The organism is Mixta mediterraneensis (assembly GCF_014946725.1).
Taxonomy (GTDB): Bacteria; Pseudomonadota; Gammaproteobacteria; order Enterobacterales; family Enterobacteriaceae; genus Pantoea; species Pantoea mediterraneensis.
Map to the genome: position 1 here is coordinate 170,460 of NZ_JACFXY010000005.1, position 57,671 is coordinate 228,130.

The following is a 57,671-nucleotide window of genomic DNA, read 5'->3' on the forward strand; positions in this document are numbered from 1 at the left end:
GCAGGTCGAAGCGATTAAACGCGGCACGGTAATCGACCATATCCCGGCTCAGGTCGGCTTTAAGCTGCTGTCACTGTTCCGCCTGACCGAAACCGATCAGCGCATTACTATCGGCCTGAATCTGCCTTCGGGTGAAATGGGACGCAAGGATCTGATCAAAATCGAGAACACCTTTCTTACTGATGATCAGATCAATCAGCTGGCGGTTTACGCGCCGCATGCCACGGTTAACCGCATTGATGAATATGAAGTGGTGGCAAAAATTGCGCCAGCCTTACCAGATCGTATCGAACGCGTGCTGACCTGCCCCAACAGCAACTGCATCAGCCGCAGCGAGCCGGTGTTCTCCAGTTTCGCCGTAAAAAATCGCGCTAATGATGTCTATCTGAAGTGCAAATACTGCGAGAAAGAGTTCGCTCGCCATGTGGTGCTGGGTCACTGGTAATCAGTTTCCTCGTCTCTATAATGAAACCGTCGCGGCGCTAAGCCGCTTTGCACAAAAACCAGGAGCAATAATGTCTCGCGAAATCAGTACGGAAAAAGCCCCCGCCGCAATCGGTCCTTATGTTCAGGGCGTTGATCTTGGCAGCATGATCATCACCTCGGGTCAGATTCCCGTCGATCCGGCGACCGGTGCCGTCGCAGACGACGTGTCAGCACAGGCGCGTCAGTCGCTGGAAAACGTAAAAGCGATTGTAGAAGCGGCAGGCTTAAATGTTGGCGACATTGTGAAAACCACGGTATTTGTAAAAGATCTGAACGATTTTGCAACCGTGAACGCCACCTATGAAGCGTTTTTCACCGAGCATAACGCCAGTTTCCCGGCCCGTTCCTGCGTTGAAGTGGCGCGCCTGCCAAAAGATGTGAAGATTGAAATCGAGGCGATTGCAGTACGTCGCTGATGAGACTTGCCCTCCTGTTATCGGTGAGGGCAAAGCATTAGCGTTGAGCCGGACGCCAGATCCACAGCACGGCAATAGCCAGAGCGAATAGCGTGCCGAAACCAATCCCGGTTGCCACTGTCGGCACACCCGCTTTAATCGCCAGCGTATACAGCCCTAGCATCAGCAGCATTGCTGTGTTCTCGCCAAGATTTTGTACCGCAATCGCACTGCCCGATCCCACGCTATGCTTGCCGCGTTCCTGCAACAAGGCATTCAGCGGCACCACAAAAAAGCCGCCCAAGGCGCCAATGACTGTCAGTAACAAATAGGCATTCATCAGCGAATGCTGCATTGAGAAGATCACCACCATCACGCCGATCAGCACACCCGCGGGCATACAACGACGCACCTTTTCCAGCGTCACCAGCCTGGCCGCCGCCGCTGCACCCAGTACGATGCCAATCGCCACCATCGCGTTCAGCGTGGTCGGCGTTTTGTTATCGCTGATACCGAGCGCTACCGGCACCCACAGCACCAGCAGAAAACGCAGCGTCACACCTGCGCCCCAAAACAAACTGGTGGCCAGCAGTGAAAAGCGGGTTTCAGCATTATTCCATAACACACGACAGGCGGTAATAAAGCTGTGCAGCATCGCCGTGAAGTGCCAGCTTTGGCCCGGACGAGCCACCGGCAATCGGGGAATAAATACATTTGCCAGCACCGCAATGCCGTAGGTCAGCGCACATACCCCCAGTGCCGCCAGCAGATTCCAGTCAGCCAGGATGCCGCCTGCTACCGAACCAAATAGGATTGCGGCGATGGTTGAACCTTCCATCAAGCCGTTTGCTTTTACCAGCTTCTCGCCCTGGGTGATCTCCCCCAGGATGCCATACTTCGCGGGGGAATACGCCGCCGCACCAATGCCCACCAGCGTGTAGCCAGCAAAGGGATTGAAGCCGAAGCAGATCACCAGCGCACCCAGCAGTTTCAGACTGTTGGCAAACATCATCGCCCGGCCTTTAGCGACACTGTCTGCTATCTGGCCGACAAACGGCGCGAGCAGAATATAGGTGGCGACAAATAACATCTGTAGCACCGGCTGGCTCCAGTCGGGATAGGACTGATTTTTTAACACCGCCAGCGTGACAAACAGCAGCGCGTTATCGCCAAACGCCGAGAAAAACTGCGCAATAATGACGGCCAGCATGCTACGCGACATGAGCGGTGCATCACGTTCTGCCCCAGCGATCATGCCTGTGCCTCTTCCGCCATTTTCTTCAGCGTAACGTAATCTGGCTTGCCGCTACCCAGCATTGGTAGCTGCTTCACTGCGCGAATATCGCGTGGTAACGCCAGCTCCGGCGCGCCCGTTTCGCGGGCGGCTTTTTGCAGTTGATCGCGCGTCAGCGCGTTATCGGTAGTAAACAGCACCAGCGCTTCGCCACGATTACCATCCGGGCGCAACGAGGCCGCATGCTGCTTATCAGGCGAGGCTTTTAGCGCAATCTGTTCAACAGTCTCCAGCGATACCATTTCTCCCGCGATTTTAGCGAAGCGTTTGGCTCGTCCCTGAATCTGGCAAAAACCGCCGTCATCGAAGCTGACAATATCGCCGGTATCGTACCATCCGGCTTCCATCTGTCCTTCGCCGTTATCCGCCATGGGCGCTTCCAGCATGCCGGGGTTCTCAACCCGTAAATAGCCTTTCATGACGTTTGGCCCACGTAATTGCAGGCGTCCGCCCTTTTCAATGCCCGGCACCGACATCAAACGTGAATCCATGCCCGGCAGAATGCGGCCCACGGTGTGCGTTTTCGCCGCCATCGGCACGTTAATCGCGACCACAGGCGCACATTCGGTCACGCCGTAGCCTTCAAGAATGCGGATGCCGTATTTATCCAGGTAAAGCTGGCGCGTATTTTCCTGCAATTTTTCTGCGCCAGCGACGACGTAGCGCAGACGAGCGAAGTCGTAAGGTGCCGCAAAACGCGCATAGTTGCCCAGAAAGGTAGAAGTGCCAAACAGTACCGTGCAGTTGCGATCATAAACCAGCTCCGGCACGATGCGATAATGCAGCGGGCTGGGGTAGAGGAACACCTGTGCGCCAGTCATCAGCGGCGTAAACAGGCCAACGGTTAAGCCGAAAGCGTGGAACAGCGGCAGTGCCGCCATAAAACGGTCGCGTGGGGTAAAATCAGCAACGGTACGAATTTGCTCAACGTTCGCCAGCAGGCTTTTATGCGAATGCACCACCCCTTTCGGGTTGCCTTCCGAGCCGGAAGTAAACAGCACCATCGCGGTATCTTCTGGCTGCTGTCTGACCTGTGCGCGGCGCGGCATAAGCAGATGCCCCAGGATCCACAGCTTGTCTTTTAAGGTTACCGTATCCTTCAGATCCTCCAGATAGATCCATTGCACCTCGTTCAGTCCTTGTGGCAGATGCCACAGGCCCCCTTTGTCGAGAAACTGGCGTGAGGTAAAGACGGTTTTTACCTGCGAAGCAGTAAGCGCGGCACGCATACCATTAACGCCTGCGGTGTAGTTAAGCATGGCAGGAATACGACCCCGCATTGACGCGCCCAGAATCGCCACCGCCGTCACGGTGGCATTGGGCAGCAGCAGGCCGACATACTCTTTAGGCTGGCTGTAACGTTCAAGAATGCGCCCCACCCCGAGTGATTTTTTCAGCAAACCGGTGTAGCTGTCTGGTGAGAAATTAATATCCTCCATGCAGCGTTTGAAGGCGCCGTAGCGGGTACGCGCATTAAGAAAGGCTTCAAACAGTGTTTCACGCGAACGCACCGCCATGCGCGCTTCCATCATCACATGATGCAGATGCTCACCGGCTAAAAGACGACGTTCGCGCGCCCGTTTCGCATCGGGCATTGGAATGCGCGTTGCGGGTAAGATGCTTAGCGTGATACGCGGAAATAAGCGGCGTTTGAACACCCCCGCCAGCCGACCAAACGGTGTAAATTCCGCGCCTTCAATGCGCATCGGTACAACATTCGCCCCTGACTTCGCCGCCACAAATCCGGCACCGCTGTAGATCTTCATCAGCGATCCGGTGACGGTAATGCGGCCTTCCGGGAAGATCACCACCGGACGACCGCTGTTGATCATCTGAACCAAATGCTTGATCGACATCGGCCTGGCTGGATCCAGCGGCACATAGTCGATAAACGGCCTGAGCACGCGCATGAACCACTTTTCGCTGATCGTCGAATAGACTGCGAACACCGGCTTTACTGGCAGAAACAACGCCAGCAGCATACCGTCAAGAAACGACACGTGATTAGGCGCGATCAACACCTTCTCTTTATACAGTTCGGCGGTAGCACCACGCAGCTCGACGCGCCATAAAAGACGGAAAATCAGACGGAAAAATTTAAATAACATGCCCGCTCCATAGCATCGTTAAAAACAGGCCTTCACGATGCAGGATCTGGCACGGTTCGACAACTATTTATTGGCTGCCTGCCAGCCACCGCCCAGCGCCGCAATCAGCGCCACGCTGCTGACCCATTGGGTGCTTTGCAGCGACAGCAGGCTTTGCTGCTCGCTCAGGCTGCTGTTTTCGGTGGTTGCCACGTCGAGGTAGTCGATCATGCCTGCTTCATACTGATTACGCGTTACGCGCGCCGATTCCTGCGCGGCGGCGGTGGCGCGCTGCTGCGAGGCAATTTCGCCCTGTAACATATTCAGTTCCACCAGCTCATCCTCTACTTCCTGCAACGCTTCCAGCACCGTTTGACGATAGCTGGCCACGCTGGCGTCATATGACGCACGCGCCTGCTCAACCTGTGAAGCAGTCGCGCCAAAGTCCAGCAGCGTGCCGCTGAGTTCCGGTCCCAGCGACCAGACGCGATTGGGCAGCGAGAACAGATTATGCAGCGTGGACGAGCTCACACCGCCGCTGGCGCTCAGCGTCAGATCAGGAAAATAACCGGCAATCGCCACGCCAACCGCTGCGTTCGCCGCCGCGACGTTACGCTCAGCGTAAGCAATATCAGGACGGCGCTGTAAAAGCTGTGTTGGCAAGGCTGAAGGCACATCCGGCAATGTCGCGTCCAGCTTCGCCACCGGCAAGTTGAAGTCGGCAGGCGCTTTGCCAACCAGCAGCGCAATGGCATGCTCCACCTGCGCACGCTGCCATTGATAATCCTGCGCCGAGGCGCGGGCGCTTTCCAGCTGCATCTGCGCCTGCGCTAAGGTGGCGCGTGATTCACTGCCCGCCTGATATTTGTTTTCAATGACTACCAGATAGCGCTGATAGGCATCATTGCTCTGTTGATACAGCGCAATTTTCTGGTCCATGATGCGTAGCTGAAAGTAGTCCTGCGCCAGTTCTGACTGCGCGCTCAGGGTAATATTTGCCAGTTCGGCCGCGCTTGCCTGAGCACTGGCTCTATTCTCTTCCAGCGTGCGCCGCAGTTTGCCCCACAAATCCAGTTCCCAGCTGGCGCTTAGCTCAGCCTGGTGACTGGTTGAGGTGGTGCGCTGGTTGGTTGTGGTGGCGTGGCTGCCGCTGCGGGTGACGCTACTGTCATACCCCACCGAAGGAAACAGTTCGGCGCGTGACTGCGATACCAGCGCCTGTGCCTGGCGATATTGCGCTGCGTAGTTAGCGACGTTCTGATTGTTAATGCTCACCTGACTCAGCAGGCTGCTCAGCGTGGCGTCGTGATAGACCGACCACCATTCACCTTTGTGCTGGTCATCCTGCGGCGTTGCCGGCTGCCAGCCTTTCGCCTCTTTATAATGTTTCGGCACGGGCATAGCAGGGCGTTGATAATCCGGGCCAACGGTACAGCCGCACAGCAGCAGCGCCAGCATAACAGGCGTAATTTTCATGGATTAGGTTTCCACATGGCGCAAGCGGCGCCACGAACGTTTACAAGCGCGGCTCAGACGATCGAGCCAGAGATAAATAACCGGCGTGGTAAACAGCGTCAGCAGTTGGCTAAGCGCCAGACCACCGGCGATAGCTATGCCGAGCGGGCTACGCAGATCGGCATCACCGCCGCTGCCGAGCGCCAGCGGTAGGGCGCCAAAAAAGGCCGCCAGCGTGGTCATCATGATCGGACGGAAGCGCATCAGGCAGGCTTGAGTGATGGCCTGCTGGGGCGTCATGCCTAATCGACGCTCGGCATCGATAGCAAAGTCGATCATCATGATCGCATTCTTCTTCACGATACCGATCAGTAAGATGATGCCGATCAGCGCGATCACCGTGAGCTGCGTACCGGTAAGCAATAACAGTAACAATGCTCCCACGCCCGCCGACGGTAGGGTCGACAGAATGGTCAGCGGATGGATGTAGCTTTCGTACAGCACGCCGAGCACGATATACACCGCCGCCAGCGCCGCGATAATCAGCCACGGCATGGTCGCGGTTAGCTGTGCAAATGCCGCTGCCGTCCCGGCAAACCCGGCCTGAATGGTTGATGGCAAACCCAGTTTGGCCATTGCCTGTTTGATCAGCACCTGCGCCTGTTCCAGCGACACGCCATCGTTAAGGTTAAACGCTACGGTACTGGTCGCCGACTGGCCTTGGTGCGCCACCGACAGCGGCGCGTTGCCACCCACAAAACGGGCAAAGGCGGAAACCGGAATGCGATCGCCATCGTCGTTAATCACATATAACTGCTTAAGAATATTTGGATCGCGGGTATAGCTGCTCTGTAACGACATCACGACGTGATACTGATTCAGGGTGTGATATAGCGTGGCAATTTGTCGCTGGCTAAAAGCGTTATTCAGCATGGTGTCGAGCATTTGCACATCAACACCAAGCCGGGTAGCGCGATCGCGGTCGATATTGATGACCACTTCCTGCCCGCCGGTTTGCGAATCGGAATCTACGCTGTTGAGCTGCGGTATCGCTGCCAGCGCCGCCTGCACTTTCGGCGTCCATTCGCGCAACAGATCGAGATCGTCGGCCTGCAAGCTGTACTGGTAAGTCGCGTTGGCGCTGCGTCCGCCAATGTGCAGATCCTGCGCCGCCATCAGAAACATCTGGGCACCCGCAATATGGCTGGTTTTCATGCTCAGACGATTGGCGACTTCAGTGGCAGTGGCATTGCGCTGATCAAAATCCTTCAGACGCACAAAGAAGTTGGCGCTGTTGCGTGAACCAAACATACCGCTGCCCATTGACGACATCACACTTTCTACCGCCGGATCGGACTGAATTATTTTGGTGAACATCAACATTTTCGGCTTCATTGCCTGGAAGGAGATATTCTGATCGGCACGCAATGCTCCCATCAGCAGACCGGTATCCTGGTTAGGGAAGAAGCCTTTCTGCACTACCGAATAGAGAAACAGATTGAGCAGTACGGTCAGCACCAGGCTGAACATGGTGAGTTTCTGGTGGCACATTACCCAGCTCAGGCCACGCGAATAGGCCGCCAGCAGGCGATTGAGTTGATTCTCAATCGCCTGATACATAGGATGTGGGCGCTTGCTGACTTGAGGTTTTGGCTTGAGCAAACGCGAACAGAGCATCGGCGTCAGGCTTAATGAGACAAACATCGAGATCAGCAGTGACACGGTGAGCGTTACGGCAAATTCGCGGAACAGACGTCCCACGATACTGCCCATCAGCAAAATCGGAATGAACACCGCAATCAACGACATAGTCATCGACAGCACGGTGAAACTCACCTCCTGCGCGCCACGCAGGGAAGCCCGCAGCGGACTCAGCCCGGCTTCGATATGGCGCGTAATGTTTTCCAGCACCACAATCGCGTCATCAACCACAAAGCCGGTGGCGATAATCAGCGCCATCAACGACAGATTATCGAGGCTATAGCCGAGCAGATACATCACCGCACAGGTGCCAATCAGCGAACCCGGCAACGCCAGCGCTGGAATAATAACCGCCTGCAGATTGCGCAGAAAGACAAACACCACGGCAATGACCAGCAATACCGCTACCAGCAAGGTTTCTTCGGTGTCATACAGCGAGGCACGCACCCCTGGCGAGCGGTCCACCACTACTTTCAGCTGCGTGTCAGCTGGCAACTCTTTTTCCAGCTCCGGCAACTGCGCTTTAACCGCGTCGATGGTAACCAGCATGTTGGCTCCCGCCTGGCGCTTGATGCTCACCATTACCGATGGCGACGCGTTGAGGAACCCGGCCTGATACTGATCTTCTACCGAGTCGTAAACCGTGGCGACATCATGCAGCCGCACCGCTTTACCGTCTTTATAACTCACAATCAGATCGCGATAGCTTTTGGCTTTATCCAGCTGCCCGTTGCTGTCCACCACCCACGACTGGCTGCTGCCCTGCAACATGCCTTTCGGCAGATTAGTGGTGCTGTTAGCGACCGCGCTGCGTACCGTGTCGAGCGAGATACCGTATTGCGTCAGCTTCAGCGGTTGCAGATCAATGCGCACCGCCGGTAAGGCGCTGCCCATAAGCGATACTTCGCCCACGCCTTTCACCTGCCCCATCGCCTGCTCGATTTTACTTTCGGCCAGATCATAGAGCTCACCCGGCGTGCGGGTTGCCGACGTTAGCGCCAGCATCACTATTGGCGCATCGGACGGATTAGCTTTGCGATAAGTGGGCAATGACTCCATCGCGCTCGGCAGCAGGCTGCGGGAGGCGTTAATCGCCGCCTGCACGTCACGCGCCGCGCCATTAATGTCGCGACTGAGTTCAAACTGCAAAATAATGTTGCTGGAACCTTGCGAGCTGCTTGATGTCATTTCGGTAACGCCCGCGATCTGACCCAGCGATCGCTCCAGCGGCGTCGCCACCGTGGCCGCCATGGTTTCTGGGCTGGCCCCGGCCAGGCTGGCGCTGACCATGATGGTGGGAAAATCCACCTGCGGCAGCGGCGCAACCGGCAATAAGCGATAACCCAGCGCGCCAAGCAGCAAGATCGCCATGGTCAGCAGCAAAGTGGCGATCGGGCGAAAGATAAACAAGCGTGTCAGACTCATTGCCCGCCCCGCGTCTGCTGCTGGCGACGTTTCACCCATGCGTTGCCGCGCTGTGCGATACCATCAAACCACAGATAAATCACGGGCGTGGAGAACAGCGTCAGCATCTGGCTGACAATCAAACCGCCGACAATCACCAGGCCCAGCGGCTGACGCAGTTCCGCGCCTGAGCCGGAGGCCAGCATCAGCGGCAGCGCGCCAAGCAGGGCCGCCATCGTGGTCATCAGGATTGGACGGAAGCGCAATAAACAGGCCTGATGGATCGCATCACGCGGGCTGAGGCGCTGTTTATTCTCCGCTTCCAGCGCAAAGTCGATCATCATAATGGCGTTTTTCTTCACGATGCCGATCAGCAGAATGACACCAATCAACGCAATCAAACTGAATTCAGTGCCCGCCAGCATCAATGTCAATAACGCGCCGACCGCCGCCGACGGCAACGTGGAGAGAATCGTTACCGGATGAATAAAACTTTCATACAGAATACCCAGCACGACGTACATGGTGATCAGCGCCGCCAGTATCAACCACAGCGTGTTGCCAGTGGCGCTCTGGAATGCCGAAGTTTCGCCCTGATAACGCAACGTTATGCTCGACGGTAATTGCAGCTGCTCACGCACCTCAGCAATCGCTTTCTGGCCATCTTCCAGCGAATAGCCAGCGTTCAGATTGAATGAAATCATCACCGCCGGGAACTGGTTCAAACGCATATGCATGAGCGAACCGGTACGCTGATGAATAGTGGCGATAGACGTAAGTTTCACCATGCCGCTGGTACTGGCAGTCTCACTGCTGCTGGTTGCGTTGGTGCTGCCTGACGACGATGTGCTGTCCGTGGAAGAACCGCTTTCGTCATCCTGGCTGCTGGAGGGTTGCAGGTAGACGTCATCAAACGACGCCGGGCCTTGTTGATACGTCGGTGCGACTTCCAGCACCACGCGATACTGATTCGACTGCGTAAAAATAGTGGAAACCAGACGCTGACCAAAGGCGTTGTACAGCGCGGTATCCACGTCCGACGCGGTGATACCATAGCGCGCCGCTTTATCACGGTTCAGTTCGACATAAGCCACGCGGCCCTGGTCCTGCAAATTACTGACCACACCGTTAAATTCGGGGCGCTGTTGCAGGGCCGCCGTCAGTTTCGGTAACCATTGCACCAGGTTTTCGCTGTCGGCATCGTCCAGTGTGAACTGATACTGACTTGGCGTAACCTGGTCGTTGACGGTTAGATCCTGCGCCGGTTGCAGAAAAAGCTGAATGCCCGCTACCTGCGCTGCGGCCTGTTGTAGCTGTTTGATGACAACATCGGCTTTGTCATCACGCTCATCAAATGCCTTGAGGTTGATCTGAATACGTCCGCTGTTCAGGCTGATGTTGTTGCCATCAATCCCGATAGTGGAGGACAAACTTTCCACCGCCGGGCTCTGCAAAATCACCTTTGCCAGCGCCTGCTGCCGTTTCGCCATCTCGTTAAATGACACATCCTGAGAGGCCACGGTCACGCCCTGAATCAGGCCGGTATCCTGGGTTGGGAAGAAACCTTTCGGCACCATCACATACAGCAGCGCGGTAAGCGCGAAGGTGGCAAGCGCCACCAGCAGCGTGAGCTTTTGATGATTCAATACTATTATCAGCAGGCGATCGTAACCACGCACCAGCTTGTCAAACACCTCACCGCCTTTGCGTGAAAAGCGCGATTGCTTCTCCGGCGGAATATGGCGCAACAGGTAAGCACACAGCATCGGCGTTAACGTCAACGAGACCAGCATCGATACCAGAATCGATACCGCCAGCGTGATAGCAAATTCGCGGAACAAACGTCCGACGACATCGCCCATAAACAGCAGCGGGATCAGTACCGCAATCAGCGAAAAGGTTAGCGAGATAATCGTGAAGCCAATCTGCTGCGAACCTTTTAGCGCGGCTTCCATCGGCGACTCGCCCTCTTCCAGCCGCCGCGAAATGTTCTCAACCACCACAATCGCATCATCGATCACAAAACCGGTGGCAATGGTAAGCGCCATCAATGACAGATTGTTCAGGCTGAAATCGGCGAGATACATCACGCCAAAGGTGCCAATCAGCGACAAGGGCACCGCGACGCTTGGGATCAGCGTCGCCGCCACGTTGCGCAGAAACAGGAACGTCACCATCACCACCAGCGCAATAGAAAGCATTAGCTCAAACTGCACGTCGCTGATCGAGGTGCGGATGGTTTGCGTGCGATCAGATAAAATCATCATTTTCACCCCATCCGGCAGAGCGGCTTGCAGCGTGGGGAGCTGCGCCTTGATCCCATCGACGACCTGAATGACGTTAGCCCCCGGTTGACGCTGCACGCTGATGACAATCGCGGGACTGTTATTGGCCCACGCCGACTGAAAGCTGTTTTCCGGGCCTTGCTCAATGTGTGCAATATCTTTCAGACGCAACGCCGCGCCGTTTTGCCAGGTAAGAATCAGATTGCCGTATTCATCGGCGGTACGCAGCTGGTCATTGGCATCAATCGTGACCGAATGATACTGACCATCAAAGCCCCCTTTCGAACCGTTCACGTTGCTGTTACTGATGAGCGTATTGACGTCTTCCAGCGTCAGGCCGTGCGCCGCCAGCGCTTTCGGGTCCATCTGCACGCGAATGGCGGGTTGATGCCCCCCCGCCAGCGTCACCATGCCGACGCCAGAGATTTGCGCCAGCTTGAGTGCTACGCGGGTATTCACCAGATCCTGCACCTGCGTCAGCGGCAGGTTGTCTGAGCTGGCGGCTAAGGTGATCACCGCGCTGTCCGCCGGATTGACCTTTTTGTAGGTCGGCGGATTGGGCAGATCATTCGGCAACAGATTATTGGCAGCATTAATCGCCGCCTGCACTTCCTGCTCTGCCACATCCAGTGACAGATCCAGGCTGAACTTCAGGGTGATGATCGACGATCCACCGGAGCTGGTGGATGTCATCTGGCTCAGACCCGCCATTTGTCCGAGCTGACGTTCCAGCGGCGATGTCACCGACGACGCCATCACATCCGGGCTGGCGCCAGGATAGAGTGTGGTGACCTGAATAGTCGGATAGTCCACCTGCGGCAGCGCTGAGGTGGAGAGAAATTTATAAGCAAATATCCCGGCGATCAGCACGCCCACCATCAACAGGATGGTAGCGACCGGACGCTGAATAAACAGGCGTGACGGGTTCATTTGGCCTCGGCGGGGGTGGTTTGCGTTTCATTCGCCACCGACACTTTACTGCCGTTGGTCAGGCGATCGATGCCTTCCGTTACCAGGCGATCGCCCGGCTCCACGCCTTTCAGTATCGCTTGCCGATCGTCACCAAATGCCGGCCCGGCAGTCACCGCTTTACGCGTCACCGTGCTGTCTTTGTTGATAACAAACACAAAGCTACCGTCGCTGCTCAGCTGTAGGGCCTGCACCGGGATCACCGTTGCGCCTTTTAGCGTGTTGGTTTGCAAACGAAGATTGACGAACTGATTTGCGAACAGCGCTTCATCTTCATTTGGGAAGATCGCCTTTAGCTCAACCGTGCCGGTGGCAGTATCAATCTGATTACTGATGAATTTTACCTGGCCGCTGGCGATAGCGGTGGTATTGTCCTGATCAAAGGCGGTCGCAGGCAGGCTTTGCGCGTTATGCAGCGCGCTGACCAGCGTCGGGATGTTGCTCTGCGGCACGCTAAACGTTACCGCCGCAGGCTGCATCTGGGTGATGGTGACCAGGCCGGTACTGCTGGAGGTTTGTACCATATTGCCCGGATCGACCTGACGCAAACCAACGCGACCGCTGACCGGCGCGGTGATACGGGCATATTCGATGCTGAGTTTCGCACTGGCGATCTGCGCCTGATCGGCGGCGACCGCGCCACGGTATTGCCCGACAGTGGCAATCTGCGTATCCAGATCCTGACGCGACAGAGAGTCCTGCGCCGCCAGCTTGCGATAGCGCGCCAGCGTCAGCTCAGCGCTTTTCAGCAGCGCCTGGTTCTCATTCAGTTCACCCTGATACTGGTTTAGCGTTGCCTGATAACTGCGCGGATCGATTTGCGCCAGTAACTGACCCGCCTCGACTTTTTGCCCTTCAGTGAAGTAAACCTTCTCCAGTTGCCCATCGACACGGCTGGTAACGGTAACGCTGGCATTGGGAATGACCGTGCCAAGCGCATTCAGATAAACCGGCACATCGGCGGTGCTGGCGACCCCGCTGTGCACCAGGGTCGCGCCGCCCCCCATCATCATGCCGGGACCGCCACGTCCGCCCGGTGGCATCCTGCTTCCCGATCCTTTACCAAATGGCAATACTCGCCAGGCCACAGCGGCAATAATCAATACCACAATTAAAATAAGTAGCCATTTCAGCCAGCGGGAACGAGAGGAACGGGGCACGTTAGTAATCATCGAACTCTTCAGGTAAACAAGGAATAAGGAAACCCCCTGCAAACCAAGGGATTATTTCAAGGCGCAACCCTAAATAATTTGAGCTGCTTCAAGGCCGCAAGCGAACAAATCCCGGATCAGGTCGCTAACAATATGATCCGGGTGAGTAAACGCAGCCAACAAAGCGGCAAGGTGAAGTATGACGGGCGCACCCCTTACGGCGCGTATTATCGGCTAAACCTTACGCGATTTTCCATCGACAAACCGTAAAGGTTTCGTTAAGAAAATCAGGACTTCCAGCCGCCTCCCAGCGCCTCATACAACGTAATTTTTTGATTGAGCTGGCCCAGATGTGCAGCGATCAAAGCCTGCCGGGCAGCATAAAGCGAACGTTGTGCCACCAGTACATTGAGATAGTTATCAACACCCTGCTTATAGCGTAATTCAGAATAGTCGTAATCGCGCTGGTTTGCCGCTACCTCTTTTTGTCGTGCCGTTAACTGGTTTTGCCAGGTGTCCTGTCCCGCTAATGCATCGTTGACATCTTTAAACGCGGTCTGAATTGCCTTTTCATAGTTGGCGATCTCAATGCGTTTTTCGAGTTTGGCGATGTCGAGATTAGCCCGATTCACGCCGCCATCAAAAATCGGCAGATTAATTGACGGCACAAACGACCAGGCCGCCGTACCGCCTTCCAGCAAATGGCCGAGCGAGCTACTGGTTGAACCGCCTGACGCCGTTAACGTGATGCTCGGGAAGAAGGCCGCCCGTGCCGCACCAATATTGGCATTCGCTGCTTTTAGCGTGTGCTCCGCCGCGATAATGTCCGGGCGACGCGTCAGCAGGTCCGATGGCAATCCGGCAGGTGTTTGCGGAAATTGCCAGTGGCTGTTAAGTGTGGCGTTTTTTAGCAGCGTAGCAGGCAAGTCGGTGCCAGCCAGCAGCCGCAACGCATCAACATCCTGCCGTACCTGGCGGGTGTAACTCGCCACATCGGCTTCGGCGCTACGTACTGTGCTCTCCGCTTCAGCCAGATCCTGATCGCTGCTGACGCCGCCGTTGTAGCTGATTTTGGTGAGATCGTATGACTTCTGCTGACTCTGCGCGGTTTGCCCGGCGAGGTGGAGCAAATCATTATCGGAGCAGAGCGTCAGCCACGCCGACGCCACCTGCGAAATCAGCGAGATACGCGTGGCGCGTTCGGTAGCAGCGGTTGACAGGTAAGTTTCCTGCGCCTGATCGCGCAAGCTACGCAAACGTCCCCAAAAATCCAGCTCCCAGGATGTCACGCCTAATCCGGCATTCAGTTCGTGATACGTCACCGCGCCTGTCGATTGCGTGTTATACAAGTTAGCTGGCTCATGGGCCGAGGTCTGGCTGGCTGTGGCATTAATTGATGGCAACAACGCAGCGCGATCGATTTGCACCGAAGCGCGCGCCTGCTCAACGTTCAACGCTGCCACGCGCAAGTCGCGGTTGTTTTTTAACGACAGATCGATCAGGTTGCGCATCGTGGCATCGTTAAAGAAGTTCTGCCACGGCAGATCGGCCACATTACCGACCGGCGTGTTTTGATCGTAATGTGCCTTAACCGGCATTGTTGGACGATGGTAGTTGGGCTGTAACGTACAGCCAGTTAAGCCAAGGGCAGTAGCCAGTGGCAGCAGCGCCCAGCGGGATACTTTAGTTATCATTGTGAACAACCTCTGGCTTTTTCTTACGCGAGAAGAATTGCGAAACCACTACGTAGAACATCGGGACAAAGAAGATGGCGAGGAAGGTCGCGGTGAGCATGCCACCCGCTACCGCCGTACCAATCGAGTGCTGGCTACCCGCACCGGCGCCGTTAGAGATCGTGAGCGGCAGTACGCCAAGAATAAATGCCATTGACGTCATGATGATAGGTCGGATACGCAAGCGCGACGCCTCAATCGCCGCTTCCACCAGCGATTTATCCTCACGCTCGTGCAGCTCTTTAGCGAACTCGACAATCAATATGGCGTTCTTTGCCGCCAGGCCGACGGTGGTTAACAGCCCAACCTGGAAGAACACATCATTCTGCAGGCCGCGCAGCAGCACTGCGCTGATGGTGCCTAATACACCCAACGGCACGACTAACAAGACTGAAAAGGGAATTGACCAGCTCTCGTACAGCGCAGCCAGACACAGGAACACCACCAGCACCGAGATGGCATACAGCTGAGTAGTTTGCGAGCCGGATGCCTGTTCTTCATAAGAGATGCCGTACCACTGCACGCGGAAGCCTTTCGGCATCTTTGTGCCGATCTCCTCTACCGCTTTCATCGCTTCGCCGCTGCTGTAACCGGCGGCTGGCGAGCCGAGGATTTCCTCCGCCGTCATGCCGTTAAAGCGCTCGTAGTGTGGCGATCCGCTGACCCATTTACCGCTGGCGAACGCAGAAAATGGCACCATAGTTCCGCTGCTGTTGCGGAAATACCATTTATTAAGATCGTCCGGCGTGACGCGCGAATCGGCTTTGCCCATCAGGTAAACTTCTTTGACGCGGCCGTTATACATGAACTGATCGATGTAGCTGGAACCCCACGCCACTGACAGGGTGTTGTTCACATCGGCCATGCTCAGACCAAGGGCGCTGGCGCGCTCATCATTGATCTCTAACTGATATTGCGGCTCATCTTCCATACCGTTAAGGCGCACGGCGCTGAGGCGTGGATCTTTGTTCGCCAGCTCAAGAAATTTGTGGGTGGCATCCATCATTTCCTGGTGCGTATGACCGGCGGTGTCCTGCAGGTAGAAGCCGAAACCGGTGGCGTTACCCAGCTCCATTACCGCTGGCGGCACCATCGCAAAGATTTTGGCATCTTTATAATGGGCAAAATGCGCCATGATGTTCGCCGCCAGGCTTTTTACGCTCTGGCTGGATTCGGTACGCTCACTCCAGTCCTTCAGGCGCACAAACGCCATGGCGCTGTTTTGTCCGCGCCCGGCGAAGTTAAAGCCGTTGGCGGCAAAGACAGTTGTCACCACTGATGCCTGCTTGTCGTGCAGATAATCATTGAGATCGTTAATGACTTTCTGGGTGCGCTGTGACGACGCATTCACCGGTAGCGTGATCTGCACCATCACCAATCCCTGATCTTCATCTGGCAGGAACGTGGTGGGGACACGCGTGAACAGATAACCGGTTACGCCAACAATGACCAGATACACCACCAGAAACAGACCGCGACGCGAAATCACTTTGCTGACGCCGTGAGTGTAGTGCAGCGTGCCGCTGTCAAATTTGCGGTTGAACCAGCCAGCCAGGCCCGTCGTTTTGTGCTCAGCAGAAGAGGGTTTCAGCAGCGTGGCGCATAGCGCGGGCGTGAAAATCAGCGCCATCAGCACCGATAAAGCCATCGCCGAGACAATGGTGATGGAGAACTGGCGATAAATCACGCCGGTTGAGCCTGAGAAAAACGCCATTGGCAGCAGCACCGCCGACAGCACTAACGCAATACCAAACAGCGCGCCTTGTATCTGCTGCATTGATTTGATGGTGGCGGTTTTTGGATCAAGCTGCTCTTCATGCATCACGCGCTCGACGTTTTCCACCACCACAATGGCATCGTCCACCAGCAAACCTATCGCCAGCACCATGCCGAACATCGTCAGCGTGTTAATGCTGTAACCAAAGGCAGAAAGAATGCCAAACGTGCCCAGCAAGACCACCGGCACGACCAGCGTGGTGATGAACGTGGCACGCAGATTTTGCAGGAAGATCAGCATCACAACAAAGACCAGCACAATCGCTTCAAGCAGGGTTTTCACCACTTCTTCAATGGATGCGCTGACCACCGGCGAGGTGTCGTAGGGGTATTGCACTTCAACATTATCCGGTAGTGAATCTTTCAACGCCGATACCGTGGCGCGCACGGCTTTGGCGGTATCCAGCTCGTTGGCACCGGTTGCCAGACGTAAGGCGATACCGGCTGAAGGCTTGCCATCCATCGTGGAGTCGATGGTATAGCTTTGCGGCCCTAATGCCACGCTGCCGACATCTTTCAGGCGGATCTGCGAACCATCACTGTTAACCTTCAACAGTACGTTTTCAAACTGCTTCACCGTAGTGAAGCGTGATTTCCCCAGAATAGTAGCATTGGTTTTCGCATCGTGAATGGTCGGCAAACCGCCGAGGGAACCGGAAGAAACCTGCACGTTCTGGTTATCTATTGCGGTGCTGACGTCACCTGGCATCAGGTTATATTTGTATAGCCTGGCCGGATCGAGCCAGATACGCATCGCATATTCCGATCCCAGCACCATAAAATCGCCTACACCTTTGGTGCGCGAAATAGGGTCCTCCAGTTTAGATACCAGCATGTCGGCAAGATCGCCGTTGCTCAGCTTGCCGTCTTTCGAAATCAGGCTGATAACCATCATGAAGTTTTTTTGGTACTTACGGATGCGGATCCCCTGCTGCGTTACGTCAGTCGGCAACTGCGATTCCGCCAAAGAAACGCGGTCCTGCACCTGCACCTGGGCGATGTCCGGATTGATACCCTGATTAAAGGTGGCGATGATTTGCGCACTACCATCGCTGGCGCTGCTTGATTCCAGATAGCGTAAACCATCCAGGCCGTTCAGCTGTTGCTCAATGACCTGCACAACCGTGTTCTGCGTGGTTTCCGCGCTGGCGCCCGGATAGGTGACAGAAATGGAGACCGCTGGCGGCGAGATGTTGGGATATTGATTAACCGGTAGATTCAGGACGGCAATCGTGCCCACCAGCATGACGATAATCGCCACAACCCAGGCGAATATCGGACGTTCAATAAAGAACTTAGACATAGCGTCTCCTTATTGGGCCGACGGATCGGTCATCGTCAGGCTGACGCTGTCAGCGGAAGGCGTATCGTTCACATTGGCTGCCACGGTTTTCACTTTGCTGCCGCTGTGTACGCTTTGCAGACCATTCACCACCACTTTTTCGCCGTTGTGCAGGCCGCTGGTAATCAGCCATTTTTCATTAATCATTTCGCCGGTAGTCACACTGCGCTGCTCAACGCTGCTGTCGGCTTTCACCACGTAAACGTAGGGCTGACCTTTGGTGTCATGCATAATCGCTTCCTGTGGCACTAAAATGCCTTGCTGCTGTATTCCCTGCGGGAAGCTGGCGTGGACATACATTCCCGGCAGCAATTCGTTTTGCGGATTCGGGAACACCGCACGCAACACCACGCTGCCGGTCGCTTCATCAACATTCACTTCCGAAAACGCCAGTTTGCCCTGCTGGCTGTAAGTGCTGCCATCTTCCAGTTGCAGTTTTACTGCTGCCATGTTGTCGCCTACTTTTTTCAGCTTGCCCTCGGCCAGCGCTCTACGCAGACGTAGCAGGTCAGTGGAAGATTCACTAACGTCAACGTAGACAGGATTAAGCTGCTGGATAGTAGCGAGGTAATCGGTTTGACCACTGGTGACTAACGCACCTTCGGTGACCAGTGAACGGCTGATATGTCCGGAGATGGGGGCTTTGACCAGCGTGTAATTAAGGTTGACCCTGGCGGTTTCCACATCAGCTTTGGCTTCGCGCTCGGCCGCAAGGGCATCGTCATAGGTTTGCTGACTAATGGCATGGGCAGCGGCCAGTGGCTGATAACGCTTTACCACCATCGCATCATTTTGCCAGGTTGCCTGCGCTTTATCGTAGGCGGCTTTATAGGTAGCAGGATCGATTTGATATAGAGGCTGGCCCGCTTTAACTTCGCCCCCTTCGGTAAACAGTAACTTCTGGATCACCCCACTCACCTGCGGGCGAACTTCAGCCGTTTTCACCGCAGTGGTACGGCCCGGTAATTGAGTAAGCAGCGTCACCGGCTCGCTTTTGAGCGTGACGATGCCGACTTCTGGCGTGGATGAAGTGGCAGTTTGCGTCGTCCCCTGATCACAAGCTGTCAGTAATAACACCACGCTGACAGAAAGAGCTTTCATGCGCATAGTTTTTCTCAGCAAGAAGAATAAAAGTAACGAGAGTGATTACTCTCAAAGGTGACCATTGTAGAGAGGGATAGCGAGGTAAGCTGTTAAGGAAGCGTAAAATATATTTTCGAATCGAAAATCCTAAACTTTCTGTGCGCACCTTTCGCACGTAATGTTTAGTTAGCCTTTGGTTTCGATAGCGCGACGGGGTGATGCGCGTCGCGTCAGCTTTTTCTGCCAGCAGCCGAACCTGCTTTTTTTGTCGTCAGGGCGATGGCGTTAATGCACATATCGCTGCGGGTAGACAAAGGCTATCGATCTGCTTTCCCCGCACGGCTTTTTGTCTTTAGGACAGGTAAAAAAAACCCACGCATCTACGTGGGTTGGTGCAATAACAGGTTAAATACCCTTCTTTGGGTATCACTGCCGGAGCAGCTTCGCTTTCACACCTATCTATACCTCTGGGACTTTTATCCTCGCACCCTTATGGGCTGGGCAACAGGCAAAAAAAGAAAATGATTACGCTGAAATGAAACGAGGTGTGAAAAACTTTCACGCCTCGCTTACATTGTGATTTTATTAAGATTTAACGGGAGGTTTACTATAGATGGCATCAGGCGCGACGTTCATATGTTTAAGCACCGGCCCCATGATATTACCGAATACCGGGGCAGCTACCGATCCGCCAAAGTGATCGCCTGCGGTGGGATGGTTAATCATGACTACCAGCGCAACTTCAGGATGGCTGGCGGGCGCGAGGCCTGCAGTGTAGTTGACATAGCCGCCATCATATTTGCCGCTGCTTCCCATTTTTTCTGCCGTCCCGGTTTTGGTCGCGAGTCGATAGCCCGGCACCGCCGCTTTCACACCGGTCCCGCCCGGTAATACGTCGCTCTCCAGCATATGCACCACTTCTTTTACCGTTTCCGGATTAGCGACCTGCTTGCCGAGAACTGGCGGCGTAACCTTCGTGATCGACAGCGGACGATAGATGCCGTAGGAGCCGAGCGTGGCGTATTCACGGGCGATTTGCAACGGCGTGACGCGCAAGCCATAACCAAAAGCAAACGTGGCGCGTTCAATATCGGCCCAGCGCGTGCGGTGTAGCGGGAAATACCCGACGCTTTCACCTGTCAGCCCCAGACCGGTAGGTTTACCGAGGCCAAAAGCGTGATAGGTATTCACCAGCGCTTCAGCAGGCATCGCCAGAGCGATATGCGAAACGCCAATATCGCTCGATTTCTGCAAAATGCCGGTCATGGTCAGGCGCGGCCAGTGTCCGACATCGCGGATCAGGTGGCCGTTAACGCGATAGGGCGTCGTGTCGATAACCGAATCCGGGCGAACCAGATGGCGTTCTAATCCTTCCATCACCACCAGCGGTTTTACGGTGGAACCCGGTTCGTAGCTGTCGTTAATCGCTGAGTTGCGCATTTGCGCCGGTGTTGCTCCGTCGTAGTTGTTCGGGTTAAACGACGGATATGACGCCATTGCCAGGATTTCGCCGGTATCGATTTTCACTAATACCGCAGCGCCTGAATCAGCCTTATTCAGCAGCACCCCATCACGGAGTTTGCTGTAAAGCGTGTACTGATCGAATTTATCAATGCTGAGCTGCACGGTTGGCGGCTGTGTTGGCGGCTGGTAATTGATCATAGAGATGATATTACCCATCGCGTCCTGACGATAAACTTCTTTGCCCGGCACGCCCTGCAACACTTTATCGAAGCCCTTTTCCAGTCCGTTCAGGCCAATATTATCAGCGCCGACAATGCCAATCAGCGGCGCTGAGGCTTCACTCATCGGATAGAAACGACTGTCGTCATACACTTCGCTGATGCCTTTCAAACGCAGCTCTTTAATATCTTTGGCGATGCCCAGCTCGATTTTGCGCCCCAGATAAAGGAAGCGACGTTTAGGATTGGCGGTGATCTGTGCCGCAATCTGCTCCGGGCGGGTATTCAACGCTGCGGCAAGATAAGCCCATTTGGCGCTGGTGAAATCCGGGTTACTCTCCAGTACACGCAGCGGATCGGCGATAACATCACGCGACGGCACGCTGAGCGCCAGCGCTTCGCCGTTGCGATCCAGCAAGGTGCCGCGGCTGGTTGGCAGCGTCACGGTACGCAGCGAACGCTGATCGGCTTCGTGTTCAAGCATCGGCTGATTCAGGAATTGCAAATCGGCAACGCGTATCAGTAGCACTACCATACAGGCCAGCACGCCCAGGCAGATCAGTCGAAATCGAAAGGGGTTAAACGGCGCTTTGATCTGGTCTTTTCCCAGTAGTTTTTTAATCCGGGGCATGGCATTCCGCTGCACTGAAAAATAAAAAAAGAGGCTGAAGTCAGCAGTTATAAAGAAAGCGCTGGCGGGATAACAGGAAAACTGTGTATCAGTTCGTTAGCAGACGACAAATTTTGCGCAAAAAAAAACCTGCGCATCAGCGCAGGTTGGTGTAATCAAGAAAATCTATTGATGTTCACCCATCAATACCTCTGGGACATTGACTGTAGCAAGCTGGCTTGATCGGCTGCCATCACTCAAACGCAACAGTTACTCGCAAAATGTAACCAGCCATGAGATCACTACGCTATTTTGCAAAAGAGATGTTTTTTGATTTCTACCAGGCAGCTCATGGCATTCGGCCCCTGCGTCAGCGACGAAGTGCCAATGTCCAGGGTCAGCACGTTTGGGTTCCCCGCGCGATCCCAGGGCTGCCAGTTGCCACCAAAACCGGGATCAAACCAGGCGCCGGTAGAAACGATCACCACCCCTGGCGTTAAACCAGCGGTTAAGCGCACGCCAGCCAGCATGGTGCCTCGCGTATTGCTTACTTCAATTTCATCGCCATCCACGATGTCACGGGCTGCGGCATCTTGCGGATGCATATACAGCGTTTCGTGTCCGGCTGTTTTATTTTTCTGCACGGTTTCTGTGGCATCAAGCTGGCTGTGCAGCCGATCAGACGGCTGGACTGAGATCATATGCAGCGGGTAATCGCGGCTTAACGGTGCGCCCAGCCACTCCTGCGGCTCACGCCATTCTGGATGACCGGCAAAGTCCTCCAGCTGATAATCGGCGATGGTCTGGCTAAACAGTTCAATCTTGCCGCTGGCAGTCTGGATAGGATGCGCAATCGGGTCGGCGCGGAAGTTGTCCATAAATACGTAAGGCTTACCGCCTTCCGGTATTTCAACGAAGCCACGCTGCCAAAACGCGTCAAACTCAGGAAAGTGGATGCCTTTGTGTGCATGCGCCACCGCACATTGCTGATACAGGTGCGCGATCCACTGCATTTCATTGCGTCCTTCGGTGAAGGTCTCGCGATAGCCGAGACGCTCAGCGAGATCAGCAAAAATATCGAAATCATTACGCGCCTGATGCTGCGGTTTCACCGCCTGATGCATCGCCAGCACAAAGCGATCGCGCGATGAGCCGCCAATGTCATTGCGCTCCAGGGTCGTGGTGGCGGGCAAAACAATGTCCGCCATCTGCGCGGCGGGTGTCCAGACAATATCCTGCACCACTACCGTATCCGGTTTCTGCCAGCCTTCCACCAGACGATTCAACTGCTGATGATGGTGGAACGGATTACCGCCTGCCCAGTGAATTAAATGGATGTCAGGATAGTGCAGCGTTTCGCCCTGGAAGGGATACGGCTGACCAGGATGTAGCAGCATATCGCTGATGCGCGCCACGGGAATCGACAGGCCTGCGGGATTAGGGCCGGTACTCATCATCGGTGCAGGACCTTCCTGACGCGGGTTACCGACACTGTTCATTGAGCCGTGACCGAACGAGAAACCGCCCCCCGGCAGGCCCGGCTGTCCCAGCATTGCAGCGAGCGCAATCATCATCCAGTACGGCTGCTCGCCGCGATGAGCGCGCTGCACCGCATAAGAACAGGTAATGAAGCTGCGTTTGCCGATAAGCTGCTGTGCCAGCTGTACGATGCGATCTGCCGGAATACCGGTGATGCGACTGGCCCAGCCAGCAGTTTTTGCCACGCCATCGTTTTCGCCCAGTAGATAGGCACGCAGCTGCGGCCAGCCGGTACAGTGGCTGGCAAGGAAAGCTTCATCTGTTCCACCGCGCTGATTGATTTCATAGCCGAGCGCCATCATCAGGGCAACGTCGGTATTCGGGCGAATCGGGAACCAGTCGGCGTTGACAAAGGCCGGGCAATCATCACGCATTGGACTGATGTTAATGACCGGCGTACCTTTGGCTGCAAGCTGCTCCAGCGCGGGCTTCAGGCTGTGCTGACCCGCGCCACCCGATGCCACCTGTGCGTTTTTCAGCGCCAGGCCGCCAAAAGCGACAAAAATCTCCGCGTGTTTCACCACTTCCGGCCAGTCGGTCACGCGACCGGTTAATGGCATATACGTGCCAATCACATAAGGCAGAAAGAATTGTGCCGCTCCCCAGCTGTAGTTGCCTTGCTGATCGACGCCACCCCCACCGTTGAAGTAAAAACGACGGATCAACGTGCGCGCATGGTTAACACGGCCCGCTGAGGACCAACCATAGGAGCCGTTGAAAATGCCCGATGCGCCATAGCGCTCACGGATGCGCCGGTTTTCATCTGCCACCAAATCCAGTGCGGTATCCCAGTCCACCGCGACAAAATCCTCCCGGCCGCGCAGCGTGCGATCGCTGTTTTCGCGGGATTTAAGCCATGAGCGACGCACCATCGGCTGACGGATACGCTTATCGGAATAGACCAGCTCGGGAAGGGTATTGAGCATCGGCGAAGGATCGCTATCGGCAAAGAAAGGTTCACAGCCAATGAGCCGATCATTTTCAGTCACTGCGGTAAAGGCGCCCCAGTGCGCCAGATGCGGCACTCTCGTTTTCATTTTTGTCTTTCACTGCAGATATGGAGGGAAAACAGCATAACATGCAATCCGCCCCCCTTGTAAGCTGACGCAGAGGGCCTGATTTTGCTCTCTTTTGCGACAGCGCTGACATTCTGTCGGCTTGATGTGTCCATCCTTTTCCGTAACACTGATGTGATGTGTAAACGTTTTCCCCGCAAGCAGGTAAACGCATGTCAACCATAAAGGATGTTGCCAGACTGGCGGGTGTTTCTGTCGCCACGGTTTCTCGCGTTATTAATCATTCTCCTAAAGCGAGCGAAAGCTCGCGCCTGGCTGTTAGCCAGGCGATGGAACAGCTTCAGTATCATCCAAACGCCAATGCGCGCGCCCTGGCGCAGCAATCCACGGAAACGTTGGGTTTGGTGGTGGGCGATGTTTCCGATCCATTTTTCGGTGCGATGGTGAAAGCGGTTGATGAAGTGGCAGGACAAACCGGCAAATTTTTGCTGATTGGTAACGGTTACCATAATGAGCAAAAAGAGCGACAGGCTATTGAACAACTGATGCGCCATCGTTGCGCGGCCCTGGTGGTGCACGCCAAGAAAATTTCTGATGCCGAACTGGAAGTACTGATGAAGCAAGTGCCGGGCATGGTGCTGCTGAACCGACTGCTGAAGGGCTTCGAAAAACGTTGTATCGCCCTTGACGATCGTTATGGCGCCTGGCTGGCCACGCGCCATCTGATCCAGTCTGGTCATCAAAATATTGCCTTCGTCTGTTCTACCCACACGATTTCTGATGCTGAAGATCGCCTGCAGGGTTATTACGATGCGCTCAAAGAGCATGGTTTACCCTGTAACGATCGTCTGGTGACATGGGGCGAACCGGACGAAGTGGGTGGTGAACAGGCAATGACCGAACTGTTAGGGCGCGGCAAAAATTTCACTGCTGTCGCCTGCTATAACGATTCGATGGCCGCAGGTGCGCTGGCGGTGCTGAGCGATAATGGTGTACGCGTGCCGGAAGAGATGTCGCTGATCGGTTTCGATGATGTGCTGGTATCACGCTATGTACGTCCGCGCCTCACTACCGTACGTTATCCGATTGTGACCATGGCGCAGCAGGCGGCCGAACTGGCGCTGGCATTAGCTAATAATCAGTCGCTGCCAGAAGTGACCAATATGTTTAACCCAACGCTGGTCCGTCGCCACTCGGTCAGCGGCCCTGCCTGAAGAGATTACGGACGGCTTTTTCTGCTGCTCTTCGCTTCCTTGTTTCAGGTCAAACCGGATACAACTATTTCGCGGCAATAACTACATGTTGTGCGTAAACTTCCTGGGAATCCCCACATATGGATTTCTGGAGTAAGTATGGCAACGGTGGTAATCAAACGCGACGGTTGTCGCACAGGTTTTGATGTGCAACGTATTCGCGCGGCCGTCGCAGCAGCGGCACGGGCAGCAAACGTTGACGATACAGGCTGGTGCGCAGCGGCGGCCGATAAGGTCAGTGCACGGCTGGCTGAAAAACATGAAGTCGATATTCGCGATATTCAGGATGCGGTAGAAGAAACGCTGATGTCCGGCCCTTACCCGCAGCTGGCGCGAGTGTATATTGAATATCGCCACGACCGCGACGTTGCGCGGGAACAGCGTGGCAGACTGCATCACGCTATCCACGGCTTAGTCGATCAAACCAACGCGGCGTTGCTCCATGAGAATGCCAATAAAGACAGCAAAGTGATCCCAACCCAGCGTGATTTGCTGGCAGGGATCGTCGCTAAACACTATGCGCAACAGCAGATCCTGCCACGCGACATTGTGCTGGCGCATCAGCGCGGCGAAATCCACTATCACGATCTCGACTACTCTCCCTTCTTTCCAATGTTTAACTGCATGCTGATCGATTTAAAAGGTATGTTGAATAACGGCTTCAGGATGGGAAATGCCGACATTGCACCGCCGAAATCCATCGCTACCGCCACTGCCGTTACCGCGCAAATTATTGCTCAGGTTGCCAGCCATATTTACGGCGGCACCACCATCAATCGCATCGATGAAGTACTCGCGCCGTTTGTTGCGTTGAGCCTGGAAAAACACCGCGCGGTGGCGCTTGCATGGCAGATAGCGGATGCAGAAACCTATGCGCGAGAGCGCACCGAAAAAGAGTGCTATGACGCTTTCCAGTCACTGGAATATGAGGTGAATACGCTGCATACCGCCAATGGTCAGACGCCTTTTGTGACCTTTGGCTTCGGCCTGGGCACCGACTGGGCAGCGCGTCTGATCCAGCAATCGATCCTGCGTAATCGCCTGGCCGGATTGGGTAAAAATCACAAAACGGCGGTATTCCCCAAGCTGGTTTTTGCTATTCGGGAAGGCGTGAATCGTCGTCCCGGTGACAGTAATTATGACATAAAGCAACTGGCTCTCGAATGTGCCAGCAAGCGTATGTATCCCGATATTCTTAATTATGATCAGGTAGTTAGCGCAACTGGTTCGTTTAAGACCCCGATGGGCTGCCGCAGCTTTCTTGGCGTGTATGAGGAGAAAGGCCAACAGATCCACGAAGGACGTAACAACATTGGCGTGATTAGCCTGAATTTACCGCGCATCGCGCTGGAAGCCAGCGGTGACGAAGCGCGTTTCTGGAAATTACTGGATACGCGTCTGGCTCTGGCAAAACGCGCATTGATGACACGCGTGGCACGCCTGGAAAAAACTAAAGCGCGCGTTGCACCGATCCTCTATATGGAAGGGGCGTGCGGCATACGCCTGGATGCAGAGGATGAGGTTGGGCCAATTTTTCGCAATGGCCGCGCTTCGCTGTCGCTGGGTTTTATTGGCCTGCATGAAACGCTGAACGCGCTGAGTGGTAATGCGCGGCATCCTTATGATGATGCCGCTCTGCGTGCTAAAGGCATCGCAATCATCAGGCATATGCGATTGGCCGTCGATGCATGGAAAGCAGAAACGGGTTACGGTTTCAGCCTGTACAGCACGCCCAGCGAAAATCTGTGCGATCGCTTCTGCCGCCTGGATACCGCTGAGTTTGGGACGATCGCTGGCGTGACCGATAAAGGTTATTACACCAATAGTTTTCATCTGGACGTTGAGAAAAAAGTGAACCCTTACGACAAAATTGACTTCGAGGCGCCTTATCCGCCGCTGGCGAATGGCGGTTTCATTTGCTATGGCGAATACCCTAATGTGCAACACAATCTGAAAGCGCTGGAAGATGTCTGGGATTACAGCTACAACCGCGTGCCCTATTACGGCACCAATACACCCATCGATGAATGTTATGAGTGCGGCTTCAGCGGCGAGTTTAGCTGTACCAGCCGCGGATTTACCTGCCCCAACTGTGGCAATCACGATTCGGCGCGTGTTTCAGTGACGCGACGCGTCTGCGGTTATCTGGGTAGCCCGGATGCTCGTCCGTTCAATGCCGGTAAGCAGCAGGAAGTACAGCGCCGGACCAAACATATGGAAAGCGGGTCGCTGGGATGATGCATATTCATCGCTATTATGATGTCGATATTGTGAATGGCCCCGGCACGCGCTGCACGCTGTTTGTCGCCGGGTGCGAACATCAATGTCGCGGCTGCTACAACCAAAGCACCTGGCGGCTCGATTCCGGTCAGCCATTTACCTTAGCAATGGAAGAGCAGTTGCTGAGGGATTTGCAGGATACGCGCATTCCGCGTCAGGGTTTGTCGCTCAGCGGCGGCGATCCACTGCATCCTCATAATGTGCCGCACATTCGCCGCCTGGTAAAACGCGTGCGCCAGGCGTGCCGCGGCAAAGATATTTGGGTATGGACCGGTTATAAGATGGCGGAACTGAATGCGGCCCAGCGCGAGGTACTGAGCAACATTGATGTGCTGATTGATGGTCGCTTTATTGAGGCAGAGAAAGATGCCACGCTGCAATGGCGCGGTAGCCGCAACCAGCACATTTGGTATTTACGCTGAATGGCGCGGAATGTCAGCGGATTCAATAACTTTCACGCGTTCACCGCCCGGTAAAAAAGCCTGATGATACAGACACTGCGCCACGTCGTACGCATGCACAGAACGCCAGTTGCCCGGTAGCAGGCCGAACAGCGGCGCCAGCAGGTTTTCGCCACCGCGTTTGGCCTGTCGTTCACCCAGTAATAACGAAGGCCGTACCAGCGTCAGACGTGGCCAGCCTTGATGGCGCAGCGCATTTTCCATTTCACCTTTTACCCGATTATAAAAAAACGGCGAATGACGATTGGCGCCGTGAGCGCTTACTACCAGCATCTGCTTCGCTCCCAAACGTAAACCGCTTAATCCGCTGTCTACGACCAGGGTGTAATCGACCTGCACAAAGGCTTCTTTACTGCCTGCCTGTTTTCGGGTGGTGCCCAGACAGCAAAACACCGTGTCTAGCGAGGTTTCCAGCGGGCCTAACACGTCAGTTAAATCTGCTTCAACCGGATTCACCACTTTACGCATCTCTGGCAATGCACGGCGCGTGGGCGCAATGATTTCGTCGATCCGTGAATCGTCAATCAGCAATCGCAGCAGATGTGACCCGACTAGCCCAGTTGCACCGGTCAGTAGTATGCGATTCATCGTATCTCCTTAGATTCGCAACATCATGCTACTTAAGACTATATCCTAAATACCTTACGTTGCAGGCAGGCGGCCAAACCGGGCGTTTTCCGGGATGGCTTCCGGGCAGCGAGCAAGGACTTTACAGCCAGTAGCAGGACGGATATACGGCTTGGCTTGCGTTTTTATAATGAATGACCAGGCTTATTGAGTATTCAGGATAGCGCCATTCGCGCTTCACGTTGTTCAGGAGGAAAAATGAGCAAGAAAGTTGCGGTTTTAATCACCGATGAATTTGAAGACTCAGAATTTACCTCACCTGCGGATGCTTATAAGCAAGCGGGCTTTGAAGTCATCACTATTGAAAAGCAAGCCGGGAAAACCATTAAAGGCAAAAAAGGCGAAGCGGAAGTGACTATCGATCGTAGCATTGATGATGTCAGCCCAGCGGAATTTGATGCGCTGCTGCTGCCGGGCGGACACTCGCCGGATTCGCTGCGCGGTGACGATCGCTTTGTCAAATTCACCAAAGATTTTGTCGCTAGCGGCAAACCTATTTTTGCTATTTGCCACGGCCCGCAGCTGCTGATCAGCGCCAACGGCGTACGCGGTCGTAAGATGACCTGCGTTAAGGCTATCGCTGTCGATTTGATCAATGCCGGTGCCGACTTCCACGACAAAGAAGTGGTCGTTGATGAGGATAAACTGGTAACCAGCCGTACCCCAGAGGACTTACCGGCGTTCAATCGTGAGTCGCTGCGTATTCTGCAAGCAGCCTGACTCATTTTCCCTTTCCCGCCTGGGAAAGGGAATTTTCATTCCACATCAGAACGTTGCCAGATGATTTTCTTGCCAAACCCCAGGGCGTTATCGGTCATTTTAGCTTCGTCTAAGCGGATCTCCCACAGGGGATCAGAGACGTTGCGCGAGACGGGAAAACGTTTCTGATAAGTCTGGCGCGCCTGAGCTTCCGCTTCCTCACTTAATAATGCAATCCTGCCGCGATATTGCACGCCTTTAATCAGCAATACGGTTTTTGGCTGGCCATTTACCGTGCCTGCAACCCGGGCATTTTTTGTCAGCAGCAGGCCGTGACGCGTATCGGGTTCGGTCATGATCCAGAACGCCATGCGCGCTTCATCGAAAACATAAAAACAGTTGGCGCACCATAATTCATCATCGGCGCTACAGCAGAGAGAAAGAACGTGTTGTTTTTTCAGATAACGAATCAGATGAGCGTGGTCGGACACCGTTAACTCCAGTCAATGCGCCCCGTCGCCAGATAGCGGCCATACGACAAGCGCGCTACACTGCCCGGCAGGCTTTATGTAGAGAAGATGAAGATGAATCAGAGCTGGCAGCTCTATATTGTGCGTACCGCCGCTGGCGCGCTTTATACCGGTATTACCACTGACGTGACGCGTCGCGTGAACCAGCACCAAAGCGGACGCGGTGCACGCGCGCTACGCGGCAAAGGCCCGCTGGATTTAGTCTTTCACTGCGACGCAGGCGATCGCGCCAATGCATCACGACTGGAATATCAGGTTAAACAGCTAACGCGTCAGAAAAAGCTGCTCCTGGTTGCCAGCCAGCCTGTCAGCCTGGATAGCTGGTTCAGTCGAAGCGATTAAACGGCTCTGAATACTCGATACGCCCTTCTGCACCTTCAAAGGCGGTATCTGCCAGCTGATAAACCTGAAAAGCAGCCTCAGCGCCCGGCCAGCGACAATGCAAACCGTGACGCGCCGCGGGTTCAAAACCAAAGCGGTTATAGAACGCCGGCTCGCCCATCACAACCACCGCGCTGTAACCGAACTCGTTAAGCGCATCCAGGCCTTCATAGATCAGCTGTTTAGCGATGCCTTTACCGCGCAGGCTTTCATCAACCGCCAGCGGAGCGAGTCCAACCCAGCCACGCTCTTCACCTTGCAAGGTCACCGGACTAAAAGCAGCATAGCCTAATACCCGCCCTTCATCGTCTGTTGCCACTACGCCAAGCGTCAGTAATCCAGCTTCACGTAGTGCCTGCGTCAATTCCGCTTCGGCAGCGGTTTTAAAGCAGCGTTTAAGTAAGCCATCAATGCCTGCTGCATCAACGCCGATCTCGGTTCGAATTAACATATCGCACCCGCGCGTGCCTGTACGGCTTTCGCGTCCAGTTTCATTCCTGCCTCCACAAAAGCAGCCAGCAGCTGTAATCCCGTGCGTAACGGCATGGACATGGCGTCAAGTTCAATTGCATCCATTACGTGTTTTACCTCCAGCCCCAGTTCTGTGTCGCCCTCAATCGCCAGACGCCGTTGAAAGAACAACATGTCAGGATCTGCTTTATGTGCTGCCAGCAGCAACAAATCATTAGCATTGCCCCGGAACCAGACATCTGCCCTGGCATCCGACAATACCACCAGTTGGCCATTCTGAAGCGTGATGCTCCCTGTCAAATTCATATCACCCATTTCGATCCCCAGAAAGCGCCCTTCCAGGAAGTCTAACTCACCTTCAGCCAAAGAATAACGAAAATGCCAGTTCAGGAGCTGTTGCAGTAACAACTTCTTAACGTTAAACGGGATAAGTGCTACAGGTAAGCTTAAAATTTTAGGCATTTTTTCACGCAAGATATATGCAACCGCTTCAACACAGCTATCGCTCCCTTAAAAAAATTTTACGTATAGTGCCATATCCATCTGCCTGCGCCTCCGCTGAGATCAATAAACTTTCTCAGAAAATATAAAAAACGCAGCGATAAAGAGAATGTTGCGTTTCGCTGCCTTAAATCAATGCGGCCTTAAAAACCTATGTCTAGACTCGACTCTCATCGGTATGTCGAGAGGATTCAGGTATGGAATTACTATGCCCGGCGGCACTCTGCCCGCACTACGAACCGCGGTGGAGAACGGAGCGGATGCCGTCTATGTCGGCCTGAAAGATGGCACCAACGCACGCCATTTTGCCGGTTTGAATTTCACAGATAAAAAGCTGGCAGAAGTCGCACGTTATCTGCATCAGCATCGCCGTAAATTGCATGTGGCAATTAATACTTTTGCGCATCCGGGCGACATGGCGCGCTGGCAGCGGGCTATTGATATGGCGGCACAAAATGGTGCGGATGCGTTGATCCTTGCGGACATCGCCACGCTGGGTTACAGCAGTGTACTGAACGCGGTATTCGGCATCATTTCGAAGTGGAAGTGATGGGCTACGGTCATCTGCCACTGGCACTGTCGGCGCGTTGCTTTACTGCTCGTTCAGAAAATCGAGCTAAAGATGCCTGCGAAACCTGCTGCATTCATTATCCCAATGGGCGGCACGTTAAATCGCAAGAGGGCCAACAGATGTTTATTCTTAACGGGATACAGACGATGAGCGGCTACTGCTACAATCCTGGTAACGACCTGGCGGGTATGCATCATCTGGGAGATATTATACGGTTATCACCTCAAAGTCTGGATACGCTGCAGGAAATTGCACGTTTCCGTGCCAATGAAGAGGGCCAGGCCCCGCTGATGTTAGCGAACGGCAACGACTGCAACGGGTACTGGCGCAGGCTGGCGGGTATGGTTCTGACATCGCCCGAATGAAAGGCACATACAGGCTATATTCCGGCTAACGTTAACAGTTTTAATAGGGGTAAGGATGCATAATACTGGTTGGAGCAGGATTTAACGCTTGCGCCATACACTTTGGAGTACCCATGTCTGAGAAAAAAAACGTCCGCCTTTCCGTTTTGGATCTGGCCCCGATTCCACAAGGCGCCACGCCGCGTGACGCTTTCCATAACTCACTGGCGCTGGCGCGTCAGGCTGAAGCGTTAGGCTATCAGCGCTACTGGCTGGCTGAGCACCATAACATGACCGGCATTGCCAGCGCGGCAACTGCGGTGCTGATTGGTTATCTCGCGGCGAATACTGAAAAACTGCAATTAGGTTCGGGCGGAATTATGCTGCCTAACCACGCGCCGCTAGTCATTGCCGAGCAGTTTGGTACGCTCGCCTCACTTTATCCTGGCCGTATTGATCTGGGCTTAGGCCGCGCGCCTGGCTCAGACCAGCGCACCATGATGGCACTGCGTCGACATCTTTCCAGCGCTCAGGCCGACACCTTCCCGGATGATGTTCAGGAACTTATAAACTGGTTCGATGCAGAAGCAGATGAGCAGCCGCCCGTGCAGCCCGTGCCGGGTTTAGGGATGAAAATTCCGGTGTGGCTGTTGGGATCCAGTCTTTATAGCGCCCAACTGTCTGCAAAAATGGGCTTGCCGTTTGCTTTTGCCTCGCATTTTGCGCCGGACCAGCTGTTCCAGGCTCTGCAACTTTATCGCGAAAACTTCCAGCCCTCTGCACGGCTTGCCAGGCCTTACGCGACGGTATGTATTAATGTCGTTGCCGCTGACAGTGATAAGGATGCGCGCTTCCTGTTTACTTCGCAGCAGCAGCAATTTATCAACCTGCGTCGTGGCAAACCTGGCCCGTTACCTGCGCCCGTACAGAATATGGATAGCCTGTGGTCGCCGTCAGAACAGTACGGCGTGCAGCAGGCGTTGAGCATGTCATTAGTCGGTGATGGCGATAAAATACGCCACGGTTTAGCAGCTCTGCTGCGCGAAACGCAGGCTGATGAGATTATGGTTAATGGTCAGATCCATGACCCGCAAGCACGTTTGCGTTCATTTGCCATTGCAATGGACGCCGCCCGCGCGTAGTAATCCAGGCTGCGGTGGGACGGCTTATCGTTCTGTGCCCCCTCACCGCCAGTTGTTAAAGCGTTGCGCTTACCTGTCGGCTTATGAATGGCAGAACGGCGATGCACGTTGTTACGCCCAATAATCTGTCCGCTTCGTCATCATAAATATCCTTCATTTAATGACGGCTGGTTTTTGCACCATGCCGTTAGCAAATTCTGCTGCGTCGAAACGAGCAGTAAGAAAAGCTTACTGGTTTGCAGAAACAAAGACTCAGGATGAGTTTGGCAGTCACGGAGAGGCGCGAAGGTAGGGATAGATGAGGAATGTGAGTAGCCAGCGTTTACCTGGCCTGAAATAAAAACGCCTGATGCAATGCATCAGGCGTTTTAGCGTACAGAAAACAGTAACCTGCGCTAAGGCTGGTCATCACTTAGCGGGCATTGCTGCCCCGCTCAGTTTTATGCATCACGACGGCGTGGTGCAGCGCCATCTTCACGACGAGGGCCACGACCGCCTTCGCGGTTGAAGCTACGTCCAGCGCCTTCACGGCCGCCAGAGCGCTCAGAAGAGAAACGACGACCGCCTTCACGACCTGCACCGCCACCACGACGCTCGCCACCGAAGTCACGACCACCTGAACGACGCTCACCGCCACGTCCTTCGTGCGGCTGTGCGTCACCCAGCAGTTGCATTTTCATCGGCTTATTCAGAATACGCGTGCGAGTAAAGTGTTGCAGTACTTCGCCCGGCATGCCTTTTGGCAGCTCGATAGTTGAGTGCGTACCGAACAGTTTGATGTTACCAATGTAACGGCTGCTGATGTCGCCTTCGTTAGCAATCGCGCCAACAATGTGACGAACTTCAACCCCATCATCACGGCCAACTTCAATGCGGTACAGCTGCATTTCGCCAACATCACGACGCTCGCGACGAGGACGATCGCCATCACGGCTGTCGCGTGAACCACGAGATTCGCGGCCGTCACGACGACCATCACGGTCATCACGATCACGGAACTCACGGCGCTGTGGACGCGGTGCATCCGGTGGCAGGATCAGCGGACGTTCGCCTTGCGCCATTTTCAGCAGCGTAGCAGCCAGCGTTTCCATATCCAGCTCTTCTTCCGGCTGTAACTTAGCCAGCAGCGCACGATACATATCCAGATCGCTGCTTTCCAGCTGCTGCTGAACTTTAGCCGCAAACTTAGCCAGACGACGCTGACCCAACAGCTCTGCATTTGGCAGCTCAACTTCCGGGATAGTCAGCTTCATGGTGCGTTCGATGTTGCGCAACAGGCGGCGCTCGCGGTTCTCAACGAACAACAGCGCACGGCCAGCACGGCCAGCACGACCGGTACGACCAATACGGTGAACGTATGATTCTGCGTCCATCGGGATGTCATAGTTAACAACCAGGCTGATACGCTCAACGTCCAGACCACGAGCAGCAACATCGGTGGCAATCAGAATATCCAGACGACCATCTTTCAGGCGCTCCAGTGTCTGCTCACGCAGGGCCTGATTCATGTCACCATTCAGTGCAGCACTGTTATAACCGCTACGCTCCAGCGCTTCGGCCACTTCCAGAGTTGCGTTTTTAGTACGTACGAAGATGATAGCGGCATCAAAATCTTCAGACTCAAGGAAGCGAACCAGCGCGTCAGTTTTGCGACCGTAAGCGGTCCAGTAAGACTGGCTGATGTCCGGGCGCGTAGTCAGGCTTGACTGGATACGCACTTCCTGCGGATCTTTCATGAAGCGTTTAGTGATACGACGGATCGCTTCCGGCATGGTGGCAGAGAACAGAGCGGTCTGATGACCTTCTGGAATCTGCGCCATGATAGTTTCAACGTCCTCGATGAAGCCCATACGCAGCATTTCATCAGCTTCGTCCAGCACCAGACCACGCAGATTAGACAGATCTAACGTACCGCGTTTCAAATGGTCTAGCAGACGGCCAGGCGTACCCACAACAACTTGTGGCCCCTGGCGCAGGGCGCGCAGCTGTACGTCGTAACGTTGGCCGCCGTAAAGGGCCACAACGTTCAGGCCGCGCATATGTTTAGAGAATTCAGTTACAGCTTCAGCAACCTGAACCGCCAATTCGCGGGTGGGTGCCAGCACCAGAATTTGTGGTGCTTTGACGGTTGGAGCAATGTTGTTTAACAGCGGCAGTGAGAAGGCCGCAGTTTTACCACTCCCGGTCTGCGCCATACCCAACACATCACGGCCAGCCAGCAGGTGAGGAATACACTCAGCCTGGATTGGAGAGGGTTTAACGTAACCCATACCGTTCAGTGATTCGAGAATGTCGGCGTTCAGGCCAAGGTCAGCAAAAGTGGTTTGAATATCAGTCATGTAGTACACGTGCCTCGTAGATTTCGGCGGCCAGTCTACATAACTCGTCGTGAAAACTTTCAGTCATTTTCATCAAAAAGTGTGAACCGGCTCAAATTAAAAGTTTTGACGAACAAAAAAGCCTTCACCCTTGAAGATGATGACTTTACAGGTATTCAGGCAATAAAAGTTCGTCAGCTATTGCTGGTCAGATTCTGATAAATCGTCTTGTGCCTGGCCGAGTTGCGCCAGTTCCAACAATGCGTATCGGTGTTCAACAAAGTTGTTTACGTTGTTGGCCACCGCCAGTTTGAACAACGCTTTCGCGTCGTCCTTCTCCCCCAGACTTAGGTAATACTTACCTAAATAGAAGTTGGTTTCACTGAGATGTTCAGCGAGCGAGGTGTTATCCGTTGCGTCCGCCTTGAGACGTTCCATCAGCCTTTTTTCGCTGATGTCGCCAAGGTAGAACTCGACAATATTCCATCCCCATCGATCTCGAACCGCTTTGTCATAACGCTGTTGCAACGTTACTTTTGCTTTGTCGACATCTGTCTCACGTTCAACGAGATAGAGCCACAAGCTGCGGAAAGGATCGTTAGGATCGTCTTGATAAAACGCCAGCAGATCATCTTGCGCTAACTTGTATCGACCGCCGTAATAGAGGGCGATACCACGATTTAAATGCGCATAGTTGTAAGTTGGATCAAGCTCAAGTACAGAATCAAACGCTTCATAGGCGGCATCAAAATTGCCCGCCTGCGTTAAATATATGCCGAGGTAATTAAAAACTTCCGGCATATCAGGTCTAATAGACAACGCTTGCGAGAAATCGTTCCGCGCTAATACCCGTAGACCTAGACTATCATACAACACTCCGCGCTCATATAAAAGCTGTGCGCGTTCATCATCGGTGAGGGCGCGACTGGCAAGTATTTGTTCCATACGCGCCAGAATCACTTCCTGTTGCAGTGTGGGCTGTAGAGGTACTGCAAGAACTTCGTTCTTACGCCAATTGGAGTTGCTGCATCCTGCCAGCGTCAAAGCTGTCGCAACAAAACACCAGCGCAAAAAAGGCTTCATTTCCCACTCCCGAATACAAACATTGGGATAACCGTCCTGTCATCCGCCTGCTGTGCACAAGGATTCCCGCCCTCGCGATAACACAAACGCCTCTCCCCGCCAGGCAAGGAGAGGCAAATCAGGAACGTATTACTCAGCGTCAGGTGTGCTCGCTGCGGCTTCTTCAACCTGCGGCGCGGCTTCTGTCGCTTCTTTAATGCTCAGACGTACGCGGCCCTGACGATCAACTTCCATCACCTTGACCGGTACTTCCTGACCCATCTGCAGATAGTCAGTGACTTTCTCAACACGCTTATCAGCGATCTGCGAAATATGCACCAGGCCTTCTTTACCGCCACCGATCGCAACAAAAGCACCGAAATCAACAATGCGCGTCACTTTACCATTGTAAATGCGGCCCACTTCGATTTCAGCTGTAATTTCTTCGATGCGGCGAATAGCTTCTTTCGCTTTCAGACCATCGTTGGCCGCAATTTTCACGGTACCGTCATCTTCGATTTCAATGGTCGTACCGGTTTCTTCAGTCAGCGCACGAATCACTGAGCCGCCTTTACCGATAACATCCTTGATCTTGTCTGAATTGATTTTGATGGTGTAGATGCGTGGTGCAAATTCAGAAATCTCGGTACGCGGTGTGCTGATCGCCTGTTCCATAACGCCCAGGATATGCAGACGTGCACCCTTAGCCTGGTTCAGCGCTACCTGCATGATTTCACGGGTGATGCCTTCGATTTTGATATCCATCTGCAGCGCAGTTACGCCATCACGGCTACCCGCGACTTTGAAGTCCATGTCGCCAAGGTGATCTTCATCGCCCAGGATGTCAGACAGAACAACAAACTTCTCGCCCTCTTTCACCAGGCCCATTGCGATACCTGCAACAGCGGCTTTAATCGGCACGCCTGCATCCATCAATGCCAGTGAAGCACCACAGACCGAAGCCATGGACGATGAGCCGTTTGATTCGGTGATTTCTGACACTACGCGCACTGTGTAAGGAAAATCTTCCGCTTTTGGCATAACGGCCAACACACCACGCTTCGCCAGACGACCGTGACCAATTTCACGACGCTTCGGCGAACCAACCATACCGGTTTCGCCAACGGAGTAAGGAGGAAAGTTATAGTGGAACAGGAAGCTGTCGGTACGTTCACCCATCAGCTCATCCAGATTCTGCGCATCACGCGTAGTCCCTAGCGTCGCGGTAACCAGCGCCTGCGTTTCGCCACGGGTAAACAGTGAAGAGCCATGAGTACGGGGTAGCACGCCAGTACGAATGTCCAGACCACGGATCATATCTTTTTCGCGGCCATCAATACGCAGCTCACCATTCAGAATACGGGTACGTACCACGTTCTTCTCAATAGCGTGCAGCAGATCGCTGATTTCACCTTCATCCAGCGTTTCGTCTTCCGCCAGCAGAGCAGCAGTAGTTTCGCTTTTGATCAGGTTGATCTGCTCGTAGCGCTGCTGTTTTTCTGTGATGCGGTAAGCATCACTCAGGCGCGTTTCAGCCAACGCAGCGATGCGTGTATTGAGTGCATCGTTGGTCGCTTCTGGTTGCCAGTCCCAACGTGGTTTGCCCGCTTCGGCAACCAGCGCATTAATATTTTCGATAACAATTTGCTGCTGATCGTGGCCGAAAACGACCGCGCCCAGCATTTGTTCTTCACTGAGCACGTCAGCTTCAGACTCAACCATCAGTACCGCATTCTGCGTACCGGCAACAACCAGATCCAGACGAGATTGTTTGAGCTCATCCGCAGTTGGGTTCAGTACGTATTGGTCGTTGATGTAACCGACGCGCGCAGAACCGATTGGGCCGTTGAATGGGATACCAGACAGAGACAGCGCAGCAGAAGCACCAATCATCGCAACGATGTCTGGATGAACCTGCGGGTTTACCGAAACGACGGTAGCGATAACCTGAACTTCGTTAACAAAACCTTCCGGGAACAACGGGCGAACCGGGCGGTCAATCAGACGCGCAATCAGCGTTTCGCCTTCGCTTGGACGGCCTTCACGACGGAAGAAGCTTCCAGGAATACGACCAGCAGCATAGGTACGTTCTTGATAGTTTACAGTCAGTGGGAAGAAATCCTGACCTGGCTTAGCTTTTTTCTGGCCAACAACGGTAACGAATACTGCCGTATCATCCATGCTCACCATAACGGCTGCAGTGGCCTGGCGTGCCATCATGCCGGTTTCCAGCGTGACGGTATGCTGACCATATTGGAATTTGCGTACGATCGGGTTCAGCAAAATTAACATCCTTAACTTCGGGGCAGAGCTATCTTTAGCCTGCCATTGATTACCGATCTTCTGTTGCATCCTCGCGACTAATGACAACCCTTAACCGCCCCTGCGGTAAAGCCTCTCATTAGCCGCGCGAACCTCTGCAATCGAAGATCACTCTAAGCAACAATACATGAGTTTGGTCTGGATTGCTGCCGATTGCTCGAAAAAAGGGGCCATAAAGGCCCCCTTTTCGCGAAACTTGCACAAATCTGATCGTAGACGATTTTTTGCAAACTGTCTGCGTAATGTCCTTGATCAGATCCTTCAGACTTAGCGACGCAGACCGAGGCTTTCGATCAGGCTGCTGTAGCGTGCAACGTCTTTACGCTTCAGGTAATCCAGCAGCTTACGACGCTGAGATACCATACGCAGCAGACCGCGGCGGCTGTGGTGGTCTTTTTTGTGCTCAGAGAAGTGGCCCTGCAGATGGTTGATCTGCGCGGTCAACAGTGCAACCTGAACTTCGGTTGAACCGCTGTCGTTAGCGCCACGACCATATTTAGCAACGATCTCTGCTTTAGTTTCTACGCTTAGAGACATAATAAACTCCAGTTAAATGAATGTATGGGTGCCGATCTCTAATTCAGCATCCCGCTTTAAAGCTGCGCCATTCTACTCTTCGCCCGATGGCAACGCAAATCTCCCGTCAGGCGAAAACAGCGCATGGCTCAATCCTGGTACTCAACCACCAGACGACGTGGCGCCACACGCCCATCATCAGCGATTTCGGCCATGCCAATGAACTTGCGTTCATCCCCTTCCGTAACGCGTACTAATCCTTCCGGGGGCGTATTGCTGGCCTGTACCGGCTGCCCTTGTCTGAAGTAGGCTGCAACCGTCGAAGGCAGATTAACTTCCGGAAAAGCAGAGGCCGGGCTATCCATTGGCAACAACAGCGGATCAAGTTGCTCAGCAAGCGGAATTCCTGCTTCAGTGGCGGCGTTAAGCAGCGCATTAAGCTGCTCCAGCGTTACCATTTTTTCAAAGGGATACCGCGCAACCTGCACGCGGCGCAACATAATGACGTGGGCACCGCAGCCGAGCTTCTCGCCCAGATCATCGATAATGGTGCGAATATACGTCCCTTTGGAACAATGGATTTCCAGCTCCAGCTCATCATCGTGCCAGCGAATAAATTGCAATTCGTAGACGGTGATGGAGCGCGCATCACGCGCTATTTCAATGCCCTGACGCGCATATTCGTAGAGCGGCCGTCCCTGATACTTCAATGCTGAGAACATTGATGGAATCTGTTGCGTCTCGCCACGGAAGCTATCCAGCGCAGCATCCAGTTCAGCCTGAGTAAAAGTGACCGGGCGCGTTTGCACCACGTTGCCGTCGGCATCCGACGTATCAGTACGCTCGCCAAGACGGGCGATAACGCGATAGCGCTTATCGGAATCTAACAAATACTGGGAAAACTTGGTCGCTTCTCCCAGGCAAATCGGCAGCATGCCGGTTGCCAGCGGATCAAGCGCGCCAGTATGGCCTGCCCGGTTCGCGTTAAAAATACGCTTCACCTTTTGCAGGACATCATTGGAAGAGGCACCTTGCGGCTTATCCAACAGCAGAACGCCATGGACATCACGGCCGCGTCGACGGGGACGACTCATTACGCTTCCTCGTCCTCATCCTTTGCATCTGTTCCACGACGTTCAGCATCGTTTTTCACGACGCTACTCACGAGATTAGACATACGCATCCCTTCTATCAGTGAGTTGTCGTAGAAAAAGGTCAGTTCAGGCACGATGCGCAGGCGCATCGCTTTGCCCAGCAGAATGCGAATATAGCCAGACGCTTCTTTCAGTGCTTTCAGGCCGTTTTTCACCGCTTCTTCATCTTTGTCGTTGAGGAAGGTGACAAACACTTTGGCATAAGCGAGATCGCGTGAGACCTCAACGCCGGAGACGGTAACCATCATGCCCAGACGTGGATCTTTAATTTCGCGCTGCAGAATCATCGCTATCTCTTTTTGCAGCTCTTGTGATACGCGCTGCGGGCGACCAAATTCTTTCGCCATAATCATTTCTCCAAAATAATTCGGGAGGCCAGCGGCCTCCCAAATTGCATCACATCAGCGGATATTTATGCGATGGTGCGTTTAACTTCAATCACTTCAAAGACTTCAATCATGTCGCCAGTACGGACGTCGTTATAGTTCTTAACGCCGATACCACACTCCATGCCGTTACGAACTTCATTAACGTCATCTTTAAAGCGACGCAGTGATTCCAGTTCACCTTCATAAATCACCACGTTGTCACGCAGAACGCGAATTGGATTGTGACGTTTGATATTACCTTCCGTCACCATACAACCTGCGATAGCGCCAAATTTCGGTGATTTGAACACATCACGGACTTCAGCCAGACCAATAATTTGCTGTTTATACTCCGGTGCCAACATGCCGCTCATGGCTGCTTTCACTTCATCGATCAGGTTATAGATGACCGAGTAGTAGCGCAGGTCCACGCTTTCCGCGTCAATGACGCGACGCGCTGATGCATCGGCACGCACGTTAAAGCCCAGGATAATGGCGTTCGAAGCTGCTGCCAGGGTGGCGTCGGTTTCTGTAATACCGCCTACGCCAGAGCCAACAATCTTCACTTTCACTTCGTCGGTAGAAAGTTTTAGCAAGGAGTCGGAGATAGCTTCCACAGAACCCTGTACGTCAGCTTTCAGCACGATGTTCAACTCGGACACTTCGCCTTCAGTCATGTTGGCGAACATATTCTCCAGCTTCGACTTCTGCTGGCGCGCCAGTTTCACTTCGCGGAATTTACCCTGACGATACAGCGCAACTTCACGTGCTTTTTTCTCGTCACGCACTACGGTCGCTTCATCACCCGCAGCCGGAACGCCAGACAGGCCCAGAATTTCAACCGGGATAGAAGGACCTGCTTCCGCCACTTCACGACCCAGTTCGTCACGCATCGCACGAACGCGGCCATATTCGAAGCCGCACAGTACGATGTCGCCTTTGTTCAGCGTACCTTCACGTACCAGCACGGTCGCAACCGGACCACGACCTTTGTCGAGGAACGATTCGATAACGACACCGCTCGCCATACCTTCACGAATAGCTGTTAATTCGAGAACTTCCGCTTGCAGCAGAATGGCATTAAGCAGGTCATCAATACCGGTTCCGGCTTTTGCAGAAACGTTGACGAACATGTTTTCGCCGCCCCACTCTTCCGGGATGATACCGTACTGTGTCAGCTCATTCTTAACACGGTCTGGATCGGCTTCTGGCTTATCAATCTTGTTCACAGCCACCACAACCGGCACTTTCGCCGCTTTGGCATGCTGGATTGCTTCAATGGTCTGTGGCATGACGCCATCATCCGCTGCAACAACCAGGATAACGATGTCCGTTGCCTGAGCACCACGCGCACGCATCGCGGTAAACGCGGCGTGGCCAGGGGTGTCAAGGAACGTCACCATGCCATTGTCAGTTTCGACATGATAAGCACCGATATGCTGAGTAATGCCGCCCGCTTCGCCAGAGGCGATTTTGGTGGAGCGAATGTAATCCAGCAATGAAGTTTTACCGTGGTCAACGTGGCCCATGATAGTCACAACGGGTGCACGAGACTCCTGCGCCGCATCGGTATCACGATCGCCCATTACCGCTTCTTCCAACTCGTTTTCACGACGAAGGGTAACTTTATGGCCCATTTCTTCAGCAACCAGCTGAGCGGTTTCCTGATCGATAACCTGGTTGATAGTCGCCATGGCGCCCATCTTCATCATTGCTTTAATGACCAGTGAACCTTTCACCGCCATCTTGTTAGCCAGCTCGGCTACGGTGATGGTTTCACCGATGATGACATCGCGGTTAACGGCCTGAGCGGGTTTGTTGAAGCTCTGCTGTAACGCGCTTGGCTTACGATGTTTGCCACCTTTACCGCCACGAATAGCGGCACGCGCTTCTTCACGGTCAGTTTTGGCTTCTGAATGCTTGTTGCCTTTTTTCGCCGGACGTGCTGCTTTGGTGCTGCGAGTACGCGCACGACCTGCTTCGACCTGACGATCGTTCTCGTCTTCTGCCTGGCGTGCGTGCGTAGAAGTCGTGACGTGATAATCGCCTTTATCTTCTTCTTCCGGTTTTTCCCATTCAGCCGCTTTTTCTTCGGCCAGACGGCGGGCTTCTTCAGCTGCGAGACGCGCCGCTTCTTCGAGCTTGCGGCGAGCTTCTTCTTCAGCCTTACGCTTCAGTTCGGCAGCTTCTGCTTCGCGACGGGCTTTGTCAGACTGCGCAGCCCTGGTCGCGTGATCGGTAGGTTGATTTGTCACTTTCTCGTTTTCCGCTGCTGCACGTTTGGCCTTGTCAGCGGCTTCGCGCCTGGCTTTTTCTTCGGCTTCACGTTGCGCTTTTTGTTCAGCTTCGCGACGGGCTTTCTCTTCAGCCTCGCGTTGCGCCTGCTCTTCCGCTACACGCTGCGCCTCAGCTTCTGCTTCAGCCTGAGCTTGCTCAGATTCTGCATCGCCTTTCACGTATGTGCGCTTTTTGCGGACTTCAATTTGCACCGACTTACTTTTACCCCCGGTGCCTGGAATATTCAAGGTGCTACGCGTTTTGCGCTGCAACGTCAGCTTGCCTGAACCGGCCTGACCATGCTCACGATTCAGGTGAGACAGTAAGGTTTCTTTCTCGTGCTGGGACACTGCGTCGTTTTCAGACTTAGGGATCCCCGCATCAGCAAATTGCTGTACCAGGCGATCGACCGGAGTCTGAATTTCTGCGGCCAGCGATTTTACGGTTACATCTGTCATGCTGTTCCTTCCTGTTATTACGCGTCATCGCCGAACCAGCAGATATTTCGAGCGGCCATAATTAGCGCGCCGGCTTGCTCATCAGTCAAACCTTCAATATCCGTCAGATCGTCAACACCTTGCTCAGCGAGATCTTCCAGCGTGCAAACGCCTTTTGCTGCCAGGCGATAAGCCAGCGCACGATCCAGGCCTTCAAGATTCAGAAGATCCTCAGCGGGCTCCTGATTACCAAGGCTCTCTTCTTTCGCTAATGCCAGGGTGGTTAACGCATTTTTTGCTCGTTCACGCAGGGCTTCTATAGTCTCTTCGTCGAGACCGTCGATTTCCAACAACTCGTCGATTGGCACATAAGCCAACTCTTCCAGCGAGGAGAAGCCTTCTTCTACCAATACGGTGGCGAAGTCTTCATCGATGTCGAGATGTTTAGTGAACATATCGATGGCGGCATGCGCTTCAGCTTGATGCTTAGCTTGCAGATCATCGACAGTCATCACGTTCAGTTCCCAACCACTTAACTGGGAAGCCAGACGCACGTTTTGGCCGTTACGACCGATCGCCTGAGCCAGATTGCCAGCTTCAACAGCGATATCCATGGTGTGATTATCTTCATCCACCACGATTGATGCCACATCAGCCGGAGCCATGGCGTTAATAACAAACTGTGCCGGGTTGTCGTCCCACAGAACAATATCAATGCGCTCGCCACCCAGTTCGCTGGAAACAGCCTGGACACGCGCGCCGCGCATGCCTACACAGGCACCCACTGGATCGATACGTTTGTCATTCGTTTTTACCGCGATCTTGGCACGCGAGCCCGGATCACGAGCTGCGGCTTTAATTTCGATCACTTCTTCGCCAATTTCAGGTACTTCAATGCGGAACAGTTCGATCAACATCTCTGGTTTAGAGCGGGTCACAAACAGCTGCGCGCCACGCGCTTCTGGGCGCACTGAATACAGCACGCCGCGAATGCGGTCGCCTGGGCGGAAGTTTTCGCGCGGCAACATGTCTTCACGCAGAATAACCGCTTCGGCATTGTTACCTAAATCCAGCGAAATATTGTCGCGGTTAACTTTTTTCACCACGCCAGTAATAATTTCACCTTCCTGCTCGCGGAACTGATCAACCACCATTGCGCGTTCAGCTTCGCGTACTTTTTGTACGATAACCTGTTTCGCGGTTTGAGTAGTGATGCGGTCGAAGGTCACCGATTCAATCTGATCTTCAACATATTCGCCCAGATTGAATGCTTCATCTTCGAAGCGGGCCGCATCCAGCGTGATCTCGCGGGTCGGTTGTGTAACCTCTTCTACGATCTCCCAACGGCGGAACGTATCGAAATCGCCGCTTCTGCGATCAATGCTTACGCGTACGTCAATTTCTTGCTCGTACTTTTTCTTGGTCGCAGTAGCCAGCGCGCTCTCCAGCGCTTCGAAGATTTTCTCACGCGGCAGGGCTTTTTCGTTAGAAACGGCTTCTACAACAGCTAAGATCTCTTTATTCATCCTGGTTAGCCTCAATCCGGACTTTTAAAAGTGGGGGACCAGGTTCGCTTTCTGAATATTACTCAGCGCGAACACTTCATCGTTACCCTCAACGTTTACCGTGATCATCTCACCCTCAACAGACTTAATGATCCCTTGCCATTTACGGCGGTTTTGAACGGCCATACGCAGCACCAGACTCACTTCATCACCTGTAAAGCGCACATAATGTTCAGCGGTAAACAGCGGACGATCGAGCCCCGGTGAGGACACTTCAAGGTTGTAAGGCACGGTAATGGGATCTTCCACATCCATTACTGCGCTTACCTGGTGGCTGACATCCGCACAATCATCGACATTGATGCCATCTTCACTATCAATATAGATGCGCAGAATGGATGTGCGACCACGAACGAATTCAATTCCCACCAGTTCGTAGCCCAGCGCTTCTACTGGAGCCGATACCAACTCTGTCAATTTTTGCTCTAATGTGGACAAGCCCACCCCCAAGACATAAAAAAAGGGCCTAAAGCCCAGTATTACGATTCACTAATAACAAAAAACCCCGAAAATTCGGGGCTTTTTATCACTGGACCCTGTATGCCGCAAAGCGGCCCGGACACAATCCAAAAGAATTTTTTTAAAATTCGCTGTAAATGCGCCCGTAGATGCACACAGTATATTTGAAAAAGAACGCTAAGGGAAAGTGGTTGCGGGGGCCGGATTTGAACCGACGACCTTCGGGTTATGAGCCCGACGAGCTACCAAGCTGCTCCACCCCGCGTCCGAAAACGTGGCGAATATTACGCCGAACAAGCATAGAATGCAAGTAATACTAAGATTTGGTACCGAGGACGGGACTTGAACCCGTAAGCCCAATCGGGCACTACCACCTCAAGGTAGCGTGTCTACCAATTCCACCACCTCGGCACTTTTCAGACCGCAACGTGAATCAGTTGCGTCGCAAGCATTGACGAATTATTTTGGAATATCGTTACCCGGCGTTGCCGGTTGCGCTGGCTGTTCAGTCTGCTGAGACTGCGCTGGCGCTGAAAGATTTTCCCACTCGCTTCCTTTCGAAGTTTTATTGCTGTTCAGGTTACCGAGAACCAGGCTGATGATGAAGAACAATGCCGCCAGGATGCCAGTCATGCGGGTCATAAAGTTACCTGAACCCGTAGAACCAAACAACGTGCCGGATGCGCCTGCACCGAATGAGGCTCCCATATCAGCGCCTTTGCCTTGCTGCAGCATGATCAAACCCACAAGGGCGATAGCCACAATAAGGAAAACAACTAAAAGAGCTTCGTACATATTCAACCTGTTCCTTGCACGATAATCGCACAGTTAAAGCTTCAACCAGTATTGATGGGACATCTCGTCATCGCCCATCAGAAGCGGGTGTGAATACTAACCAAAGGCACAAACCTCTGCAAGTGCAATTTCCGCCATGCACGCCGTTTGCGGAAAAAAGCGCCACCCCGGTGATTTTACAGGCGGTTCGATAAGCAGAACCGCCTGTCATCCGCTTAAATAGCCTTCACCTGGTTAGCGATGCGATTAGCTAACTCAGTGACCTGCGACTCATTTTCACCTTCAACCATGACACGAATCAGCGGTTCAGTACCTGATTTACGTAACAAAACGCGGCCACGACCTGCCAGCGTTTTTTCAACTTCCGCAGTGACTTCTTTTACTGATTCGCTTTGTAGGGGATCGTGTTCGCCCGAAAAACGTACATTCACCAGCACCTGTGGCAGCATTTTCATACCGCTACACAAATCATGCAGGCTCATATGATTACGCACCATTGCAGTGAGCACTTGCAAACTTGCCACAATACCATCCCCGGTGGTGGTCTTATCCAGCAAAATAACATGGCCGGAGTTTTCTGCTCCCAGCCGCCAGCCTTTTTCCTGCATTTTTTCCAGGACGTAGCGGTCGCCAACTTTTGCCCTGATAAAGGGGATACCAAGCTGCTTAAGTGCCAGCTCCAGCCCCATATTACTCATCAGGGTGCCCACGACGCCGCCGCGCAGTTGGCCCTGACGCAATCCTTCACGCGCAATGATGTAGAGGATTTGATCGCCATCCACTTTTGCGCCCAGATGATCAACCATCATGATGCGGTCGCCATCACCGTCATAGGCTAAACCGATATCCGCTTTTTCAGCGAGTACGCGCTGCTGAAGCGTTTTCAGATCGGTTGCGCCGCATTCTTTGTTGATATTCATCCCATCGGGTTGTGTCGCGATAGCAATGACGGTCGCGCCTAATTCACGCAGTACATTCGGGGCGATGTGATAAGTGGCACCATTTGCGCAATCCACCACAATTTTCAGGCCATTGAGGTTTAACTCACTCGGGAACGTACCTTTGCAAAATTCAATGTAGCGTCCGGCTGCATCGACGATGCGGCTGGCGCGTCCCAGTGCAGCAGACTCCACACAGGTGATTGGCTTTTCCATTTCCAGTTCAATCGCTTCTTCCACCTTATCGGGCAATTTTGTGCCTTCGGAAGAGAAAAACTTGATGCCGTTATCGTCAAAAGGATTATGCGATGCAGAAATAACGATACCGGCCTCAGCGCGAAAGGTGCGCGTCAGGTAGGCAATGGCTGGCGTCGGCATCGGGCCGGTAAAGGCTGCGGATAAGCCCGCTGCCGCCAGACCTGCTTCTAACGCCGATTCCAGCATATAACCAGAAATACGGGTATCCTTGCCGATAATGATTTTTTTTGAGCCGTGACGTGCCAGAACTTTGCCCGCCGCCCAGCCCAGCTTCAGTACAAAGTCAGGCGTGATCGGCGTTTCACCCACCTTGCCGCGAATACCATCTGTACCGAAATATTTACGATTGCTCATACCTGCTTATCCTTTTACTCTCCGTGTCGCTTCGACTACGCGCATCGCCTCGACCGTTTCTTTAACATCATGTACGCGAATGATTTGTGTGCCTTGCATTGCGGCAATGACTGCGCAAGTCAGGCTACCGGTTAAGCGTTGCGCGGGTCCGACATTCAATAACTGGCCAATCATCGATTTCCGCGACATACCGACTAGCAGCGGCAGACCAAAATGGTGGAAGTCGCTAAGGTGTGCCAGTAATTCATAGTTGTGGCTGAGATTTTTACCGAAACCAAAGCCTGGGTCGAGCAGCAGATTCTCTTTTTTGATACCCGCCGCTTCACAGCGTGCGATCTGGTTAGCGAAGTAAGCGTCCACTTCGCTTACAATATGGTGATATTCCGGTGCCTGCTGCATGGTACGTGGTTCTCCCTGCATATGCATCAGACAAACAGGCAAGCCAGTAGCGGCAGCGGCTTCAAGCGCACCCGGTTCAGTCAACGATCGAATATCATTAATGATGTGAGCGCCTACTCGTGCTGATTCGCGAATCACTTCCGCTTTTGAGGTATCCACTGAAATCCATACTTCAAAGCGCTGCGCGATGGCTTCCACCACCGGGATAACGCGCTCCAGCTCTTCCTCAACACTGACTTCATCGGCTCCAGGCCGCGTTGATTCTCCGCCGACATCAATAATGGTTGCGCCCGCATTCACCATTTCATTGGTATGTGTCAGTGCATCAACCAGGGCGTTATGTTTACCGCCATCAGAAAAGGAATCCGGCGTGACGTTCAAAATACCCATCACATGGGGAAAGGATAAATCGAGATGGGAATCACGAGCGAACAGCTTCATGGCGAAAAACTCCTTATGTATCAATTTCAGGATGTAAAAAACCCCGGACCAGCCGGGGTTTTATTTAACGAAGTCACGTCTTATTTGTCGAGCTGCTCTGACATGGTATTACCAGGGTTAGGCGTGCGCGGTTCATCAACCGGACGTGGCGCCTTTGGCGTACCGCTGTTGTCAGAATTGTTACTGCCCGGATCTTCCCAGCCTGCTGGCGGGCGAACTTCACGACGCGCCATCAGATCATCAATCTGCGGTGCATCAATGGTTTCATACTTCATCAGCGCGTCTTTCATCGCATGAAGGATATCCATATTTTCACCCAGAATCTGACGAGCACGCTGGTAGTTACTGTCGATCAGATGCTTAACTTCCTGATCGATAATACGCGCCGTTTCATCAGACATGTGTTTCGCTTTGGCAACTGAACGGCCGAGGAACACTTCACCATCTTCTTCCGCATACAGCAGCGGGCCTAGCTTTTCAGAAAAGCCCCACTGAGTGACCATATTACGCGCCAGGTTAGTCGCAACTTTAATGTCATTCGACGCGCCAGTCGAAACATGTTCAGCCCCGTAGATGATCTCTTCTGCCAAACGACCGCCATACAGCGTGGAGATCTGGCTTTCCAGTTTCTGGCGGCTGGCGCTGATAGCATCGCCTTCCGGCAGGAAGAAAGTCACACCTAATGCCCGACCGCGTGGAATAATTGTCACTTTGTGAACCGGATCGTGTTCTGGTACCAGTCGGCCAATAATGGCATGGCCGGCTTCGTGGTACGCGGTCGATTCTTTCTGCGATTCAGTCATCACCATGGAGCGGCGTTCTGCACCCATCATGATCTTGTCTTTCGCTTTCTCGAACTCAACCATGGATACAACACGTTTATTAGAACGGGCAGCAAACAATGCCGCTTCATTCACCAGGTTCGCGAGATCCGCACCAGAGAAGCCTGGCGTACCACGCGCAATGATCGCAGCATCAATATCGGTTGCCAACGGTACGCGACGCATATGCACTTTCAGAATCTGCTCACGTCCACGTACGTCTGGCAAGCCAACCACAACCTGACGGTCAAAGCGGCCTGGACGCAGCAGCGCGGGGTCAAGCACATCAGGACGGTTAGTTGCCGCGATAACGATAATACCTTCGTTACCTTCGAAACCATCCATTTCAACCAGCATCTGGTTTAACGTCTGCTCACGTTCGTCGTGACCACCGCCTAAACCGGCGCCACGCTGACGGCCCACCGCATCGATTTCATCGATAAAAATGATACAAGGCGCGGCTTTCTTCGCTTGTTCGAACATATCACGCACACGTGATGCGCCCACACCGACGAACATTTCGACGAAATCAGAACCAGAGATAGTAAAGAAAGGCACTTTTGCTTCACCGGCGATTGCTTTCGCCAGCAGGGTTTTACCGGTACCTGGCGGCCCCACCATCAGCACGCCTTTCGGAATTTTACCACCCAGTTTTTGGAAGCGGCTCGGCTCGCGCAGGTATTCAACCAGCTCGCCAACTTCTTCCTTCGCTTCGTCACATCCTGCAACGTCCGCAAACGTGGTTTTAATCTGGTCTTCCGTCAACATACGGGCTTTGCTCTTGCCGAAGGACATTGCGCCCTTGCCGCCGCCGCCCTGCATTTGCCGCATAAAGAAGATCCATACGCCAATCAGCAGCAGCATCGGGAACCATGAAATGAAGATGGAAGCCAACAGGCTTGGTTCTTCAGGCGGTTCGCCAACCACTTTGACGTTTTTGGTCAAGAGGTTATCGAGCAACTTGGGATCATTGACAGGAATGTAAGTGGTGTATTTATTACTGTCTTTTTTGATTACGTTAATTTCACGCCCGTTAATACGTGCCTCGCGGACCTGATCCTGGTTCACTTCCGACAGGAAGGTTGAATAATCAACCCTTCGGCCATTCGACTCGCTGGGCCCAAAGCTCTGGAATACAGACATCAGCACGACCGCGATGACTAACCAGAGAATCAGGTTTTTCGCCATGTCACTCAAGGGATTAACCTCATATTACAACGGTGTTAACAGATAGCGTAGGGTACTATATATCCTTCATACATGGAATCGCAGCGATCCAGCCTGCTTCTCCAGCAATTGGGTTATAGTTTGCGCCCAGTCGCCACAATATACACTTCACGCGAACGTGAACGTGAAGCGTCCGGCTTCCGAATTTTCACTTTCGTAAAAAGGGAGCGAATTTCCCGTAGGTATTCATCGAAGCCATCTCCCTGAAACACTTTAACTACAAAGCTACCGCCGGAGGCCAGAATATCCCGACTCATTTCCAACGCCAGCTCCACTAAATACATCGACCGGGGAATATCTACGGCAGGTGTACCACTCATATTCGGCGCCATATCAGACATGACAACCTGGACTTTTTGGTCGCCAACGCGCTCAAGCAGCGCCTTGATGACCGATTCTTCACGAAAATCGCCCTGAAGGAAATCAACACCTACGATCGGATCCATCGGTAGAATATCACAAGCGATAACCCGACCTTTTGCGCCTATCTGCTGTACAGCATATTGCGACCAGCCGCCGGGTGCAGCGCCCAGATCTACCACGGTCATACCGGGTTTGAAAAGCTTGTCACCCTGCTGTATTTCCTCAAGTTTAAACCAGGCGCGCGAGCGCAACCCTTTTTTCTGTGCCTGAAGCACATATTTATCGCTAAAGTGTTCCTGGAGCCAGCGACTGGAACTGGCTGAACGCTTTTTACCCGTCATAATTTTTCCAACTAAATCGTCATCGTAGCGATAAACCTGCACGCAATGGGTTGCGTCGATTTGGCGATATACCCGAGATGGCGGTAGAATGAACCGTTTTCAATCCCTGAGTAAGTAAAAAAATACGATGAATCTAAGTACCAATCAAAAACAGCACCTGAAAGGTCTTGCCCATCCGCTTAAGCCGGTCGTAATGATCGGTGGAAACGGCCTGACCGAAGGCGTGCTGGCCGAGATCGAATACGCCCTGGGGCATCACGAATTGATTAAGGTGAAAATCGCCTCGGAAGATCGTGAAACCAGGCAGCTGATCGTTGAGGCCATCGTGCGTGAAACCGGCGCCAACAATGTCCAGGTGATCGGCAAAACGCTGGTGCTGTATCGCCCTTCTAAAGAGAGCAAAATTTCTCTGCCACGTTAACCGGGCAAAGAAAGTGCCATGCTCTCACAGTGGGTAAAAGGCCGCAGCGCGGCCTTTTTCCTTTCTTTACATTGTGCTTCAAGGCATTTCAAAGCGTAGCAATAACTTAAAGGTATTCCACCTTTAGGATCTCATATTCCACATCGCCGCCCGGTGTTTTGATGATGGCCACTTCATCAACATCTTTACCTACCAACCCGCGCGCCATAGGAGAATTCACCGAAATCAGATTTTGTTTAAAATCCGCTTCGTCGTCACCCACGATGCGATAAGTCGACTCTTCGTCGGTATCAAGGTTCAATACGCTAACCGTCGCACCAAAAATGACGCGCCCGGTTTTTGGCATTTGCGTCACATCGATAATCTGTGCATTGGAGAGTTTGGCTTCAATCTCCTGAATGCGGCCTTCACAAAAACCCTGTTCTTCACGCGCAGCATGATACTCCGCATTCTCTTTTAAATCGCCATGCTCGCGGGCTTCAGCGATAGAGGCAATAATGCGCGGACGCTTCACGGTTTTCAGCTCGTTCAGCTCTTCGCGCAACCTTTCAGCGCCTCTTAACGTCATCGGAATCTGATTCATTTAAGCTCCTCGTCTTCTTTCCTGTTTAACGGTGTCATCCTGACCGGTGACTGCAGAAAAAAGCGTTCTGCGGCGCGTTACCCCGTTTTGCAAATAAAAGAATCCTGGCCCAGAAAAGGTTCCGGGCCAGAAAAAGGTTTTGCAATTTGATACTCATTTTAACCCAGAGTTCCCTGCGGGTCATCGTTTACTTTCCACCGCCCAGGGACGTAGTATTGACGGCCTCATATGCCAGTTACCGCGAGATTATGCGATTTTTACGACTTGTTACCGGATTAACCTGTGCATTTATGCTGCAGGCCCAGGCCGCCCCCGTAGATGAATACATGAAGGTCCTGCCCGACGGCGCTAATTTAGCGCTACTGGTGCAGAAGGTAGGCGCATCCGCCCCGCTCATTGATTATCACGGCAAGCAGATGGCGCTGCCCGCCAGTACGATGAAAGTAATCACCGCACTGGCGGCATTACTGGAACTGGGAGGAGATTACCGCTTTCAAACCACGTTTGAAACGAAAGGCGCGCTGGTTGATGGCACGCTGAACGGTGATTTGGTGGCACGCTTTGCAGGGGATCCAACCCTGAGCCGTCAGGATCTGCGCAATATGGTCGCCGCGTTAAAAAAGCAGGGCGTGACGCACATTAAAGGCAACCTGGTGATCGACACCTCGGTATTTGCCAGTCATGACATGGCGCCCGGCTGGCCATGGAATGACCTTACCCAATGCTTTAGCGCCCCGCCGGGAGCGGCAATAGTAGATAAAAACTGTTTCTCGGTTTCACTGTATAGCGCCGATACGCCAGGGGAAAACGCCTTTGTCCGTATAGCCTCTTACTATCCGGCGCATATGTTAAGCCAGGTGCGTACCATTGGTCGTAACAGCGGCGAGGGGCAGTACTGCGAACTGGATGTCGTGCCGGGCGAGTTAAACCGCTACACCTTAACCGGCTGTATGCGTCAGCGCGCTGACCCCTTGCCCCTGGCCTTCGCCGTTCAGGATGGTGCCGCCTGGGCGGGAGAGATCTTAAAATCTGAACTTCAGGCAGCAGACATCGATTACAGCGGCCATTTAGTGCGCCAGACGCAAGCAACCCCCCCCGCCACGGTGCTGGCGTCAACGCAGTCTGCGCCACTGCATACGCTGTTACATAAAATGTTGAAGAAATCAGACAATATGATCGCCGACACCGTGTTCCGTACGATTGGTCATCATTACTTCAACGTGCCCGGTACTTTCCGTGCAGGTTCAGATGCGGTACGTCGTATTCTGAAACAGAAAGCGGATATTGATATGGGCAACAGTATCCAGGTTGATGGTTCCGGCTTATCGCGCCACGATTTGGTTTCGCCGGACACCATGATGCAGGTGCTGCAATATATTGCTAAAAACGACAGCACGCTGGATTATATTTCGATGCTGCCGCTGGCGGGTTATGACGGTACGTTGCAATATCGTGGCGGATTGCATGAAGCCGGGCTGGATGGCAAGGTTTCGGCAAAAACCGGTTCGCTGCAGGGCGTGTATAACCTGGCCGGCTTTATGACAACATCAAGCGGGGCGCGGGTCGCTTTCGTTCAGTTCTTATCGGGTTACGCGGTTCCACCGGAAGATCAGCGACAACGACGCATTCCGCTGGTACGTTTCGAAAGCAGGCTTTATAGCGATATAAATAAGAATAACTGAGAGAAATAAAAATAACGCAGCGGACTTGTTAGCCGCTGCGTTTTTTTGCTGCTTAGAAGTGCGTATTCACACTCATGTAGTACGTTCGTCCCGCGTCGTTATAAGTGTTGGCACCTGCGCCATACATATACGCCCCGGTGGTTGCGTTACCGGTCGTCTGCGCATTGCCTTCGCGGAAATGGCGCTTATCGAACAGATTATCAATACCGACCGTAACGCTGGCATATTTATTGATGTCATAGGTTCCACTCATACCCACGACAGAGTAAGGACTAACTTCGTCTTTTTCGCTGCCGGTGACCGCCTCCCCTTTGTAGTTATATTTTTTCGGTGTCTGTGTGCCGTACCACGTCAGCGTCGTTTGCAGCGACAGATCCTGCGTTGCCTGCCAGCTCAGTGAAGAGTTCAGCGTATATTCCGGGATAATCGACAAACGATCGCCGGTTTCCTTGTTCTTACTCTGCAGCATCTAGGTGATGTTATTGTTCCATTTCACCGTATCGGAGAAAGGAATATTCAATGTGCCTTCCAGACCCTCAACCACCGCTTTCGGTACGTTTTCCCACTTATAGACATCGGTAGTGCCAGTGCTCGACGTTCCTTCAGGCAAATAACCTGCTTCGATTTTGTTGCGATAGTCGTTACGGAACCAGGTGACACCAGCCTGATAGCCTTCGTGTTTCCACTCCAGCCCAATTTCTTTGTTAATACTGGTTTCGGCTTTCAGGTCGTCGTTACCTATCAGGTAGCAGGCCCCTGCGCTGGCGGCACATCCCTGACCACGGCTATAAAGCACGTAGTTAGGGTTGGTTTGATACAGGCTGGGCGCTTTATAAGCGCGCGCAATACCGAGCTTCAGCGTAAAGTCGTCGCCTAAACCCTGTGACAGGTTCAGCGACGGACTCCAGTTATTGCCGACAATCGAGTGATGATCAAAGCGCAACGCTGGCGTCAGCATGGTGCTGTCGGTGACTTCCATGTTGTCTTCTGCAAACAGCGAAAAGATTTCAGCCTGTGAATAAGGACTACGCGTGCCGCTGGTTAAGCCTTCAATATTGCCACCCGCCAGTGACTGGCTATTTGAAGAGCTGTCCTTCATACGCTGCTGGTTCCATTCCGTGCCGATGGTCGCGGTTTGATTGAATACCAGCTCAAACGGCACACTCACTTCGCTGTGCAGCAAAACATCATCCAGCTGGATAGTCGTGAATCCATCATCAGAGAAGATGCCTTCCGTTCCGCCCGCCAGACCTTCATTCATGCGTGAATTACGGGTGTTTTCATACTGCGCATAAGTGCGGGTGCTGATACCGTTATCCCATGCGCCTGTCCAGGTCACCGCAAAGTTTTGACGATACAAACGGTTAGTCTCATCACCATATTTGCTCTGCACTAATGCGCTGGTGTTGGTGTTTTGGGTATCGCCGGCATACAGATTGCCCTGACGGCTGTAACCCGCTTCAAACTCCAGGGCCTGCATCGGCGCAAAAGCCCAGCGCAGCAGCGCATTAATATCTTTATTGATTACCCCTTCACGGCCCGCCGGAACGGTTGTGGCATACGTTCCGGTGCGCAGCGACTGATGTCCTTCATTAATGAATCGCGCATCAGCCTGCGTTTTCGCTAATCCGCCATACAAGCGAAAGCTGAAGTCATCGCCCAGTGGGCCTGACAAGCTGAAGTTGGTGCGTTTGGTTGAGCCCTCTTCCTTGTGCGCTGGCGCGTTAAAATAGGTATTCCATGAACCGTGCCATTCGTTGGTATCTTTCTTCGTGATGATATTTACCACCCCGCCCGCAGCGCCATTACCGTAACGCGCCGCCGCCGGTCCACGTATAACTTCTATACGGTCGATCATTTCCGGTGGTACCCAACTGGTATCCCCCCGCGTATCACGCTCGCCACGCCAGCCAAGGCGCACCGAATTGCGGCTGGTCACCGGCAGACCATCTATCAGAATCAGGGTATTTTCCGGTCCCATACCGCGAATATCAATTTGACGGTTGTTACCACGCTGGCCGCTGGTCGAATTTCCGGTGAGGTTTACCCCCGGCATGGTGCGAATGATTTCAGAGACATCACGTGCTGGTGGACGTTTTTTGATTTCGTCAGAAGTAATAGTAGAAACGCCTGGTGCCTGCAGCGTTTGTTCTGCTGCGTTAACTACCATGGTTCCACCGTCAGCCTCAACGGTGTCAGTTGTATCGCTGGAATTTGTTGATTCGGTCGTTGTTTCCGTGGCGGTTGCTGCGGGAATAAAAGACGCGGCCAGACCGAGTTCAAGCAGAATGGCTAATGAAAGCCGTGATAATTTTTTCATTTTATTTGTTCCTGGATTGCCAGCAGCATTATAACCACTGGCGCGCCGGTGAAAGGTGATTTACCTTGCCTGCTACGCATTCCAGATCTGACCGGGCCGTCCTGTGGAGAACATCGTCTCTTTATTAAAGCCGATGCGGTAGACGGAACGCGCGCGCTCCCCATAGAGCGGAAACACCCTATTGCAAATGCAAATAATTATCAATAGTATTATTTATAACATTCTTGCAAGTAACAATGCGCAGTAATCGGCTGATGGTATGTATGACGTGGTTAAATGAAATGACCGGTAGTGAAGGCTGGTGGCAGGAACAACAACAGCGCGGTATCCCCTTCATTGAGTCCCATGAAACCGGTGATTGTCAGGTCACATTCTTTTGGCGCGACCCGCACGGCACCCAGTCTCAGTCAGCAATACAACGCGTCTGGATCAATATCACTGGCGTGACAGATCATCATCAGTCAGCCGCTCCTGTCTCTTTAGCCCGCGTACCTGATACCGATGTCTGGTTCTGGCAAACCCTTTTGCCCGCCACCTGGCGTGGCAGCTACTGCCTGATGCCCGACGCACAGCCCGTTGCCTTTCAGGGTCAGCCCGATATGCAAACGCTGCGTAACTGGTGGCGCGATAAATTCCCTACCGCGCAAAGCGATCCACTCAATCGTTTACGCAGCTGGTCTGGCGGACGCGGGATGAGCGTCTCTCCGCTGCATCTGCCGCAGTCGCCTAATCAGGATGTCTGGCGCGCGACTGATGAAGGCAAGGCGCCGATGCTGCCGTTGCAGCATTACATCTGGCGCAGCGAACGCTTAGGCAATCAGCGCTCAATATGGATTTACACCACCCACGATGCCCAGCCGGAAAATCGCCCGCTCGCGCTGCTGCTGGACGGACAGTTCTGGGCCGATACGATGCCCATCGCCGGGCCGTTACAGCAGCTCACCGACGCGGGCGAACTGCCACCTGCGGTCTATGTGATGAT

41 protein-coding genes, 2 tRNA genes and 4 pseudogenes (2 of these 47 cut by a window edge) are annotated in these 57,671 nt (G+C 53.5%); 13 read left to right on the forward strand and 34 right to left on the reverse strand.

Features of this window, described 5'->3' with window-relative positions:
- On the forward strand, positions 1-445 hold the 3' portion of the coding sequence (gene pyrI / locus H2P46_RS11300; protein ID WP_193405151.1) for an aspartate carbamoyltransferase regulatory subunit. 20 nt of this gene lie to the left of the window's left edge; the window shows 445 of its 465 coding nt (coding positions 21-465); the start codon falls outside the window, past its left edge; it ends in the stop codon at positions 443-445.
- Between the two features lie 70 nt (positions 446-515).
- Positions 516-902 (forward strand): 2-iminobutanoate/2-iminopropanoate deaminase, encoded by a 387-nt coding sequence (ridA, locus tag H2P46_RS11305; protein WP_193405152.1) that lies wholly within the window; start codon positions 516-518, stop codon positions 900-902.
- A gap of 37 nt (positions 903-939) precedes the next feature.
- On the opposite strand, the gene lplT is transcribed toward ridA, so the two are convergent.
- The 11 genes from lplT to H2P46_RS11360 all read right to left on the reverse strand — a co-directional run bounded on the left by lplT (position 940) and on the right by H2P46_RS11360 (position 24,029).
- Positions 940-2,136 carry a lysophospholipid transporter LplT gene (gene lplT, locus H2P46_RS11310; protein WP_193405153.1) on the reverse strand — a complete coding sequence of 399 codons (1,197 nt, stop codon included), beginning with the start codon at positions 2,134-2,136 and terminating at the stop codon, positions 940-942.
- Complete coding sequence (gene aas / locus H2P46_RS11315) at positions 2,133-4,283, reverse strand: bifunctional acyl-ACP--phospholipid O-acyltransferase/long-chain-fatty-acid--ACP ligase (protein WP_193405154.1); 2,151 nt, start codon at positions 4,281-4,283, stop codon at positions 2,133-2,135. Before aas ends, lplT begins: the two co-directional genes overlap by 4 nt.
- 63 nt (positions 4,284-4,346) lie before the next feature.
- Positions 4,347-5,738: an efflux transporter outer membrane subunit gene (locus H2P46_RS11320; protein ID WP_193405155.1), complete on the reverse strand. Its 1,392-nt coding sequence runs from the start codon at positions 5,736-5,738 to the stop codon at positions 4,347-4,349.
- Between the two features lie 3 nt (positions 5,739-5,741).
- Positions 5,742-8,843: an efflux RND transporter permease subunit gene (locus tag H2P46_RS11325; protein WP_193405156.1), complete on the reverse strand. Its 3,102-nt coding sequence runs from the start codon at positions 8,841-8,843 to the stop codon at positions 5,742-5,744.
- The gene (locus H2P46_RS11330; protein WP_193405157.1) at positions 8,840-12,037 is read right to left on the reverse strand and encodes an efflux RND transporter permease subunit; all 3,198 of its coding nucleotides are present in this window, start codon (positions 12,035-12,037) and stop codon (positions 8,840-8,842) included. Before H2P46_RS11330 ends, H2P46_RS11325 begins: the two co-directional genes overlap by 4 nt.
- A complete protein-coding gene (locus H2P46_RS11335; RefSeq protein ID WP_193405158.1) occupies positions 12,034-13,248 on the reverse strand; it encodes an MdtA/MuxA family multidrug efflux RND transporter periplasmic adaptor subunit in 1,215 nt (404 codons plus the stop codon). Before H2P46_RS11335 ends, H2P46_RS11330 begins: the two co-directional genes overlap by 4 nt.
- A gap of 266 nt (positions 13,249-13,514) precedes the next feature.
- Positions 13,515-14,921: an efflux transporter outer membrane subunit gene (locus H2P46_RS11340; RefSeq protein ID WP_193405159.1), complete on the reverse strand. Its 1,407-nt coding sequence runs from the start codon at positions 14,919-14,921 to the stop codon at positions 13,515-13,517.
- A complete protein-coding gene (locus tag H2P46_RS11345; RefSeq protein WP_193405160.1) occupies positions 14,911-18,039 on the reverse strand; it encodes an efflux RND transporter permease subunit in 3,129 nt (1,042 codons plus the stop codon). The genes H2P46_RS11340 and H2P46_RS11345 overlap by 11 nt, the downstream gene beginning before the upstream one ends.
- 9 nt (positions 18,040-18,048) lie before the next feature.
- Positions 18,049-19,185 (reverse strand): efflux RND transporter periplasmic adaptor subunit, encoded by a 1,137-nt coding sequence (locus H2P46_RS11350; protein WP_193405161.1) that lies wholly within the window; start codon positions 19,183-19,185, stop codon positions 18,049-18,051.
- Positions 19,186-19,746: 561 nt separating this feature from the next.
- Positions 19,747-21,474: a penicillin-binding transpeptidase domain-containing protein gene (locus H2P46_RS11355; protein ID WP_193405162.1), complete on the reverse strand. Its 1,728-nt coding sequence runs from the start codon at positions 21,472-21,474 to the stop codon at positions 19,747-19,749.
- Positions 21,475-21,755: 281 nt separating this feature from the next.
- Entirely contained in the window at positions 21,756-24,029 is a 2,274-nt protein-coding gene (locus H2P46_RS11360) for a molybdopterin guanine dinucleotide-containing S/N-oxide reductase (RefSeq protein WP_193405163.1), read from the reverse strand.
- Between the two features lie 191 nt (positions 24,030-24,220).
- On the opposite strand from H2P46_RS11360, the gene galR reads away from it, so the two are divergent.
- The 3 genes from galR to nrdG all read left to right on the forward strand — a co-directional run bounded on the left by galR (position 24,221) and on the right by nrdG (position 27,963).
- Positions 24,221-25,222, forward strand: a complete 1,002-nt coding sequence (gene galR / locus H2P46_RS11365; RefSeq protein WP_193405164.1) for an HTH-type transcriptional regulator GalR — start codon at positions 24,221-24,223, stop codon at positions 25,220-25,222.
- Between the two features lie 138 nt (positions 25,223-25,360).
- Positions 25,361-27,499 (forward strand): anaerobic ribonucleoside-triphosphate reductase, encoded by a 2,139-nt coding sequence (gene nrdD / locus H2P46_RS11370; protein ID WP_193405165.1) that lies wholly within the window; start codon positions 25,361-25,363, stop codon positions 27,497-27,499.
- A complete protein-coding gene (gene nrdG, locus H2P46_RS11375; protein WP_193405166.1) occupies positions 27,496-27,963 on the forward strand; it encodes an anaerobic ribonucleoside-triphosphate reductase-activating protein in 468 nt (155 codons plus the stop codon). Before nrdD ends, nrdG begins: the two co-directional genes overlap by 4 nt.
- Here the strand turns inward: nrdG and H2P46_RS11380 are convergent.
- On the reverse strand, positions 27,955-28,590 hold the full coding sequence (locus H2P46_RS11380; protein WP_193405167.1) for an NAD-dependent epimerase/dehydratase family protein: 636 nt from the start codon (positions 28,588-28,590) through the stop codon (positions 27,955-27,957). The two genes, nrdG and H2P46_RS11380, sit on opposite strands and share 9 nt — an antisense overlap.
- Positions 28,591-28,827: 237 nt before the next feature.
- On the opposite strand from H2P46_RS11380, the gene H2P46_RS11385 reads away from it, so the two are divergent.
- Positions 28,828-29,349 carry a type 1 glutamine amidotransferase domain-containing protein gene (locus H2P46_RS11385; protein WP_193405168.1) on the forward strand — a complete coding sequence of 174 codons (522 nt, stop codon included), beginning with the start codon at positions 28,828-28,830 and terminating at the stop codon, positions 29,347-29,349.
- A gap of 35 nt (positions 29,350-29,384) precedes the next feature.
- On the opposite strand, the gene H2P46_RS11390 is transcribed toward H2P46_RS11385, so the two are convergent.
- Positions 29,385-29,819 (reverse strand): YhbP family protein, encoded by a 435-nt coding sequence (locus H2P46_RS11390; protein ID WP_193405169.1) that lies wholly within the window; start codon positions 29,817-29,819, stop codon positions 29,385-29,387.
- A gap of 93 nt (positions 29,820-29,912) precedes the next feature.
- On the opposite strand from H2P46_RS11390, the gene H2P46_RS11395 reads away from it, so the two are divergent.
- On the forward strand, positions 29,913-30,200 hold the full coding sequence (locus H2P46_RS11395; protein ID WP_193405170.1) for a GIY-YIG nuclease family protein: 288 nt from the start codon (positions 29,913-29,915) through the stop codon (positions 30,198-30,200).
- Here the strand turns inward: H2P46_RS11395 and H2P46_RS11400 are convergent.
- On the reverse strand, positions 30,184-30,690 hold the full coding sequence (locus H2P46_RS11400; RefSeq protein ID WP_193405171.1) for a GNAT family N-acetyltransferase: 507 nt from the start codon (positions 30,688-30,690) through the stop codon (positions 30,184-30,186). The genes H2P46_RS11395 and H2P46_RS11400 overlap by 17 nt on opposite strands.
- Positions 30,684-31,172, reverse strand: coding sequence for a ubiquinone anaerobic biosynthesis accessory factor UbiT (gene ubiT, locus H2P46_RS11405; RefSeq protein ID WP_193405172.1), 489 nt, complete (start codon positions 31,170-31,172; stop codon positions 30,684-30,686). Before ubiT ends, H2P46_RS11400 begins: the two co-directional genes overlap by 7 nt.
- Positions 31,173-31,408: 236 nt before the next feature.
- Between ubiT and H2P46_RS11410 the strand changes: the two are divergent.
- From H2P46_RS11410 to H2P46_RS11420, 3 genes and pseudogenes are all read left to right on the forward strand, one after another.
- Positions 31,409-31,719 (forward strand): annotated as a pseudogene (locus H2P46_RS11410) (peptidase U32 family protein); the annotation flags it as partial.
- Positions 31,656-32,147, forward strand: a pseudogene (locus H2P46_RS11415) (U32 family peptidase); the annotation flags it as partial. The pseudogenes H2P46_RS11410 and H2P46_RS11415, both read left to right, overlap by 64 nt.
- 113 nt (positions 32,148-32,260) lie before the next feature.
- A complete protein-coding gene (locus H2P46_RS11420; RefSeq protein ID WP_193405173.1) occupies positions 32,261-33,268 on the forward strand; it encodes a luciferase-like monooxygenase in 1,008 nt (335 codons plus the stop codon).
- A 440-nt stretch (positions 33,269-33,708) separates the two neighbouring features.
- Here the strand turns inward: H2P46_RS11420 and H2P46_RS11425 are convergent, their stop codons facing one another.
- From H2P46_RS11425 to rlmE, 17 genes are all read right to left on the reverse strand, one after another.
- Positions 33,709-35,607 carry a DEAD/DEAH family ATP-dependent RNA helicase gene (locus H2P46_RS11425; protein ID WP_193405174.1) on the reverse strand — a complete coding sequence of 633 codons (1,899 nt, stop codon included), beginning with the start codon at positions 35,605-35,607 and terminating at the stop codon, positions 33,709-33,711.
- Positions 35,600-35,680, reverse strand: coding sequence for a protein YrbN (gene yrbN / locus H2P46_RS23415; RefSeq protein ID WP_105592957.1), 81 nt, complete (start codon positions 35,678-35,680; stop codon positions 35,600-35,602). Before yrbN ends, H2P46_RS11425 begins: the two co-directional genes overlap by 8 nt.
- Before the next feature lie 104 nt (positions 35,681-35,784).
- Positions 35,785-36,669: a lipoprotein NlpI gene (nlpI, locus tag H2P46_RS11435; RefSeq protein ID WP_193405175.1), complete on the reverse strand. Its 885-nt coding sequence runs from the start codon at positions 36,667-36,669 to the stop codon at positions 35,785-35,787.
- A gap of 129 nt (positions 36,670-36,798) precedes the next feature.
- A complete protein-coding gene (gene pnp, locus H2P46_RS11440) occupies positions 36,799-38,931 on the reverse strand; it encodes a polyribonucleotide nucleotidyltransferase (protein WP_193405176.1) in 2,133 nt (710 codons plus the stop codon).
- Between the two features lie 306 nt (positions 38,932-39,237).
- Positions 39,238-39,507 carry a 30S ribosomal protein S15 gene (gene rpsO, locus H2P46_RS11445; RefSeq protein ID WP_193405177.1) on the reverse strand — a complete coding sequence of 90 codons (270 nt, stop codon included), beginning with the start codon at positions 39,505-39,507 and terminating at the stop codon, positions 39,238-39,240.
- Between the two features lie 128 nt (positions 39,508-39,635).
- Positions 39,636-40,580, reverse strand: a complete 945-nt coding sequence (gene truB / locus H2P46_RS11450) for a tRNA pseudouridine(55) synthase TruB (protein ID WP_193405178.1) — start codon at positions 40,578-40,580, stop codon at positions 39,636-39,638.
- Positions 40,580-40,987 (reverse strand): 30S ribosome-binding factor RbfA, encoded by a 408-nt coding sequence (rbfA, locus tag H2P46_RS11455; protein ID WP_193405179.1) that lies wholly within the window; start codon positions 40,985-40,987, stop codon positions 40,580-40,582. Before rbfA ends, truB begins: the two co-directional genes overlap by 1 nt.
- Before the next feature lie 65 nt (positions 40,988-41,052).
- Entirely contained in the window at positions 41,053-43,743 is a 2,691-nt protein-coding gene (gene infB / locus H2P46_RS11460) for a translation initiation factor IF-2 (RefSeq protein ID WP_193405180.1), read from the reverse strand.
- 17 nt (positions 43,744-43,760) lie between these two features.
- Positions 43,761-45,248, reverse strand: a complete 1,488-nt coding sequence (gene nusA, locus H2P46_RS11465) for a transcription termination factor NusA (RefSeq protein ID WP_193405181.1) — start codon at positions 45,246-45,248, stop codon at positions 43,761-43,763.
- Between the two features lie 24 nt (positions 45,249-45,272).
- Positions 45,273-45,725, reverse strand: coding sequence for a ribosome maturation factor RimP (gene rimP, locus H2P46_RS11470; protein WP_193405182.1), 453 nt, complete (start codon positions 45,723-45,725; stop codon positions 45,273-45,275).
- Positions 45,726-45,934: 209 nt separating this feature from the next.
- Positions 45,935-46,011: transfer RNA gene (locus H2P46_RS11475), tRNA-Met, on the reverse strand.
- A 59-nt stretch (positions 46,012-46,070) separates the two neighbouring features.
- A tRNA-Leu gene (locus H2P46_RS11480) sits at positions 46,071-46,157 on the reverse strand.
- Positions 46,158-46,205: 48 nt separating this feature from the next.
- Entirely contained in the window at positions 46,206-46,541 is a 336-nt protein-coding gene (gene secG, locus H2P46_RS11485) for a preprotein translocase subunit SecG (protein ID WP_193405183.1), read from the reverse strand.
- A gap of 215 nt (positions 46,542-46,756) precedes the next feature.
- A complete protein-coding gene (gene glmM, locus H2P46_RS11490; protein WP_193405184.1) occupies positions 46,757-48,091 on the reverse strand; it encodes a phosphoglucosamine mutase in 1,335 nt (444 codons plus the stop codon).
- Positions 48,092-48,097: 6 nt separating this feature from the next.
- Positions 48,098-48,931 (reverse strand): dihydropteroate synthase, encoded by an 834-nt coding sequence (gene folP, locus H2P46_RS11495; RefSeq protein ID WP_193405185.1) that lies wholly within the window; start codon positions 48,929-48,931, stop codon positions 48,098-48,100.
- Between the two features lie 80 nt (positions 48,932-49,011).
- On the reverse strand, positions 49,012-50,940 hold the full coding sequence (ftsH, locus tag H2P46_RS11500) for an ATP-dependent zinc metalloprotease FtsH (RefSeq protein WP_193405186.1): 1,929 nt from the start codon (positions 50,938-50,940) through the stop codon (positions 49,012-49,014).
- 113 nt (positions 50,941-51,053) lie between these two features.
- A complete protein-coding gene (rlmE, locus tag H2P46_RS11505; protein ID WP_193405265.1) occupies positions 51,054-51,683 on the reverse strand; it encodes a 23S rRNA (uridine(2552)-2'-O)-methyltransferase RlmE in 630 nt (209 codons plus the stop codon).
- Between the two features lie 127 nt (positions 51,684-51,810).
- Between rlmE and yhbY the strand changes: the two genes are divergently transcribed.
- Positions 51,811-52,104 (forward strand): ribosome assembly RNA-binding protein YhbY, encoded by a 294-nt coding sequence (yhbY, locus tag H2P46_RS11510; RefSeq protein ID WP_193405187.1) that lies wholly within the window; start codon positions 51,811-51,813, stop codon positions 52,102-52,104.
- Positions 52,105-52,210: 106 nt separating this feature from the next.
- Here yhbY and greA read toward each other — a convergent pair whose 3' ends face one another.
- The gene (gene greA, locus H2P46_RS11515; RefSeq protein ID WP_193405188.1) at positions 52,211-52,687 is read right to left on the reverse strand and encodes a transcription elongation factor GreA; all 477 of its coding nucleotides are present in this window, start codon (positions 52,685-52,687) and stop codon (positions 52,211-52,213) included.
- 248 nt (positions 52,688-52,935) lie between these two features.
- Here greA and dacB point away from each other — a divergent pair, with 248 nt between their 5' ends.
- Positions 52,936-54,369 (forward strand): serine-type D-Ala-D-Ala carboxypeptidase, encoded by a 1,434-nt coding sequence (gene dacB, locus H2P46_RS11520; RefSeq protein WP_193405189.1) that lies wholly within the window; start codon positions 52,936-52,938, stop codon positions 54,367-54,369.
- Positions 54,370-54,421: 52 nt separating this feature from the next.
- On the opposite strand, the pseudogene H2P46_RS11525 reads toward dacB, so the two are convergent.
- A pseudogene (locus H2P46_RS11525) lies at positions 54,422-56,689 on the reverse strand (TonB-dependent siderophore receptor).
- Positions 56,690-56,943: 254 nt separating this feature from the next.
- On the opposite strand from H2P46_RS11525, the pseudogene fes reads away from it, so the two are divergent.
- Positions 56,944-57,671 (forward strand): annotated as a pseudogene (fes, locus tag H2P46_RS11530) (enterochelin esterase) (it continues 489 nt past the right edge of the window).

Coding starts and splice junctions, on each gene's coding strand:
- rbfA (WP_193405179.1), bottom strand. CDS start 40,987: ATGGCGAAAGAATTTGGTCGCCCGCAGCGCGTATCACAAGAGCTGCAA.
- rpsO (WP_193405177.1), bottom strand. CDS start 39,507: ATGTCTCTAAGCGTAGAAACTAAAGCAGAGATCGTTGCTAAATATGGT.
- H2P46_RS11350 (WP_193405161.1), bottom strand. CDS start 19,185: ATGCGCATGAAAGCTCTTTCTGTCAGCGTGGTGTTATTACTGACAGCT.
- nrdG (WP_193405166.1), top strand. CDS start 27,496: ATGATGCATATTCATCGCTATTATGATGTCGATATTGTGAATGGCCCC.
- ridA (WP_193405152.1), top strand. CDS start 516: ATGTCTCGCGAAATCAGTACGGAAAAAGCCCCCGCCGCAATCGGTCCT.
- rlmE (WP_193405265.1), bottom strand. CDS start 51,683: ATGACGGGTAAAAAGCGTTCAGCCAGTTCCAGTCGCTGGCTCCAGGAA.
- H2P46_RS11385 (WP_193405168.1), top strand. CDS start 28,828: ATGAGCAAGAAAGTTGCGGTTTTAATCACCGATGAATTTGAAGACTCA.
- ubiT (WP_193405172.1), bottom strand. CDS start 31,172: ATGCCTAAAATTTTAAGCTTACCTGTAGCACTTATCCCGTTTAACGTT.
- nusA (WP_193405181.1), bottom strand. CDS start 45,248: ATGAATAAAGAGATCTTAGCTGTTGTAGAAGCCGTTTCTAACGAAAAA.
- aas (WP_193405154.1), bottom strand. CDS start 4,283: ATGTTATTTAAATTTTTCCGTCTGATTTTCCGTCTTTTATGGCGCGTC.
- folP (WP_193405185.1), bottom strand. CDS start 48,931: ATGAAGCTGTTCGCTCGTGATTCCCATCTCGATTTATCCTTTCCCCAT.
- H2P46_RS11330 (WP_193405157.1), bottom strand. CDS start 12,037: ATGAACCCGTCACGCCTGTTTATTCAGCGTCCGGTCGCTACCATCCTG.
- H2P46_RS11355 (WP_193405162.1), bottom strand. CDS start 21,474: ATGCCCCGGATTAAAAAACTACTGGGAAAAGACCAGATCAAAGCGCCG.
- H2P46_RS11420 (WP_193405173.1), top strand. CDS start 32,261: ATGTCTGAGAAAAAAAACGTCCGCCTTTCCGTTTTGGATCTGGCCCCG.
- truB (WP_193405178.1), bottom strand. CDS start 40,580: ATGAGTCGTCCCCGTCGACGCGGCCGTGATGTCCATGGCGTTCTGCTG.
- H2P46_RS11360 (WP_193405163.1), bottom strand. CDS start 24,029: ATGAAAACGAGAGTGCCGCATCTGGCGCACTGGGGCGCCTTTACCGCA.
- H2P46_RS11335 (WP_193405158.1), bottom strand. CDS start 13,248: ATGATTACTAACGTGCCCCGTTCCTCTCGTTCCCGCTGGCTGAAATGG.
- secG (WP_193405183.1), bottom strand. CDS start 46,541: ATGTACGAAGCTCTTTTAGTTGTTTTCCTTATTGTGGCTATCGCCCTT.
- H2P46_RS11340 (WP_193405159.1), bottom strand. CDS start 14,921: ATGATAACTAAAGTATCCCGCTGGGCGCTGCTGCCACTGGCTACTGCC.
- H2P46_RS11425 (WP_193405174.1), bottom strand. CDS start 35,607: ATGACTGATATTCAAACCACTTTTGCTGACCTTGGCCTGAACGCCGAC.
- greA (WP_193405188.1), bottom strand. CDS start 52,687: ATGAATCAGATTCCGATGACGTTAAGAGGCGCTGAAAGGTTGCGCGAA.
- glmM (WP_193405184.1), bottom strand. CDS start 48,091: ATGAGCAATCGTAAATATTTCGGTACAGATGGTATTCGCGGCAAGGTG.
- lplT (WP_193405153.1), bottom strand. CDS start 2,136: ATGATCGCTGGGGCAGAACGTGATGCACCGCTCATGTCGCGTAGCATG.
- H2P46_RS11395 (WP_193405170.1), top strand. CDS start 29,913: ATGAATCAGAGCTGGCAGCTCTATATTGTGCGTACCGCCGCTGGCGCG.
- yhbY (WP_193405187.1), top strand. CDS start 51,811: ATGAATCTAAGTACCAATCAAAAACAGCACCTGAAAGGTCTTGCCCAT.
- yrbN (WP_105592957.1), bottom strand. CDS start 35,680: ATGAAAATGACTGAAAGTTTTCACGACGAGTTATGTAGACTGGCCGCC.
- H2P46_RS11320 (WP_193405155.1), bottom strand. CDS start 5,738: ATGAAAATTACGCCTGTTATGCTGGCGCTGCTGCTGTGCGGCTGTACC.
- nrdD (WP_193405165.1), top strand. CDS start 25,361: ATGGCAACGGTGGTAATCAAACGCGACGGTTGTCGCACAGGTTTTGAT.
- dacB (WP_193405189.1), top strand. CDS start 52,936: ATGCGATTTTTACGACTTGTTACCGGATTAACCTGTGCATTTATGCTG.
- ftsH (WP_193405186.1), bottom strand. CDS start 50,940: ATGGCGAAAAACCTGATTCTCTGGTTAGTCATCGCGGTCGTGCTGATG.
- H2P46_RS11380 (WP_193405167.1), bottom strand. CDS start 28,590: ATGAATCGCATACTACTGACCGGTGCAACTGGGCTAGTCGGGTCACAT.
- infB (WP_193405180.1), bottom strand. CDS start 43,743: ATGACAGATGTAACCGTAAAATCGCTGGCCGCAGAAATTCAGACTCCG.
- H2P46_RS11400 (WP_193405171.1), bottom strand. CDS start 30,690: ATGTTAATTCGAACCGAGATCGGCGTTGATGCAGCAGGCATTGATGGC.
- galR (WP_193405164.1), top strand. CDS start 24,221: ATGTCAACCATAAAGGATGTTGCCAGACTGGCGGGTGTTTCTGTCGCC.
- nlpI (WP_193405175.1), bottom strand. CDS start 36,669: ATGAAGCCTTTTTTGCGCTGGTGTTTTGTTGCGACAGCTTTGACGCTG.
- H2P46_RS11345 (WP_193405160.1), bottom strand. CDS start 18,039: ATGTCTAAGTTCTTTATTGAACGTCCGATATTCGCCTGGGTTGTGGCG.
- H2P46_RS11325 (WP_193405156.1), bottom strand. CDS start 8,843: ATGAGTCTGACACGCTTGTTTATCTTTCGCCCGATCGCCACTTTGCTG.